Here is a 57140-nt window from a genome sequence, read left to right on the forward strand (position 1 = left end):
TGCTCGGCAAACGTCTTCAGATACTTCATGCCCGTATCGCACATGATGGTGACGACGGTCGCGCCGGGGCCGAGCCGCTCCGCAAGGCGTAGTGCTGCCGTCACATTCGCACCCGTGGACGTGCCACAAAACAGCCCCTCCTCGGCGGCCAGTCGAAACGCCATCGCTTTCGCTTCGTCGGTCGTGACGCGCTCGATGTCGTTGGCGATATCGTCGCGCCAGAGCGGCACCACATAGCCCGCACCAATACCGTCGATCTTGTGCGCACCAGACGGGCCACCCGACAACACCGCCGACTCTGCCGGTTCTACCGCCACCATGCGAATGTTCGCGTCGCGCTGACGTAGCGCTTGGGCGATACCGCGCAACGACGCGGCGGTGCCCACACTCTGCACGAAGCCATCGATACGGCCACCGGTCTGCGTCCAGATTTCGTCGGCCATCAGCGTGTACGCGTGCAACTGATCGGTGTTCTCCATCTGCGCCGTGAGATAGGCGCCCGTTTCGTCTGCGATGCGATGGGCTTCACGAATCATGTCCTTCGTCAGCCGTGCCGTCTGCTTGCCGTTGTCGCTCGGAATCAGCGTGAGCCTGGCACCGAGCAACCGCATGTGGTCGAGTTTTTCCTTGGAAAACGCGTCGGACGTCACGATATGCAGCGGGTGTTTCTTCACCGCACAGATGAGCGCGAGCGAGACGCCCGTGCTGCCGCCGGTGTACTCCACGACGGCACCGCCGGGCGGCAGGCGTCCATCGGACTCGGGGGCTTCGATCATCGCCAGCGCCATGCGGTCTTTCATGCTGCCGGTCGGGTTCTGCGTTTCGAGTTTCAGCAGGATGCGTGCGCCGTTGGCGGGCACAACATGCCGAAGCGGCAACAACGGGGTGTTGCCGATGGTGTCGAGGATGGATGTCGGGGAAGCATTCATAAAGGGCGCTCGCTAGTCTCGTGTCGTGTCTTTCATGGGCGGCCAGCAAGGGCTGCGTCACAACAAAGTCTAGACCCGGACGGCAGCGCAAACTATAGTCGGGAATGACATTATTCGAGTCATTTACGACATGAAGCTCGCCATTCTTGCCCTTGACGGCGTATTCGACACGGGGCTGACGGTATTGATGGATACGTTCTCCACCGCGAACGAACTCGCGGCCATGCAGGGTTTTCCGACGCCACCGTTCGACGTCCATGTCGTGGGCGTGCGCAGAAGCATTCGCACGGCACTGGGGTTCTCGTTGTCAGTGGCGTCGGCGAACGCCCTGCATCACGCGGACTGGGTCGTCGTGCCGGCGCTCAACACCAAGCAACCCGACCCGCTGGCCGAAGCGTTGGTGCGCGCCGATGTGCGTGATGCTATCGGACATATCCGGCGCTGGCACGATGTGGGGAGTAGCGGCATCGCCGCCGCGTGTATCGGCACGTTCCTGCTCGCGGAGACCGGTCTGCTGAATCAACGCACGGCGACGACAACGTGGTCGTTGGCACCGTTTTTCCGGCAGCGCTATCCGGCGGTCGATCTCGACGATTCGAGAATGCTGGTGGCGTCCGACCGGATCGTGACGGCGGGCGCGATGATGGGGCACCTCGATCTGGCACTCTGGCTGGTGCGACAGGCGAGCCCCGAGTTGGCGGCGCTGGTGGCGCGTCTGATGCTGATTGACACGCGCTCGTCGCAGGCCAGATACGTGATTCCCGATTTTTTGGCCAATGCCGACCCGCTAATTGCGAAGTTCGAGCGCTGGGCGCGCGAGCATCTCTCAGCGGGTTTTTCGCTTCAGGACGCGGCCCGTGCGCTGGCCGTCGGACCGCGGACGTTGCAGCGCCGTACCGAGGCGGTACTCGGTAAGTCGCCGCTGGCGTTCTTTCAGGATTTGCGTATCGAACGCGCTCAGCATCTCGTCTCCACCGGCTGCGATCTCGAGACGATCGCGACTGAAGTGGGCTATGCCGACTCGGCGACGTTGCGCACGTTGCTGCGTCGCAAGCTGGGACGTGGTGTGCGCGAACTTCGCGCGGAAATGCGTTGATGTAATGAAAGCGTTATGGCGAGAGCTCAGCCGCTCAGTCCGTCCATCGGCACTTCCAGACCGACCTTCACGTTGCTCATGGACACGAGCGTCTTGAAGCGTTTCACGTTGTTGGTCTCGAAGAAGAGCGCACGCGTGAGTTCGGTGTACTGCGCCATGTCCTGCACGACCATGATGACCACGAAGTCGCACTCGCCGGCCACGTAGTAGCACTGCTGCACCTGCGGGCACGCGAGAAAGCTGCGCCGCATGGCATCGAGCAGGTCGAGCCGCTCGTTCTCGACTTCGATCTCGGTGATGATCGTGAGCGGATAGCCCACGCGCGCCGGGTCGATCAACGACACGGTCTTTCGCGTCACGCCCTCGTCGGCGAGCTTCTTCAATCGGCGATTGACGGCGGCGGACGACAGATTCACTTGTGCGCCGAGGGCATGCTGCGGCGTCGTCGCGTCTTGCTGAATCGCGGCGAGCAGGGCGATGTCGTAGCTGTCGAGGGGCATGGTGCGCAATAAAAATTCGATTGGATACGCAAAAACGCGCGAATCGTACGCGTGGTCCGGAATATTATTCAGGGCATCCGATGATACTCCGCCAGCGGTAACTCGCCACCTGCACAGGGCGCGTTATCGCGGTGCTCACGTCACACGCAGGACCACACCACCACCGTCTCATGTCCGACAACGAACGCACTTCCTTCACCGATTCCGCGACCTCCCTGATTTCCCCACTCCGTCTTAACGGGCCGGTGTTGCTGCAACAACTGCGCGCACTGGGTGAGATCGGTGCCGATCCCGTCAACGGCGGCCGCACCCGTGTGGCGCTCACCGACGCCGAGAAGGCGGGCCGCGATCAGGTCGTCGCGTGGATGCGCGAGCTCGATCTCGACATTCAGGTCGACCGCATCGGCAACATCTTCGGCACGTTGCCGTCCGAAGCGACAGATGCCGAGGGCAAGGCGCTGCGCCCGCTCATGATGGGCTCGCATATCGACACGGTCGTCAATGCCGGTGCGCTCGACGGCTGCTACGGTGTGCTCGGCGGACTGGCCGTCGTCCGGGCGTTCCGCGAGGCGGGCATTGTGCCGTCGCGTCCCATCACGGTGGTGGCGTTCACCAATGAGGAAGGCGCGCGTTTCCACCCCGACATGATGGGTTCGCTCGTTCACGCGGGCGGGTTCTCGCTCGACGAAGCGCTGGACGCGATTGGCACCGATGGCGCGAGGCTGGGCGACGAGTTGGCGCGCATCGGCTACGCCGGTGACATGGCACCGGGCACGCTGGTGCCGCATGAATATCTCGAACTTCACATCGAGCAGGGCCCGATTCTGGAAGCGGAAGGTCTGGCCATCGGCGTGGTGGAAAACCTGCAAGGCATCTCGTGGCAGCAGATCACCATTGACGGTAATGCCAATCACGCGGGTACGACGCCCACGCATCTGCGGCACGACGCCGGGTACGTGGCAGCAGCCGTGGTGACGGAATTGCGCCGCATCGCACGCGACTCGGGCACGACGCTTGCCACGGTCGGCACGATGCAATTGTCGCCGGGCGTGATCAATGTGATCTCGCGCAAGGCCGTGTTCACGGTGGATATGCGAGACCCTGACGAGCAGCGTCTGGCCGCAGGCGAGGCGCGGCTGGCCGAGTTCCTGACGCAGATCGCTCAGGAGGAAGGTGTGCGTGTCACGACGGAGCGTTTCGCGCGCTTCTCGCCTGTCGTGTTCGACGCGGCACTCGCGGATGTCATCGCCGCCTGCACCGAGAAGCGGGGCCTGTCGTACAGGCGGATGACCTCGGGCGCGGGTCACGACGCGCAGATGATTTCGCGCATCGCCCCCGCCGCGATGATCTTCGTGCCCAGCCGCGGCGGCATCAGCCACAACCCGCGCGAGCATACCGACGACGCACAACTGGTCAGCGGGGCCGAGGTGCTGCTCGACGTGGTCGCGCAACGGCTGGGTGTCTTGTCGCTCGGTTGAGCGAGCGTCGCACCAAGGCTTTGCATCGCTGCCCCCACTATTGAAATTCCGGAGTCCCCCCATGCTTTACGTGAATCCTCGGGCGTCGCGCTCGTCGTATCCCGCCGAACTTCAGACCATCATGAGCATCGCCCGTGCGAGCCAAAGCCGCGAATGGCTCATGCAATGGGACGGTCTGCACGCGGGCAGCACACCGTTGCGCGAATTGCCCGATCTTGCGTCGTCGCTGGGCGTGCAAAGCGTGCGGGTGAAGGATGAAGCGTTGCGCTCGGCGCTTGGGAGCTTTAAAGCGCTGGGTGCGCCGATTGCCCTCGTGCGATTGATTCTGCGGACCTTCGAGAGCAAGGGCTTCACGGCGGCGACCTTGTTTGCCGGTGCGCATCGCGAGGCGCTTGCGGGCTTCACGGCGATCAGCGCGACCGATGGGAATCACGGCCGGGCCTTGGCGGCTGCGGCCAAGCGTGTCGGTTGCCGTTGCGTGATCGTGCTGCATGCGCACGTGAGCGATGAGCGCGAGCAAGCAATTGCTGCCTATGGTGCGCAGATCGTGCGCATCGCGGGCAACTACGATGCGTCGGTGACCGAGGCGGCGGCGCTCGCACAGCGCAATGGCTGGCACGTGGTTTCGGACACGTCTTACGACGGCTACGACGAGATCCCACGTGATGTGATGCAAGGCTATGGCACCATCGCTGCTGAGGTTGTCGAGACGCTGGGGCGTGAAAATTCGCAGCATGCGGATGAAGTGCCGCCAGTCACGCATGTCTTTCTTCAAGGCGGTGTGGGTGGTCTGGCAGCAGGGGTTGCCAGCTACTTATGGGAGCAGTGGGGCGCAAATCGTCCGACGTTTGTGGTGGTTGAACCGGAGCAGGCCGATTGTCTGTATCAAAGCGCGATGGCGGGGCGAGCGGCGCAGGCGACGGGCACCGTCGATTCGGTGATGGCGGGGTTAGCCTGTGGTGAGACGTCGCCGCTGGCGTGGCGTTTTCTGCAACCGTGCGTCGATGCGTTCATGACGGTGACCGATGCGCAGGCCGTTGATGCGATGCAGCGTCTTGCGCAGGGCAGCGCAAACGATGTGCCGTTTGTTGCCGGTGAGTCGGGCGTGGCAGGGCTGGCCGGGTTGATGGCGGCGGCAGCGTCACCGGCGTGGGCGTCGGCGATCGGGCTGAATGATGCTTCGCGAGTGTTGCTGATCAACACTGAGGGTGCTACGGCACCGTCGGTCTATGCAGAACTGGTGGGCGAGACGGCGGACGAGGTGTTGACGCGTCAGCGCGCGTGGTTGTCGCGCTAAATCGCCGCTTTCACCGCTAACCGCGACCGCATCAGCACCCGCACTTTGACATTGTGAGAGACCGAAGATGACGCAGGACACCTATTTCGCGAAGGCACTGACCGACTGGCGGCATGCGTTCCATCGTCTCCCTGAGACGGGTTTCGAAGAACTCAGAACGTCGCAAACGGTGGCCACGATTCTGGAAAGCTTCGGGCTGGACGTGCAGCGCGGCATCGGCGGCACGGGTGTCGTGGCGAGTCTCACGGTAGGCGATGGGCCGGGGGCCATCGGCATTCGCGCGGATATGGACGCGTTGCTCATCACTGAGCAGGCGCCCGGGCGTGATCACGCGTCGCAGGTGGCGGGCAAGATGCACGCTTGCGGACACGACGGCCATATGTCGATGGTGCTGGGTGCCGCGAAGTTGCTATGTGAATCGCGTGACTTCAACGGCACGGTGCGCTTTATTTTTCAGCCGGCCGAGGAACATGGCCGTGGCGCGAAGGCCATGATTGCCGACGGGCTGCTGACGCGCTTTCCCATCGATGCGATTTACGGGGTTCACAACATGCCGGGTATCCCGGCGGGGCAGATCGCCACGCGCGTGGGCGGCATCATGGCGAGTGAAGACAACTTCGTCATCCGGATTCGCGGCAAGGGCACTCACGCAGCGCGGCCGCACATGGGGATCGATCCGCTGGTGATCGGCGCTGAGATCGTGGTGGCGCTGCAAACGGTGGTGTCGCGTAGCGTGGACCCGGGCGAGTCGGCGGTGGTGTCGTGTACGGAATTCACTACCGACGGCATTCGCAATGCGATTCCGACGAACGTCGTGATCAAGGGCGACACACGCAGCTACACGCCCGACGTGCAGCGTTTGTTGGAGACTCGCATGCGTGACATCTGCATGGGGATCTGTGCGATGCACGGTGCGCAGTGCGAGTTCGAGTACACGCACGAGTTTGCGCCGACGATGAACTGGGACGCGAACACTGGCGTTGCGGTGCGCGCCGCGCGCGCGGTGGCGGGCGACGCGATGGTCGAGGCGAACATCGCGCCCGTGATGGCGGCGGAAGACTTCGGGGTGTTCCTGCAACATCTGCCGGGCAACTTCGCGTTCATTGGCAACGGCACACGCGATGAACCCGGCGCGATACCGCTACACAACGCCTGCTACGACTTCAACGACGCGATTCTGCCGCTAGGGGCGAAATATTTCGCGCAGATTGTGCGGGAGAGTTTGCCGCGTTGATCACGGCGTCCGGTAGTTCTCGCACCGCTTCGAGCGTCTTGCGGATGTGGGCGGCGAGGTATTCGGACGCCTTGGCAGCATCGCGTGCGAGACACGCATCGAAGATCGCCTGATGTTCTTCATGCACGTCGCGCGGCACGGGCTGGTGCGTGATGGACAGGCGGCGGTAGCGCTCGGACTGCCGGTACAGAATCGAGAGAAAGTGATGCAGCCAGCGTGACGGACACGCGGCGATCAGCACTTCATGGAACGCGCGATTGCGTTCTTCCCATTGCGCGAAGGCCTCTGCGCCGGTACTTCCGCCCACTGCACCACTTGCCAATCGTTCTTCTGCCAGCGTGAGCAGGTGAAACGCACTTGTCAGATTGGCTTCCCACGTGTCGTCGCCCAGCGTGATGGACTGGCGCAATGCCTCCGTCTCCAACTGCACGCGAGTCTCGGTGATGTCGATGAAGTCGGCTAGCGAGATCGGCGTCACTCGAAACCCCCGATGCCCTTGTTGCACCACGAGCGCATCGGCGACCAGCAGCGCCAGCGCTTCGCGCAGGGTGCCCGCGCCCACCGCATACCGATCCTTCAGATGCTCGACCCGCAGCTTCTCGCCCGGCATCAGCACACCGTCGACGATGTCGCTGCGCAGGCGCAGGTAAGCGCTTTGCGCGAGTGTGGCGTCGGCGGTTTGGGTGGGCGAGGTGGCGGACGTGGCGTTACTAAGCATGGGGCTGTCGGTGATCGCGGGTTTGATCGAGTTTCGCGATTATAGGCAGTTTGATGAAAATTGTCGCAAAACGACAGAATAATCGAGATAAATAAAAATTCTCGAGAAAATATTGACGAGGGTCCGAGGTGCGATTTATCGTGTGGCCATGTCGCATCGGCACGTCCGATGGCGGTCATTCCCAGATAAATCGAGAGCGAGACATGAAAGACTTTCAGAACTTCATCAACGGCGAGTGGGTGTCGAGCGCCCGCACGTTCGAGAACCGCAACCCGGTGGACAACAGCCTGATCGGCCGGGTGCATGAGGCCGGCCGTACGGAGGTAGACGCCGCCGTGCGTGCGGCGCGCGCCGCGCTGCAAGGCCCGTGGGGAAAGATGACGGTGGCCCAGCGGGTGGAACTGCTGCACGGCGTGGCGGACGGAATCAACCGCCGTTTCGACGACTTTCTGGCCGCTGAAATTGCGGATACGGGCAAGCCGCACGGTCTGGCGAGCCATCTGGACATTCCGCGCGGCGCCGCGAACTTCAAGGTGTTCGCGGACATGATCAAGAACGTGCCGACGGAGTCGTTCGCGATGGTGACGCCGGATGGCGGCAACGCGCTGAACTATGGCGTGCGCACACCGCGCGGCGTGATCGCGGTGGTGTGTCCGTGGAATCTGCCGCTGCTGTTGATGACGTGGAAGGTTGGCCCGGCGCTGGCCTTCGGCAACACGGTAGTGGTGAAGCCGTCGGAGGAAACGCCCGCGACGGCCACGCTGCTGGGCGAAGTGATGAACGAAGTCGGGGTGCCGGCGGGGGTCTACAACGTGGTGCACGGCTTTGGTCCGGAGTCGGCAGGGGCATTCCTGACGGAGCATCCGGGAGTGAATGGCATCACCTTCACGGGCGAAACTCGTACGGGCGAAGCGATTATGAAGGCCGCGGCGAATGGCGTGCGTCCGGTGTCGTTCGAACTGGGCGGCAAGAATCCGGGCATTGTGTTTGCCGACGCGGACTTCGATAAGGCGGTGGCGGGTATCACGCGCTCAAGCTTCGACAACAGCGGACAGGTCTGTCTGGGGACGGAACGCGTCTACGTGCAGCGGCCGATTTTCGATCGCTTCGTGGCCGCGCTGAAGGAACGTGCGGAATCGCTGAAGATCGGTGATCCGTACGCGGAAGGGACTAATTTCGGCCCGCTCGTCTCGCAGGTGCATCGCGAGAAGGTGTTGTCCTACTATGCGAAAGCCCGCGAGGAAGGCGCGACGGTGGTGACCGGTGGCGGCGTGCCCGATATGCCCGCTGCAATGAAAGACGGCGCTTGGGTGCAGCCCACGATCTGGACCGGACTGCCCGAAACTGCCTCAGTGATCCGCGAAGAAATCTTCGGACCGTGCTGCCATATCGCACCGTTCGATACGGAAGACGAAGTCGTCGCGATGGCGAACGCGACACCTTACGGCCTTGCTGCCACGGTCTGGACGACGGACGTCAGCCGGGCGCATCGCATGGGCGCTGCGCTGGAAGTGGGCGTGTGCTGGATCAATGCATGGTTCCTGCGTGACCTCCGCACCGCCTTCGGTGGCGCGAAACAATCCGGCATCGGACGCGAAGGCGGCGTGCACTCGCTTGAGTTCTACACCGAACTTCGGAATGTCTGTGTGAAGCTTTGATTTACCGTAGTTTGTGAATGGCTCACACCGCGTCGGTCTGTTCCGGCGCGGACCTGCTATCCACTCCTGTGGTCGGCCGCCGGCACGCCACCCGTTTTCGTCGCTCCACGTAATTCGCTTTGGAAAACGGGTAGCGCACCGACGGCTCGTCATCCACCACCTTTTCGTCGCAACCCATCCCTACGTCTCGCCACCCAGGCATCGCTTCCCGCCCCGCAGGCTCGCGCTCCCGGTCGGTCGTCGCCACATCCGACCATTTGCGTCACTTCGCATCAGCAAATGCTCGGATGCGCCGCCGACTCGTTTCCACTCCCACGATTCGTTGCAACCCTTGGTGCACTTGCCTTATTCCTACTTCTCCCCCACGGCTTGCATCGCCCGCTGCAAACGCTTTACCCCTTCTTCGATGGCATCCACACCCGGTGCCGCGAACGACAAACGCAACGACGCCGCATCGGCATCTTCTGCGTAGAACGCCGTGCCCGGGACGAACAACACTTTCTCTGCGATGGCATGGGGCAACAACTCGCTCGTCTTTACCGCCGCCAGTCGCGCCCACACGAACATCCCACCCTCCGGTGCATGGAACTGGATCTCGTCACCCAACAACGTCCCCAGCGCCTCGCACATCGCATCACACTTGCGCTTGTACGCCAGCTTGATGCTCGGCAAATGCCGCTCTAGTGCACCGTCGGCCAAATACTCCGCCGCTACCGCCTGCGTCCACGGCACGCTGCACAGATCCACCGTCTGCTTCGCCACCACACATCGCCGCGCAATCTCCGGCGGCGCTATCGTCCAACCCACCCGCAACCCCGGTGCCACGATTTTCGACAAGCTCGAAAAGTGCACCAGCCATTCGCGTGAACCCGGCACCTCGTCCGTCAGTTCCAACAACGTGGGGAGTGCCTCGCCCGCAAACCGCAAATCACCATACGGATCGTCCTCGACCACGATGAAGCGATATTCCGCCGCCAGCTTCAACAACGCCACACGCCGTTCGCGCGAAAGCGTCGCGCCCGTGGGGTTGGCAAACGTGGGCACGGTGTACAGCAGCTTCGGCGTGGCAATCTTTCCGTCACGCAGTAGCGCTTCGAGATAGTCGACGTCCAGACCCTGTGCATCGACCGGCACGGTCACGACCTGCGCCTGCTGAAGCCGCAACGCCTGCAATGTCGCCGGATACGCCGGCTGCTCGGTCACCACCACATCACCCGGCGCTACCAGTACGCGCAGCAGCAAATCCAGCCCTTGCTGCGAACCGGTTGTGACCAACAACTCGTCGCTCGCGCAACGCGCACCACGCGTCGCCATCAACGCGATGATCTGGGTCTTGAGTTCGGCCAAACCGTCGGTCGGTCCATATTGCAGGCAACGCGTCGGCTGCGCGAAGGCACGCGCCTGCGCTGCCGCCAACCCTTCGACGTCGAACAGATCGCTGGCCGGATAGCCGCCCGCGAAGGAAATCATGCCCGGCTCGGACAAGTACTTGAACAGCTCGCGAATGGGCGAGCCCGCCGGATTGGCAAACGGAGAAGTGAAGGCGTACATGTGGGCCTCGCTATCGAAAGCGTGGGGAGCGTGGCGCGTGCAGAACGCGTGACGCGAGAATGGGATTCGGGAGGTGGCAAACGCTACCCGCCAACAGCGGCGGGCAGGCGCTTACAAGATTCGCGGTGCACCCGGCAGATGGCTCGTGCGAGTCCATGGTGCCGGGCGAGCCTTAATGCGATATCACTCGATCGAGAAGTCGATGCCTTGCGCGAGCGGCAGGGCGGAAGAGTAGTTGACGGTGTTGGTGGCACGGCGCATGTAACCCTTCCATGCATCGGAACCCGACTCGCGACCGCCGCCGGTTTCTTTCTCGCCACCGAACGCGCCGCCAATTTCTGCGCCGCTCGGGCCAATGTTGACGTTGGCAATGCCGCAATCGCTACCCGCCGACGACGTGAAGCGCTCAGCCTCGCGCAAGTCGGTCGTGAACACGCACGACGACAAACCATGCGACGACGCATTGTTGCCATCGATGGCTTCGTTGAAATCGCTGTACTTGAGCACGTACAGAATCGGCGCGAAGGTTTCGGTCAGCACGACGTCGGTCTGCGACGACATCTCGACGATGGCCGGTTTCACGTAGAAGCCCTTGTCGGCACCCGCCACGGCATGACGCTCGCCGCCAGTCACCTTGCCACCCTGCGCACGTGCCATGTCGAGCGCGCCCTGCATGCGCTGGAAAGCACCTTCGTCAATCAGCGGGCCCATCAGCGTGCCACGCTCGAGCGGGTTGCCAATCGACACCTTGCCGTACAGGCTCTTCAGGCGATCGACGGTCTTGTCGTACACGCTCTCATGCACGAACAGACGGCGCAGCGTGGTGCAACGCTGACCTGCCGTACCCACGGCGGAGAAGACGATGCCGCGCAAGGCCAATTCCATATCGGCGCTGCCGGTCACGATGCCAGCGTTGTTGCCGCCCAGTTCGAGAATCGAACGGCCGAAGCGGCGTGCGACTTCTACGCCGACCTTGCGGCCCATCTCAGTGCTGCCGGTCGCGCTCACGATGGCGGAACGCGGATCGGCCACGAGCGCTTCACCCACGTCGCGACCGCCGATGATCAGTGCGGTCAAGCCTTCCGGGGCGTCGCCGAACTCGGCAATGACTTCTTCCATCAACTTGTTGACGGCCAGCGCGGTCAACGGGGTCTTCTCCGACGGCTTCCACACGACGGCATTGCCGCACACGAGGGCCAGCGCAGCATTCCACGACCACACGGCCACAGGGAAGTTGAAGGCGGAAATGACGGTGCACACGCCCAGCGGATGCCACGTTTCAGCCATGCGGTGGCCCGGACGCTCGGAAGCGATGGTCAGACCGTACAACTGACGCGACAGGCCGACGGCGAAGTCGCAGATGTCGATCATTTCCTGCACTTCGCCCAGACCCTCTTGCAGGATCTTGCCCGCTTCGAGCGTGACCAGCGCGCCAAGCGCCTGCTTGCGCTCGCGCAGCTTTTCGCCGAGCAGACGGACCAGTTCGCCGCGGCGCGGGGCCGGTACGTTGCGCCAGGCGGTGAATGCGGTATGGGCGCGGGCGAGCGCGGCTTGCGCGTCACTCACGCTGGCGCTGGCCACGCGACCGATGAGGGCGCCGTCGATCGGCGAATGCACGGCGATGTCGCCGGTCTCGGCCAGCTTGGCAATACCCAGTTCGTTGAGGATGGAGGTGGCGTTCACGTTGAGATCCCTATGTAATCCGGTGGTAGCAGGCAATGGACGCGGCGGGCGTCAGACGGGCTTATTGTGCGCCCGTCGCGACGCGTATGCCGCGCCGCACGGTCATTTGGCGTTGGCGGTCATCTTGAAGATGCCCTGCGCATTCCCCGCGTCGAAACGCAGGTCGATCTTCCAGCAATGCTTGGTGTTGTCGTACTCACGACGACGGGTGATGAATTCGTAGAACGAGCCCGGCACGTCGCGCGTGACGATCTCGCCGTTGGCCGCACGGAATTCGCGGCGCACTACGTCGGCACGATACGCCGTCTGGAACACTCGGCCCGAGCGCGAACGCTCGACTTCCGGCTTCATCGGACGGCCCTTCGCCTTTTCAGCATCGGACAGCGCGAAGACGTCGTCGACACGGTCGGTCGCATGGTTGAAGGCGTTGCCCTCGGTGGCAATCCACGCCATCTCGGCCGACTCGGCCAGCAACGCATCGTAATCGGCCTCGCCCGGCACGTCATGCTGACGCGCAAACGCGCCCACGATGACGGGCAGCAAGGCTTGCGCCGTTTCGAGCGGCAGGGTGCCGTCGCGTTCCAATTCCCACAGTTGGCCGACGGCGGCCGGCGTCAGCGGGTCTTTCGACGTGCCCACGACGTTCGAGACGGCTTGCTGGAACCCCTCGGAGAAACGCTCAGGGTGCAACTCGCTTACGAAGAACTGCGAAATCTCTTCGGGTGCATCTTCATGGGCGTAGGCGCGGCCGGTCATGCCCAGCCGGTCCAGCGGGTAACGGCCGTTCGGGCGGAAGCCGAGCGGACGCAGAATTCGCGTGAATGCGGCTTCGCCCGGCGGCAACGCGCCATTGCTGGCCCAACGCACGGTGCGCAACGCGCCATGGTCGAGATAGACGCTGCCGCCATTGCCGATGGTTTCTTCGGTGTAGGTGCGGCCGTTTTGCGAGCGCGCCAGCAAGCCCTCGAACAAGGCCATGTTCATGGCCTGCGCCAGTTCGGCACGGGTGACCTGACCCGGCTCGTACACCGCCAGAATCGACGGCGAGTTGAGCGTGGCGAAAAGCGCGTCGGTACGCGCTTCTCCCAGCAGGGAAACCAGCAACGACTGCACATTGGCATTGCGCATCGGAATGTCTCGCAGGGTGGGGCGCTGTCGCTTTTTTGATGTCAGGCAACGCCGCAGGGTGTCGGGGCAGGCGCGTGGGAGTGTCACCTCGCGCCTTCTTGCAGTGACAGCATTATTGAAAGGGATGACACGCGCGTAAAGCGAGATAAAATTGCCACTTGATGCGTTTTTGGAATCAACATGCGCAAGTTCAGAACCCCAAGCACGGGCGCGCTGCTGGCTTTCGAGGCCGCCGCGCGCCACGAAAGCTTTACCCACGCGGCCCGCGAGCTGTTTCTGACGGAAAGTGCGGTGTCCCGGCAGATCGCCACGCTGGAGACCCAACTCGGCGTGCGCCTGTTCGTCCGGGCGAAGCAACGCGTGGTGCTCACGCGCGCCGGGCGTCTGTACAGCACGCAGGTGCGCCGTACGCTGGAGCAACTCGACCGCGACACGCTGTCGATCATGGCGCACGGCAGTGGCGGGGGCTATCTGGAGCTGGCGGTGCTGCCGACGTTCGCCTCGGAGTGGTTGATTCCGCGCATGAAAGACTTCAACGAGCGCCACCCGGACGTGCGCGTGAACATGGGCGTGCATACGGACCTGTTCACGTTTGACGAGACGCACTTCGAGGCGGCCATTCACTTCGGCCAGCCAACTTGGCCGGGCACGTCGTCGGACTATTTGTTCGGGGAAGAGGTGGTGCCGGTGTGCCGCCCGTCATTGCTGCGGGGGCCGGTCGATACGGCAGCGGATCTGCTGCAATACCCGCTGCTGCACTCGACCACGCGTCCCTCGGCGTGGACGCGCTGGTTTGCCGAGCAGCACATTGAAGACAACCGCACGGTGCAGGGGCTGCGCTACGAGCTGCATACGATGCTGATCGCAGGTGCTGCGGCCGGATTGGGAATCGCGCTGGTGCCGAAGTTCTTCGTCGAAGCGCAGCTAGGGGCGCTGGACCTCACGATTCCGTTCGAGGTGAAAAGCGTGGCCGAATCGGCCTACTACCTCGTCTATCCGACGGAACTCACGCATGGTCAGCCACTGACGGTATTCCGCCAATGGCTGCTGACCCAAGCGAGTGCTTACCGTCCGGTATAGCGGCCCGGGCGATGCCACGCCACGACCATGGCGCTCATGGCAACGGCCGACAGCGCCGACCAGCCCACGCGTCCGAGCGGAATCGTGGCGGTGGAAACCAGCAGGATCGTGGCATCGATGCACACCTGCGAGATGCCCGCGTTAATGCCGCGCCGGCGTTGCAGCCAGAGCGTGACGATGCCGGTGCCGCCCACACCTGCGCCATGACGTGCCAGCGCGAGGATGCCCATGCCGCACAGCGTGCCGCCGACAAACGCGGCAAACAGCGGATTGACGAACGCGACGTGCAGGGTCTGCGGCATGGCCGCGAGGGCGAAGGTGATGCCGAAGCTCGCGATCGTCGACTTGAGCGCGAAGCCGGGCCCCATCGTGAAGTACGCGAACAGGAAGAACGGAATGTTCACCAGCGTAAAGATGGTGCCCACCGGTAGCGGAAAAATATAAGAGGCGAGCAGCGCGATGCCTGCCACGCCGCCGGTGACTAACCCGGCAGCCTTGAGCAGCACCAGACCGACCACCACAAATGCCATGCCGATGATCATCGCGTAGATGTCTTCAAGCACGGAGTGCGGCACGCCGATTGTGTCGGTGGCCGCCATGACGCCAGATACGGCGCCCGATTCGTGTTTCATGATCTTAAAGTCAGGAACAACAAGACGGCGCGTCCGACTCTCCTGGTGTCGTAACGCGCCGCCGGTACTTTCCCGCGTCGCTGTCTCTGGCGACGCGCAGCTTGACTGCCTGTTATGTTTGAACGTCAGTTGAATCTATCACGCCAATATCGCGATCACCCTATAACGCGCGATCAGGCAACGTGGTGCACCCAGCCGAGCGGATCGGCCACTTTGCCACGCTGAATGCCCGTGAGTTCGTCACGAATGCGCTTGGTCACCGGGCCTTCGCCACCGTCGCCGATGTTGAACTCGCCCTTGGCATGCTTGATCTGGCCAATGGCCGTCACCACCGCTGCCGTGCCGCACGCGAAGGTTTCCTTCACGCGGCCGCTGGCGGCGTCAGCCTGCCATTGCGCGAATTCGTACGGCGCTTCGTTGACGGTCATGCCGTTGCGGCGAGCCAGTTCAATGATCGAGGCGCGCGTGATGCCCGGCAGAATCGTGCCGGAGAGCGGCGGCGTTTGCAGCGAACCGTCGTCCATCACGAAGAACACGTTCATGCCGCCCAACTCTTCGATCCAGCGATGCTCGGCTGCGTCGAGGAACACGACCTGATCGCAACCCTTGCCGCTGGCTTCGGTCTGGGCGATCAGGCTGGCAGCATAGTTGCCGCCGCACTTGGCTGCACCGGTGCCGCCGGGGGCTGCACGCGTGTACTGGTCAGACACCCACACGGTCACAGCCGACTTGCCGGGCTTGAAGTACGGGCCGACCGGGCAGGCGATCACGCAGAAGATGTACTCATGCGACGCGCGCACGCCAAGGAAGCTCTCCGAGGCAAACATGAACGGGCGGATATACAGGCTGCTGCCTTCGGTGCCCGGGATCCATGCGCGGTCGATGTCGACCAGCTTTTCCACGGCTTCCAGGAACACGGCTTCCGGCAGTTCGGCCATCGACATGCGCTGGGCAGAATCGCGGAAACGCTTGGCGTTTGCCTGCGGGCGGAACAGCGAAATCTTGCCGTCTTCGCCGCGATAGGCCTTCATGCCTTCGAAGATTTCCTGCGCATAGTGCAACACGGCGCAAGCCGGATCGATCTCGAACGGACGGCGCGCTTCGACCTTGGCGTCATGCCAGCCCGTGCCTTCGGTCCAGCGGATCGTGACCATGTGATCGGTAAATACACGGCCGAACACCGGGTTGGCCAGCTTGGCGGCGATCTGGTCGGCGGGGGTAGGGTTGGCGTGCGGCTCCACGACAAAACGCAGTTGGTTGTCAGCGCTCATGTTTCTTCAGTGTCTCGGCAGAGTTGGCTTGGTCGTCTATGCCGTTAACGTTAACGGCAAGGTGGCGATATTTTCCCCCTTTCGGGGCCTGCCTGTCGACTGAATTCACCGTCCGGCGCGTCTCGGCGGGCTTCGCGCCAGTCAGACGCTGGAAACTGTCGCAATTTGGTGGTTATTCGCAAGAAAATCGCGAAATTTAGCGGATCGTTGCCGAAGGGCCGTCTAACATGAGACGGTAACGACGTACGGTAACAGTGTGTAAAAAAACGTTTCGGTCACAGGCCGGACGACGCTCGACATTTAACATCAGGAGCGGATCATGCTTGAAGTGCCGCAAGACACGCAGGGCATCTGCGCGGACTGGCGAGCACTTTCGGGCACTTCCGGGCAGTGAGCGCCATCAAGTGCTGCTGCCTGATGTGAGCAATGGGAGAGGAGACACATGCAATCGTCAACGATTCGGATGTTGCGCGCCTATCTGCTCGTGGCTTCGCTGGGAGCCACCTGCATCGATGCCTGCGTAGTGATTGCCATGCTGGTGTTCGACGTGCCGCAAACCATCTTCGGCACCACTGACTTCCGCCTGTCGATGGCAGGCTCGCTCGTGCTGCTGATTTTCGCGGCTCGCTCGCTCGCTGGTGTCGCATTTCAAGCGGCGCTCAACAGTCATCACGCCACGCAGAATGTCGAGCAAGGCGGTGCCAGCGTCGCCGTTCGCGACGACTGCCCGCACCGCCTGCTCGTGCTGTTCCACATCAACATCCACGGGCAGCGCCTGTCGATGGACGCGGCCTGAGCGCCGGCCGTCGGCCACTAATCGCTGCTAGCCCAAATCAGGCTGCCTTGTCGGCCACGTACCCCTCATCGCCCGGACGCGGCGGACGCGACATCGCAATCCATTCCTGCACGGCCGGCCGGGTGAACTGAAGGCGGGCGTACTCGGCCAACTCGCTCGGCACCACATCGTCGTTGTAGACCAGCCGGTTGAGCATCAGTGCGAGATCCACGTCGGCAATGCACCACTTGTCGAACAGCGACATCCGGCCGTCGGGCAGCAGGCTCTGCGCAATGGCGATGAGCTTGCTCGCGGCGGCATAGCCGGCGTCCGAGAGCGGCTGGTCCGTCGGGCCGTAATAAATGAACTCCGTCGAACGCTCCTGACGCAACACCGCCAGATCGCTGCGCAACCACGCCTGCACCTGACGGGCGCGGGCGAGTTCGCGCACGTCCGCCGGATACACGGCGACGGCGGGCGAGATCGTTTCCAGATACTCGGTGATGGCCGACGATTCCGACAGCGTGAAGTCGCCGTGGACCAGCGTGGGTACGCGTCGCGTGATCGACAGGTCGGCAAACCCGCTTTCGTGATTGGCCCCGAGCGCGAGATCGACGGTGCGCAGCTCGAACGGCAGACCCTTTTCGCGCAATGTGACGAAGACCGACAAGGCGTAGGGGCTGGTGAACTGTGCGTCTGCGTAAAGGATGAAGGGGGTGATCGGGGCGGCTGACACGATGGACTCCTGACGGAAGAGATGGCCGTCGCGCGACCGGTTGCAATCGGACGCGACGGCGAATTTCGCAAGACAAACATTCCCTGCAAGCGTCTATGTTGCCGTACCCACGGGGTGATAAGCTACTGCACTATTCGATAGCAAGCTGTGAGCCAGATTCACATCTACGAACCTCCCCCATGAACGTAACGCCGCGCGCCCGTCCACCGTTGGCCAATCTCGAAACCGTCTGCCTCGTTGCGCGGCACGGTTCGTTCAGCGCAGCCGCTGACGCGAGCGGCCTCACGCACGGCGCGATCAGCCGGCGAGTGAGCGCGGTTGAAAACTGGCTCGGTTGCATGCTCTTCGAGCGGCACGCGCGCGGGGTGAGCCTGACGTGTGACGGCCAGCGATTTCTTGGCCGTGTCGAACATGCCTTCGACGTGATCGATGCTGCGGCCGATCAATGGCATCAGTCACGCAAGGCCCCGGCAGTCCGGCTTAGCGTCGTGCCGTCGTTCGCCAAGCTGTGGTTGCTCGACCGTCTGGGCTCGCTCGAAAAGGGCAAACCGTTCATCGACATTCAGGTGACCACCGAGCATCGCAACGCCGACGTAGGGGCGGGCGAAGTGGACGTTGCCATTCGCTACGGGCGTGGCGCATGGGCCAACGTCGATTGGGAGCCGTTGCTGCCCGAGACGCTCTACCCGTTGGCATCGCCCGAGATTGCGGCGCGCCTCAAGGGCAAGCGTGCGGCTGACCTGCTGGCATTCCCGTTATTACATGACTCCGACCTCACGGGGTGGCGTGCTTGGTGTGCGGCGCAGGGCGTCACGCTACGCCCGCGTGCACGCGACCGGCGCTTCGAAGATTACACCGTGGTGCTTGCTGCGGCCGAGGCCGGGCTGGGGATCGCCTTGGCCCGCACGCCGCTCGCCGACGCGTGGCTCACGCGAAGCCGGCTTGTGCGGGTGTCCGATGTGGAAGTCGAGTGTCCGCTGCGCTACAACATCGTGACGTCCAAGCGCGAGAAACGCCCCGAAGTGCTCGAAGTGATCGCGCGCCTGCGCGCCGCCGTCACCGCGAGCGGGTACTGAAAAAACAGGCAACGCGCACGCAAATACCACGAACGCGCCGCGACGCTGGCGGGGGTTTCCCGCAATGCGCACAACGCGCGAGGTTGCCTACAATGCGTCGCGTCACCGTTCTGGCATGGATGCACGGCAGGGGATGAACCTACGCTCGCTCGATCTGAATCTGCTGCTCGTCTTCGAGTCGCTGCTCCGCACGCGCAGCACGACCGTGGCGGCCGAGGAGCTCAACCTCACGCAATCGGCCGTGAGCAACGCACTCAAACGCCTGCGGCTGGCGTTCGGCGATCCGCTGTTCGTGAAAACACCGCAGGGCATGCTGCCCACCGACCTTGCACGACAACTCGCCCAGCCGGTGACCGACGGCCTGAGTCTGATTCGCGGCGCCGTCGAAGCGCCGCAAGATTTTGTGCCCGCCAACGCGCAGCGCACGTTCCGTCTCTATCTGAGCGACATCGGCCAACTGATCTTCATTCCGAAGTTGATGGCCACGCTGGCCAAAGAGGCCCCGGGTGTGCGCATCGTTACCGTCGACACCACGCCGCGTGAAGCGCAGAACGCCATGGCGATGGGCGATATCGATCTCGCCCTCGGCCTGTTCACGCGCTTCTCGTCGGGCTTTCACCAGCAGCGGCTTTTCCGCGAACACTACGTCGCTCTCGTGCGCGATGGGCATCCGGCCGTGCAGGAAAGCCTGAGCGCCGAGGCGTTCTTCAGCGCGGCCCATGCGGTCTATCGCCCGACCGCTGGCAATCACGACGTGTTCGAGACGGCCGTCGAGCAGTGGTTTGCGCAGGCGGGCCGGCAACGTCACGTGGCGCTTCGCATGGCGCATTCGATGGGACTCTCGGCGCTGATCGCGGCGAGCGATCTCGTAGTGTGCGTGCCGACCCGGCTCGGACGCGCCCTCAAAGCGGCCGCCGAACTGCGCACGTGCGCGTTGCCGTTCGAGAGCCCGGTGTTCGACATCTCGCAACTCTGGCACGAACGCTTTCACACCGACGCCGGCCATCGCTGGCTGCGCAGCACGATGTTCCGCCTCTTCCACGGCGAAGACTGACCAACCACCCGGTCCGACACGTTCGCGCAATGCTGCACCCCTGATTCACGCCGTAAATACCCCGCATTTATGCAATTCGTTGGCGTCATGCGGCGGCGCTCCTTATCGTGTTCATCATCAACCGGGCACTCGCCCGCAATACGAACAACACGAACAACATCCGCAGGAGACAGGCGGTGATCAATCTGCACGACATTCGTTACGTGCGGCTGGGCACACGCGACCTCGAAGGTGCCACGCGCTACGCACGCACCATTCTCGGGTTGCAGGAAGTGCGCCGCGAGGCCGGCTACGTGTACCTTCGCAGCGACAGCCGCGACCATTCCGTTTGCTATTTCGAAGGCGACCCCGCGGACCACACCGTGGCGTTCGACGTCGCCAGCGACGCGCACTTCGACGCGGCGGCGGCCCAGCTCGAAGCGATGCACATCGAATTTCGCCGAGGCACCCGCGATGAAGCCGACATGCGCCGCGTGGCCGACTTCCTCACGCTTCGTGACCCGACGGGCAACCAGATCGAGTTGGTGCTGCGCGCGGCACAAACCGGACGCGGCTATCACGGCGAGCGCGACGCGGGTATCGACTCGTTCAGTCACGTGGGGCTCTGCACCACCGACGCGCGCCGAGACGAAGCGTTCTGGACGAGCGTGTGCAACGCGCGGGTGTCCGATCGCATTGGCGACGCGCCGTTGCTGCGCATCGACGATGTGCATCACAAGATTGCGCTGTTCCCGGCCAAGCGTGCAGGCATTCAGCACGTGAATTTTCAGGTGAACGGCATCGACGACCTGATGCGCTCGTGGTACTTCCTGCGCGAGCAGGGCGTGCCGATTCGCTTCGGCCCGGGGCGTCACCCGACATCGCACGCCATGTTCCTGTACTTCGCAGGGCCGGACGGCATGGTCTACGAATACTCCACCGGCGTGCGCAAGATTGCACCCGAAGACGAAGCCACGTACGTGCCGCGCCAGTTCCCGTTCGATCCGACCGGGTTCTGCATGTGGGGCGCGAAGCCCGAGATTCCCGAGTTTTCGGCCTGATTGCCGTAGGCGGCGCGCCCCGGTATCGCTCGGGGCCCCGCTTACCTACCCGTGGCGGCGACGCCCGGTTTCCCCATGACACAGAACACACACGCTGCGCCCTCGCTGGCGCTCGCCGCGACGCGCGCAGACGTCTCCGAAGCCGACCGCGCGGTGCGCGTGGCCGCCCGCACGTTGGCGCGCGCAGGACTGGCACACGCCTACGGACATTGCAGTGTGCGTTTGGACGACGAGTACTTTCTCGTGTGCGCCGCCCGCCCGATGGGACTCATCGGTGTGGGCGAAGCGGGCACGGTCGTGCCTATCAACGGCCCGCTGCCGGACGGTGTCCTTGGCGAAGTGCGTCTGCACCAGCAGATCTACCGTCGTCGTCCCGGCATCGGTGCCGTGGCGCGCACGATGCCGCCGAAGACGATGTCGCTCTCTACGCTGCGTCGCACGCCGCGCGCGCTGCATGGCCCGGGCACTTACTTCGCGCCGGGCGTACCGCTGTGGGATGACCCGCAACTGATTCGCTCCGACGCACAGGCGCAGGCCGTCATCGACACAATGGGCGAGAACGCGGCCGTGGTGATGCGTGGCAACGGGGCGGTGGTAGCTGCCGACACGCTCGAAGCGATGGTGGCCCTCACGTGGTATCTCGAAGACGCCGCGCGCGTCGATCTCGACGTGCTCGCGCTCGAAGCCACGTTGCCCGCCGCTGTGCTCGACGCTGCGCAATGCGAAGCACGCGCCACCCGCTCGGGCCGAATCATTGAGCGTATGTGGGAATACCTGTCGGCGGGCGATCCGGAGCTTCGCGACAACGCTGCAACACCCAATCGATAAGTCGTGGACCCGAGCACAACCTGAATGAACCTAACGAACTGAATCGCCCCCCCACCGGCACCGGCCTTCATAGAGCGTTTTCAACAGACGCCACGGCCGCTGACGTTAGCCCACGGCACCTGCCGTATAGGAGACAGACATGGAAATAACCGCTTTGATGAATCGACGGGGCATCACGCCATTTCAATGGCGCGTGATTGCCCTGTGCTTTCTGATCGTGACACTCGACGGCTTCGACACCGCGGCCATCGGCTATCTCGCGCCGGCCATCCGCAGCGAATGGACGATGGCGACGACCAGCCTCGGCACGGTCTTCGGTGCGGGGCTTGGCGGCCTGATGCTCGGCTGCTTCATCTTTGGCCCGTTGGCCGATCGCATCGGCCGCAAGCGCGTGCTGATCGTGTCGGTGGTGATGTTCTCGCTGGGCAGCATCGCGTCGGCGTTTGTCCATAGCCCGACCGAACTCGCGATCATGCGCTTCATCACCGGCATCGGCCTCGGTGGCGCCATGCCCAACGCGATCACGCTCAGCTCCGAGTACTGCGCCGAGCGTATCCGTTCGCTGCTGGTCACGGCCACGTTCTGCGGCTTTACGCTGGGCTTCGCCATCGGTGGCGAAATCGTTGCACAGACGTTGCCGCACATCGGCTGGCGCGGTGTGTTGATTGCAGGCGGCGTGGTGCCGCTGGCTGTCGTGCCTGTGCTCATGCGCTGGTTGCCCGAGTCGATGCGCTACCTCGCGGCCCGTGGGGATCGCGGCGAGCAGTTGCTGGCGATTGCGAAGCAGATCGATCCGCTGGTTACGCGTATCGATCCTGAAGCGGCACCGGCGGGCGCAGCCACGTCGGCGGTGGGCGGGCTGTTCACGCGCCAGTACGTGGTCGGCACGCTGCTGTTGTGGGCCACGTACTTCTGCACGTTGTGCGCGTTTTATCTGCTCACGAGTTGGCTGCCGCTGGTGGTCAAGGACTCGGGTTATACGCTGGCAGAAGCGGCACGCATCGGCGCCATGCTGCCTCTCGGCGGCACCGTGGGCGCCGTGATGATCGGCTTTGCGATGGACCGCACGAGTCCTTACCGCGTCCTCGCGGCGTCGTATGTGATGGCTGGCATTGCTCTGTGCATTCTCGGCACGGTGACGCATCAATCCGGCTGGCTCATGGCCGTGGTCTTCCTCGCGGGCTTCGGCATCGCCGGGTCGCAGACGGGCGCCAACGCGCTCACGGCGGCTTACTACCCGACGGCCTCGCGTGCCACCGGTGTGGCATGGGCGCTGGGCGTCGGCCGTCTGGGCTCGATTCTCGGTTCCAGCCTCGGCGGTGTACTGATCGCGACCGCATCGAGCACGGCACAGGCGTTCCAAATCGTCGCCATTCCGGCCTTCATCGCGGCGGCGCTCATGCTCGTGATGCGTCGACGTGTCGGCCGTGACGGTGCAGTGAGCACCCATACCGCGAAGCCCGCCGCACGCGCCGTCTGATCGGTCGCCAGCGTCGCCAGTATCGCCACGCCGACGACGTCTTCCCCTCTGATTGCTGTACCCGCCACGCGAGCGTCCCCCGACGCGTGCGTGGCGGTTCGCTTGTTACTGGCCGACACAGGCCGGACCACCACAACGCTTCACAGGAGACAACACCGTGACTCACAAGGTACTGCCCGCGCTCGCGCTGGCCGCCGGCTTCGCGTTGGCGCAAACCCCGGCGATGGCGCAGAGCGTCACGCTCTTCGGCATTCTCGATACCGGCGTCGAATACATTTCTCACGCAGGCACCAACAACAGCTCGCTCGTGCGCATGCCCGCCAATACGGGCTCGCTGCCGTCGCGCTGGGGCATGCGCGGTGACGAGGACCTCGGCGGCGGCTTACATGCGCTGTTCATGCTGGAGAACGGCTTCAACGTACGCGGGGGCGATCTGAATCAGGGCGGGCGATTGTTCGGCCGTCAGGCGTGGGTTGGCTTGTCGAATCAATACGGCACGCTGTCGATCGGGCGTCAGTACTCGATGACGTTCTGGGTCATGGCCGACGCCGACATTCTCGGGCCGGACTTGTACGGCAGCGGCTCGCTCGACAGCTACATCCCGAATGCACGTAGCGATAACACTGTGGCCTACAAGGGCGTGTTTCAGGGGCTGACGGTGGGCGCGACCTACTCGTTCGGACGCGACAGCGGCGGCACGGGCAATTCACCGGGGCAGGGCACTTGCGCGGGACAGGTGCCGGGGCAGATGACAAGCTGCCGGCAGGTCTCGACGATGCTCAAATACGACACGCCGTGGTTCGGTGTGGCGGGCGCATGGGACGAGCAGCGCGGCGGCACTGGCGCGGCCGCGAGCTTCTTCAACGGTGCGGCGGCGGTACCGCTCACGAGTTCAGCCGACAAGGACACGCGCTGGCAGTTGAACGGATATGTGAAGGGGGGGAACTGGAAGGTCGGCGCGGGTTGGCTGGGCCGTCGTGTGCAGACCGCGTCGGCGGCGGTGGCCGACGTCAACTCCGACATGTTCTACGTGGGAGCGCTGTACCAATTCACGCCGACATTTGCCGTCGATGGTGAAGTGTTCCGCATGCTTAACGCGCGGCAGAACACGCGGGCGACGATGGCGACACTGCGCGGCACGTACTTCTTCTCGAAGCGCACGGCTGTCTATACCCAAGTGGGCTATCTCGCCAACAGCGAGCATGCGGCGTATTCCGTGAGTTCGGGCGGTGCGGGCGGTTCGCCCACGCCGGGCACGAATCAGCTCGGCGTGAACGTGGGCATGCGGCACACGTTCTGATGACGTGCACCGCATGCCCTGCGGTGCTTACAGCAAACCGGCTTCGGCCAGTTGGGCACGGCGCGGGTCGCCCTGACGCGAGAGCATCCAGCCCGGATACTCGGCGGGCAGGGCGCTCGCGGCGTCGATTTCGGCCAGCTCACGGGCTTCGAGCTTGACGGCGGTGGCAGCGATGTTGTCGTCAAGCTGATCGGTACGCTTGGCGCCGATGATGACCGTGGAGACAACCGGCTGGTGCAGCAGCCATGCAAGGGCGATCTGCGCGACCGACACGCCCTTTTCCGTCGCGATGCCACGCATCACGTCGATGACATCGTAGGCGCGCTCCACTTCCACGGGCGGGAAGTCGAAGCTCTGACGGCGGCTGCCCGCTTCCGACTGACCATCACGGGTGTACTTGCCCGAGAGCAGGCCACCGGCGAGCGGGCTCCACACCATGAGGCCGACGTTCTCGCTGCGCAGCATCGGAACGATTTCGCGTTCCAGATCCCGCCCGGCGACCGTGTAGTACGCCTGTAGCGACGCGAAACTCGCGAGGTTGAGCCGTGCCGAGATGCCGAGCGCCTTGGTGATTTGCCAGGCGGCCCAGTTCGAGACACCGATGTAGCGCACGTCGCCCTGACGCACGAGAGTGTCGAGTGCCGAGAGCGTTTCTTCGATTGGCGTGGCCGGGTCGAAGCCGTGCACCTGATACAGATCGATGTGATCGAGGCCGGTGCGCTTCAGGCTGGCTTTGACGCCGTCCATGATGTGATAGCGCGACAGGCCGCGCGAGTTGGTGCCTTGCGCACCCGTGGCACCGAAAACCTTGGTGGCGACCACGACGCTATCGCGCGGCACCTTGAGGTTGCGCAGTGCTTGCCCGGTGAGAATTTCCGACTGGCCTTCCGAGTAGACATCGGCCGTGTCGATGAAGTTGATACCGGCGTCGAGTGCGCGGCCCACGAGGGTGTCGACGTCGTTCTGCTGCAAGTGTCCGATCTTGCTCCACAGCTCGCCCTGACCGCCGAAGGTCATCGTGCCGAGGCACAGTTCCGAGACGAAGAGGCCGGTGTTGCCAAGTTTTCTTTGTCGCATTGCATTGCTCCGTTGAAGTCGCCACCCGCTGCGGATGCCATCGGGGGAGACGGCAGGCACGGGATGGGATGCATTATGCGACGCGGTGCATCAGGCAAGCAGTACCTGTTCCTACACATTTCCTGCCTGATTCTGCAATGCGGGTCCATATCCCCGGAAAGGGCGAGAAATATGGCCGTGAGATGACAGCCGGGGCGACGCGTGCGAGCGGAAATTGTCAGATTCTCCGGATTTCGTGCTTGATCGTGTCGATCCTTCGTTGGAGGATCAGGCAAATTCCTCCGGCGGGCGTATGCTGTGCGTCATCGCTGTCTTGCACGGCTTGGCTTGTGGAGCGTTTCAAATGCATCTGGTCAAAACACCACCGCCGGTGATTCCCGCGAGCGAGTTTGCCGACGACCCGTCGCACACGGCGCGGAGTGAACTGGTGAGATTGCTGGAGCGCGCGACGCACGGGCTCGAAGGGACGACGCCCACGGCGGTCGGGGGCCTTTTTGTGCACCGTATTCTTCATCCGGGCGGGCCGAAACCGGCGTTGCAGTTGCCGGCATTTGCGGTGATCGCTCAGGGGGCAAAGCGTGTGCAGATCGGCGACGAGAGTTATGCCTACGACCCGATGCACTACATGGTCTCGTCGGTGCACTTGCCGGTGGTGGCGCAAGTTAGCGGGGCAAGCGAGCACGCGCCGTATCTGGGTCTGCGACTCGATCTCGCGGTCGACGATGTGACGGCGTTGATTGGCGATGAACACTTGCCGCCGCCCGCGCCTGCGGAGAGCGGCCGTGGCATGTACGTGAACCGTCTTGATGCGTTATTGCTCGATGCCGTGTTGCGTCTGCTGCGACTGCTTGAGACGCCGAGAGACATTCCGATTCTTGCGCCGATGATCAAGCGCGAGATTGTCTATCGTCTGCTGATGAACGGGCAGGGCGTGCTGCTGCGGCAAATGGCGTTGCAGGATAGCCAGATGAACCGCGTCGCGCATGCGGTGCGCTGGTTGCGAGAGCATTACACGCAGCCGTTGCGAGTGGAGGCGTTGGCGCAAGAAGTGCACATGAGCGTGTCGTCGCTGCATCACCACTTCAAGCTGGTGACGGCGATGAGCCCGTTGCAGTATCAGAAGCAGTTGCGATTGCAGGAAGCGCGCCGGCTGATCTTCGCGGCAGACATTGCGGTGGCCGCTGCTGCGCAGGCGGTCGGGTACGAAAGCGCCTCGCAGTTCAGCCGTGAATACGCGCGTGTATTTGGTGAAGCGCCACTGCGTGACAAGCGTCGATGGCTGCAAGAGGGCGACGCGGGGGCGGGGGCACGTTAGCGCTTGCGGTGAGCTGAATCAGCCTGAATCGCGTATTGATTTTCTCAATGCGTACGCGACGCACCCAAGGATTCATCAATGAAACAAAGTGGAAAACCTTCCATCCCACAGTCATGGGTGTCGTAAGTCGGCACCAGACTCAAGGGAGGTTTTCGATGGCGATGATCGTGGCAGGCCGATTCACGACGTTCGATCAGGCAAATCTGGTGGCGCGCCGGTTATATGACCGGGCGTTTCCACCGGCCGATGTTTCGGTATTCTTTCTGAACCCGACCGGGCAGCATGCGAAGTTTCCGACGGGGGGTGACGTAGACGCCGATGCGGCCGCTCGACCGGCAGGTAAGGGCGCGGCGCAGGGCGTGATTGCGGGCGGTGCCTTCGGGTTAGCCGTCGGCGCGTTGCTGTTCGTCGTCGTGTGGCGATTCTGGCTCGTGCCGGTCGTCGGCATGATGGCCGGTGCCTATCTGGGCGCGTTTCTCGGCGCACTGCGCCGCTTGCGTGGACGCGAAGCCGTGTCAGCCGCGCAGGCAGGCATGCGTGACGCGGGCGTGATGCTCGCGACGCATGTGAGCGAATCCAATGCCGATACGGCCATCGCAGTATTGCGCGATGCCGGTGCTGCGTCGATCGAGCAAGCTAACGGTGTCTGGGAGGATGGCGAGTGGCGCGACTTCGATCCGCGCCAGCGCGGTCGCAATGCAGGTGCGACCGACGGTCCCGGCGAGCCGATCGTAGGCGTCGCGGCAAACGATCATCCGGCGTCGGAAGCGTCGGAAGCGTCGACGAGGCGCAAACCCCGTCGCACCGATTGGTTGTGAGCAGACACGCTACGGGCAATCTCGCGATGAGCAATTCCGATCAGGCCCATGTATCCTTTAGCGACCTACCTCGCAGGAGGCTTGTCATGCTGTCGATTCACACCGGTTTCGTTGTTTGTCCGACCTGCAAGTCCCGCTTTGCCGTCGCCGCGAGCGAACCGTCAGTGCAGGCCCTCCACGACTATCTCCACTCCGGCGCGCAGGTAAAGTGCCCCACCTGCGACACCGTCTTCGCGACGGGAAGTGCGAAGAGCAGCATCGAATTCGAACCCGTCAACGACGGCGTGACACTCACACCCTCTCCCGAGCGGAGCGTCGACGGGCTCGATAATCACTGAAGCCAATTGCGGTGCAATTACAACGGCGTCAGCACCGCTTCGCCCGCCTGATAGCGACGCGTGTTCTCGATGAACATGGCGATCGTGGCGGCTTCGGCCTCCGGTGAGCGGCCGGCGACGTGCGGGCTCAGCACGATGTTCTGCAAGTCGATGAGTGCCTTCGGCGGTGACGGTTCGCCCTCGTACACATCCAGCCCGGCGCCGGCGATCGTGCCGTTGCGCAGAGCGTCGGCGAGTGCGGCCGTATCCACTGCGCTGCCTCGGCCGAGATTAACGAGAAAGCCGTGTTCGCCCAGCGCACGCAACACCTCGGCATTCACCATGTGCAGCGTTTCCGCGCCGCCCGGCGCCGTCACGACCAGATAGTCGGCCCATTCAGCCAACGCCACGACGCTATCGAAATATTGATAATGCGCAGGCACATCGTCGCGCTGTTTGCGATTGCGATAGCCGATCTGCATGTCGAAGCCTTCGCCGCGCTTGGCAAACTGTTTGCCGACCGCACCCAGCCCCACGATCCCCAGCTTCTTGCCCGACACGCCCGGTTGCATCGGCAACGCGTCGCGCCACACGCCCTTACGGCATGCGGCGTCGTATTCGGGAATGCGACGCACGGCGGCCAGCAGCAGCGCAAAGCCCTGATCGGCTACCGTCGGCGCGTTGGCGCCGGCACCGTTCACGGCAACGATCTTGCGCGCATGCAACGCGTCGAGATCGAGGTTTTCGTAGCCAGCGCCCAACGCGCTGACCAACTCGACCTTCGGCAGATGCGTCAGCTCGGCGGCGTTCATGCCGCGTGAGCCATTGGTCAGCACGAAGCGGGCGCGCGCGCCTTCGTCACCCCAGCCTTCAGGGGTGGCGTGATGGCTCGGGCGATAGATCACATCGAAATAGGTTTGCAGTTCGGACAACTGCTCGGGATGCATCGGGATAATGACCAGCAGTGGGGGCAGCGACACCTTCAATCTCCGGCGACAGGGTGGAATGACAGCCGATACTGTATTCCTATCTGCGAAGTCTTGCGCAATGCAGCAACGCAATTTCTTCGTGTCGGCGAAAGGCACGTCCCAAATGCCTGCGGGCGCCCTCGCATTAAGCGAAAGGCGCCCGCATCGCATGGCATTACGTCACAGCATTTGTTTCGTTACGACTGTCGAAACGACGAGCAACAGTCTCTCGAACGCATCGAATGACTCAGGCCGCCGCTTCCAACGCCATCGTCGCTTCGCGATGACGCAAACGTCCCAGCGTCAGCATGGTCGCACCGGCCAGCACGGCCGGCACACCGATAGCGGCGAACAGTGCCGGCATCGACCAGCCCATGGCAAGCATCGACGCACCGCCGACCGACCCGACCACTGACCCGAGACGGCCCACGCCGTTGGCCCAGCTCACACCAGTCGCACGGCAGTCGGTCGGATAGAACTCGGCCGACAACGCATTGGCACCCACTTGCCCGCCCGACACGCAGAACCCTGCCCAGAACACGGCCACCGACGCGAGCACCGGAGAACTGGCGAGCGGGCCGACGGCGGCGACACAGATACCGGCCAGCGCATAAGCGGCCGCCAGCACGTAGTGCGGATTGAATCGGTCCATCAGCCAGCCGAGCACAATTGCGCCGAGCGTGCCGCCGACCTGAAACATGGCGGTGACGATCGCGGCATTGCGCAACGTCAAGCCATTCGTGCGTAACAACGTGGGCAGCCAGCTCGAGAGCAGATAGATCACCAGCAGGCTCATGAAGAACGTGAGCCAGAACAGCAGCGTGCCGCGCAGCAGCGCCGGCTTGAACAGATGCCCCACGGGCGACGTGGTCGACGGCTTGGTCGCGACGTTGAACGTCGCGCCGCGCAAGTCTTCATTCGGCGCGATCCGTTGCAGCGACGCCGCAATACGTTCCGGTGCCTTGCCGGCCATCACGAGATATCGCACCGACTCCGGCAACGCCCGCACCAGAATCGCACCGAGCACGAGCGGCATCACGCCACCCACGATCAGCACCGAGCGCCAGCCAAATGCCTCGATGAGCCCTGCCGATGCCAGCCCGCCGAACGCCGAGCCCAGCGTGAAGCCGCAGAACATCGTGGTCACGAGAAACGACCGGCGCGACTCCGGGCAGTATTCCGAAGTCAGCGTGATCGCATTGGGCATCGCACCGCCCAAGCCGAGCCCAGTCAGAAAACGCAGCGCAATCAGTTGCCACAATTCCATCGACCATGCCGAGGCCAGACTTGCCAGCCCGAAAAACACGACCGAGAAAATGAGGATCGACTTGCGGCCGAACTTGTCGGCAAGCGGTCCGAACAGGAACGCACCCGCCATCAGTCCGGCGAGACCCGCACCGAAGAGCGGTGCAAGATGCGCGGGCGTGAGCGACCATTCCGCGCGAATGGCTGGGGCGATGAAGCCGATGGCGGCCGTGTCGAAGCCGTCGATGGCGACGATCAGAAAGCACAGTACGACGATCATCACTTGAAACGGCGAAATGCGATGCCGGTCGATGAACGCCGTAACGTTGATGGGACTCGCTGGCATGGGGTGTCTCCTCGAAGGTGCCAGAAGCGTCGCGGCATGGCTGCCGCGTACGCGAATGCATTGCGTTTTTTTGTTATCTGAACGGCAATGCCACTGCTGTTATGCGTCGCGCAACCACGGTGTTTGCGACAGGCAGTTCTCCGCACGCCAGCCGTGCAGCCATTGCAGCGCGTCGTAGAACTGCGGCTGCGTGCGGCCCTGCCAGAGCGAATTGCGCACCCAGCGATCCACACCCTTGGCGTGATACACACGTCCCATATCGCGCGCGCCGTACAGCACGCGCGCCGTGCGCGGAATACGCGCATGTTCATAACGCTGGAACGCATCGACGAAGTCGCCCTTGGCCGCGACATACGCGGCGCCCAGCGTGACGGCGTCTTCCAGTGCCTGACAGGCACCCTGCGCGATGTATTGCGTCATCGGGTGTGCGGAATCACCGAGAATCGTGGCGCGGCCAAAACTCCATTGCTCCACGGGGTCACGATCAGCGGTCGCCCAACGGCGCCACGAGGTCGGGCGGTCGAGCATCTGATGCGGCAGCGGGTCGATGCCCTCGAAGTACGACAGCACTTCTTCCTTGCTGCCGTCGCGCACGCCCCAGACTTCCTGCTCGCGGCTGTGAAACGTCACCACCAGGTTGTATTGCTTGCCGCCGCGCAGCGGGTAATGCACCAGATGGCAATGCGGGCCTGCCCACACCACCGGCGCGTTGACCTGCAAATCGTTCGGCATGTTCTCCACGTCGACCACGGCGCGATACACCACATGCCCGGTCACACGCGGCTCGTCACCGATCAGCGCGTCGCGCACGGCCGACTTCACGCCATCGCAACCGATCACGGCGTCGGCCGTGTGCCGCTCGCCATGCTGATCGATCACCGTGACGCCGCTATCGTCCTGCTCCAGCGAGACGACGCGGGTGGCCGTCTTGAACTGAATCAGCGGATTGCGTTGCACTGCTTCCAGAATCGACAGGTGGATGTCGGCGCGATGAATCACCGCATACGGGTTGCCGAAGCGCTCGCGATACGGCGCACCGACGTCGACTTCGGCGATCACGCTGCGGTCGATGGCGTCGCGCAATGTGATGTGATCGGTGAAGACCGACCGCTCGCGTGCGGCCTCGCCGACACCCAGCGCGTCGAGCGCGGCGAAGGCGTTGGCGGCAAGCTGAATGCCTGCGCCGATCTCGCCAATGGTCTCAGCCTGCTCAAGCAGTTCAATGCGCACGCCCTGATTCGCGAGGGCGAGTGCGGCGGCCAGACCGCCGATGCCGCCGCCAATGACGAGCGCTTTCGGTTGATGGGGTTGTGTCATGGTTGTCTCCTGCTGCCTCTTCTGGCGCTACTGCTGTCGTTCCGGGCCGTCAATCTCACGCCGTGAAATCGGGCTGCTTGTCGGGCGCTGCCGCTACGAAGGCGGGATGGGCGGCGGCGTGCTCGAACACGGCCAACGCGCGCGGATACGCCGACAAATCGCAGCCCATACGCCGGGCATTCGCGATTTGCGGAATCAGGCACACATCGGCCAGCGTCGGCGCCTCGCCGAAACACCACGGGCCGTGGCCGTGCTTCGTCAGTAGACGCTCCACACCGGCCATGCCTTCGGCGATCCAGTGCTGATACCACGCGTCCTTTTGCGCAGTGGTCAGCCCGAGCGTGCCTTGCAGATACTTCAGAATCCGCAGGTTGTTGACCGGGTGGATGTCGCAACTGATCAACGCGGCCAGTTCCAGCACCCGGGCACGCGCTTCCATGTCTTGAGGCAACAAGCGCGGCGTGGGGTACTTCCCGTCGAGGTAATCGAGAATCGCGAGCGACTGGCCGAGCGAGAAGTCGCCATCAACAATCGCGGGCACCACGGCCGACGGGTTGACCTCATCGACATAGGCCTCGGCACGATGCTCGCCGACGCGAATGTTCACGCCAATGGTGTCGAACGCGAGGCCCTTGAGCGCCAGCGCAATGCGCACGCGATAGGACGTCGAGCTATTGAAGAAGCTGTAGAGCTGCATGACCGTAATTGCCTCAGACCACGCGCACGGTGATCTCGCCCAGACCTTCGACGGCGGTGACCATCGTCTCGCCTGCCTTGACCGGACCCACGCCTTCGGGCGTGCCGGTGTAGATCAGGTCGCCCGGTTCGAGGCGGAAGAATTGCGACAGATACGACACGGTTTCCGCCACTGACCAGATCAGGTGCGTGATGTCGCTCTTCTGCTTCTGCACACCATCGACGGTCAGCGAAATCGCGGCCTTCGCGATGTGACCCACGCTCGACACCGGATGAATCGGGCCGATCGGGGCTGACGCATCAAACGCCTTGCCGATTTCCCACGGACGACCCATCTCGCGCATTTTCATTTGCAGATCGCGGCGCGTCATGTCCAGACCGACTGCATAGCCCCACACGTGTTCCAGCGCCTGATCGAGCGGAATGTCGGAACCGGCCTTGCCAATGACGGCAACGAGTTCGGCTTCGTAGTGATAGTTGCTCGTCTGCGCCGGGTACTTCACTTCCAGCGTTTGGCCGTAGGCCACGGGCAGCACGGCGTCAGCCGGCTTGCAGAAGAAGAACGGCGGTTCGCGGTCCGGATCGAAGCCCATTTCGCGCGCATGGGCGGCGTAGTTGCGGCCCACGCAATACACGCGGCGCACGGCAAATTGATCGTTGCTGCCGACAACGGGGACGGCGACGGTGGCAGGCGGAGCGAAGACGAAAGACATAGTGTTTGACTCGACGAAGAAATGAAAAATGGTGGGGTCGTGTGCGGCGATCAGGTGCGTGATTCGCGCAGCAGATTCAGCGCGGTGAGCACCGGGCGGTCCGAGTAGCTGAACAGCACGGCGTCTTCCAGTGCGGCGAGTTGCACCGGCGCCCACGACGGCACGACAAAGTGATCGCGCGGTTCGAACTGGAACTGCTCGTCGCCAATGCGCACCGTGCCGCGCCCTTCGACCACCGAGAACACGGTGGCGTCGGTGCTGCGATACGTCTTGCCTTGGAATCCGGCGGGCAAGTACTGCATGAACGTGGCCATGGTCGGCATGGGCCAGCCACCGGTGGCCGGATTGACGTAGCGCAGCTTGATGCCGTCCCACGGATCGAGTTCGCCATTGCGATACAGCGTGTCGAGCGCTTCGCGCGAGCGGGCGTACGGGTAGCTGAAAATCGGCGACGTCGGGTCGCTCACCTTGTGGCGCACCGGCAGCATGTTGAAGCCGTAGCGCGCGAAGCTGTCGCCTTCGGGGCGCTGCACCGGCTGCTGAGATTCGGGGTAGTTTTCTGCAAAACCGGCATCGAAATACTGCACGAGCGGGATATCGAGTCCGTCGAGCCAGACTACCGGCTCGCCATCGGCCGGATTGCCGTGGTCGTGCCACGTCCACGACGGCGTGATGATGAAGTCGCCCGGATGCATGGTGGTGCGCTCGCCATTCACGGCGGTCCACGCACCACGGCCTTCCACGATGAAGCGCAGGGCCGATTGCGTGTGACGATGGCTCGGGGCGATCTCGCCCGGCAGAATCAACTGCAATCCGGCGTACAGCGAGCCGGTAATGCTTGATGAGCCCGGCGTGCCCGGATTTTGCAGAATCAGCACGCGGCGCACGGCTTCTTCAGCGCTGATCATGCGACCGGCTTCCATCACCAGTGGCCGCACTTCGTTGTATTTCCAGATGGCGGGCACCACACGCGGGCGTGGCTGAGGCGGCACGAGACTGTGCAGCGATTCCCACAGCGGGGCCATGTGGTTGCGGCCAATGTGCTCGTAATAGGCAGCGCGCTCGGCGCTGGGGGCGCGTTCGGACATGCGTGTCTCCATATCGGTGTTTTTGGCCCGGCGGCACCGCTGGACGGGGCCCCGGTCGGTCTATGGATAGCGTTATACTCGGCCAGACATAACTTCTGAAATGAAAAAATCATCGGATCCATACGAAAAAACGTATGGCTCGGATGACTTTAGAACCGATTTGAAGGCACCGGCGTGTGCCCGGAGACTGCGCATGGATTGGACCCATCGCTTGCGTCTGCGCAACTTGCAGATGCTGCTGACCCTCGCGGAGACCGGCAACATGAGCCAGTCGGCGGCGTTGCTCAACACCACGCAGCCCGGCTTGTCGAAGTGGCTGAAAGATCTCGAGGACGATATCGGCCTGCCGCTGTTCGAGCGTCAGGCGCGCGGCTTGCGGCCGACGGCCTACGGGGAAGCCCTGATCGAACACGCGCGCCGCATCGAGGCGCAGCTCGACACCGCGCGCGACGATCTCGACGCCATGCGCGAAGGCGGCAGCGGGTTGGTGGCGATCGGGACGTCGGGCGCGTCGTCGGCGGATACGGTGCCGCTGGCGGTGCTACTGCTGTTGCAGCGCATGCCGCGCGTGCAGGCCCGGGTGATTGAAAACACGATGGACCGGTTGATGAACCAGCTCGCGCACAGCGAGATCGACATCGTGGTGGGACGCTCGGCGCCGGAATTGCAGGATCGCAGCGTCCGCGCGGAAGCGCTCTATCTCGAGCCGCTGCACTTTGTAGCGCGCGCCCGGCATCCGGTGTTCTCGCTCGATCAGGTGGATTGGCCCGACATGCAGCGCTATCGCTGGGTGGTCTGGCCGCGCGGCACACCGATTCGAAATGCATTGGAAGCGGCGCTCGCTGAAGCGGGTTACCCGTTGCCGAGCGATACGGTCGAATCGAATTCCACCATCCTCAACCTCACGCTGCTCAACAACAGCGACATGATCGGCTTGGCGTCGCATCGCACAGCGAGCCGCTTGCAGGCATTGGGCGCACTGCGCATCGTGCCGCTGCGACTCGCAGGGTTTGGCGCCATTTCGATGTATTGGCGCGACGACGGTGCAAACCGCGCGGCGGTGGTTGCTGCGCTCGATTGCCTGCGCAGTGCGGCAAATCGCTCGTTAGGCGATGCCGTTGCGGGCATCGAGAGCGACGGCCAGTAACTGGGTAATCAGCCTGCGGGCGCGACACGCCGGCGTCGCAGCGATGCCAGATGCGCGGCCATCGCATTGGACGCCGCCACGCTGTCGCGCGCTTCGATCGCTTCGAGCACGGCGTGGTGCTCGTCCTGCGTGTGGGGGAGATCGCCGGGCGCCAGCACCCGCAGCTTCCAGAGTCGTGCGGAGCGCTCGTGCAGCGAGCGCATGATGTCGGTCAGTGCACTGTTGCCCGCCGCCTCGGCAATCACGGCATGAAAGTCGTGATCGATCTGCATGAACCGGTCGCGATCATCGTCGCGGTTCAACTCGCTCGATGCCGCGAGCAGCGCGCGCATGCGAACCAGTTGTTCGTCGGTGCGACGTTGGGCAGCGAGCGCTGCAACGTTGGCTTCCACGGCCCATCGCGCTTCGAGCAGGTCGAGAATCTCGTCCATCGATTCACGGCGAATCTGCAAACCCTTACGCGGAATGATGTCGATCAGGCCTTCGAGCTTGAGACGCTGAATCGCGTGATGCACCGGTGAGCGGCTAAAGCCGATGAGCTCACAAATCATCAACTCGTTGAACAACTGACCGGGACCGAATTCGAGCGACAGAATGCGGCGCTTGATCTCGTCGTAAGCCTGCTCGGCGAGCGACGGCCCCTTGCGAATACGTGTCGAAGCACTGCCGTTGGCATCGCGTGAGGGCGCGGCGCGTGACGTGCGGATCGGTTGTGCGGCGCTGGCCGTGGCGGGCATCTCTCTAAAGCTTTTCATCGACTCTTTCCAACCTTTCCAACGGAATGACGCCTGCGGGGCAGGCAAGCGCGGCGTTGCCACTTCGGGGTCAGGCAAATGGCCAGTTGCGCGAGGGCAACCGAGCGGCGTACGTCGCGCCAGGTGGCGATCGCATCGGCCACGACAGGCTGCGCGCATTCTATCGCAGCGCCATCTCGCGTCTGCCGCTGCCCGCACGCCGCCAGTGACGCGGCGCAGACACCCGCAGCCCGCAGCCGTCGTGTGAGCAATCCCACGGCAGCGCGTCGGCATGTGCGAACCAACTCGCGCATCATCCCACGCGCTTTGCGCCGAACCATGCCGCGAACATTCAGAAGCCGCATCGACATTGCCTCATGACCCAGAAACCTCGGTATGAATAATTTTTCGGTTGCAATTCTGTAACATATCACACAACATTTCACACACTATATTACGACCCGCAAGCGCACACAACTGCTTTTCTGGGAAGTGTGAAGGGTGCAGTTCCAACCCGCAGCTGGGCGTGAGCATTGGCGTGCAAGTGTCATCGGCTGGTATCTCCTTGGGAGTCGGGTAATGGCAATGAACAGCAAGCGTCGGCAGGTAGTACAGGCGATCGGGGCCGCGACAGCGGGTTGGATGGCGGGGTCGTGGGGCAGCGCGCAGGCACAGAACAAGCCGCCGGGCGAGCTCACGCTGTCGCTCGATTTCACGGTGCTCGGCCGTCATGCGCCGTGGTACGTCGCCCTCGGCAAGGGGTACTTCAAGCAGGCCGGTCTGAACGTCAAGATCGTGCCGGGACAGGGCACCGCCCAAGCCATTCAGGCACTCGAATCGGGGATCGCGCAGTTTGCGTTTTCCGATGTGGTGTCGCTGGCACTGGCCCGCGCTCGCGGCGCCAGCAGCGCCCGCTTCGTGGCGATGAACTACCAGAGCGCGCCCTACGCCATTTTCTCGCTCGCCTCGGGGGCCAACGCCGGTTCACCCGACAAGCTCACCGGTCTCGAGGTCGCCAGCGGCGCGGGCAGTTTCTCGCCCAAGGTGATTCAGGGCTTCATGAAACAGCACAAGCTCGACCCGGCGTCGATCAAGTTCGTCAATGTCGACGGCTCGGCGCGCGTGAGCATGTTGCTGAGCAAGAAGGTGCCGGCCATCGAGAACTTCATCTTCAGTCAGGTGGGCATCGAGAAAGTCCTGCCGCCGGGGCAACTGACCACGTTGCTGCTCGCGGCCAACGGTCTTGAGCTGTATGCCAACGGCCTGCTGGTGAAAGACGAAATGATCAAGGCGCAGCCCGACACCGTGCGGGCTTTCGTCAAGGCGGCGATGCAGGGCTGGCGCGACACGCTGGCCGATCCCGAGGGCGCCGCCACTGTCATGGCGAACTACGTGCCCGGGCTCAATCACGAAGTTGCTGTGGGCGAAATCAAGTTGCTTGCCACGCTCGCACAAAGCCCGGCGACCCAGCAGAACGGGCTGGGCTGGATCGACGCCGATCGCATGAAACGCAGCCTCGACTTCATCGCACAGAACATCGGCATCACCGGCAAGGCGCCCACGGCGGCCGAGTTGTACACGACAGAATTTCTACCGAAGGTGGGCGCATGAACGCACCTCGCGACGCCGCGCACGCCATTGCGTCCCAAGCCAGCGCGGCTCCCGCTGCTCGACCCGTTGTTCAACGTGTTTCCCAGCCGTTCGCCGAGATCGAAGGCGTAAGCAAGGTCTACCCGCCGCGCGGCAAGAATGCGCAGACGGTCGCGCTCGAGAGCGTGAGTTGCAGTTTCGAAGCGGGCCAACTGGTCGCGCTGCTGGGGCCGAGCGGTTGCGGCAAGACTACGTTGTTGCGTGTGGTCGCCGGGCTGACTCGCCCGACGACCGGTGTGGTGCGCATCGACGGCCAGCCGATCACAGGCGCGCAGCGCGACTTTGGCATCGTGTTCCAGAGTGCGAATCTGATGCCGTGGCGCAACGTGCTGACCAACGTGTTGTTCCCGATGGAAATCCTTGGGCGCGCCGACGCCGCCGCTAAGTCACGCGCACGCGAACTGCTTGAGCTTGTCGGACTGGCATCGTTTGCCGACGCCCGGCCGCACGAACTCTCGGGTGGCATGCAGCAGCGAGTCGCGCTCTGCCGAGCGCTGATTCACGCGCCGCGCCTGTTGCTGATGGATGAGCCTTTCGGCGCACTCGATGACTTCACCCGCATGGAGATGCACGACTTGCTGCTCAACGTGCGCGAGCACACGCGGGCTGCCGTGATGTTCGTCACGCATAGCATTTCCGAGGCGATCTATCTCTCCGATCAGGTACTTGTGTTCAGCCGCCGCCCGGCGAAGATTGCTGAGCGCATCGACATCGATCTACCGTATCCGCGCACGCAAGAGATGCGCTTCACGCCGCAGTTCACCGCGTACGAGCGCCATGCAAGCGCGTCGCTGGGAGTCGTGAAATGTCAAAAGTGAATCTCCGTGCCGTGGCTTACCCGACGCTGGGCATCGTGTTCGTCATCGTGCTCTGGCAGCTCTACGTCACGATGTTCAGCGTCTCAATCGCGGTGCTGCCTACGCCCGCTCAGATTGCGCAATCGTTCGTCAGCGACCGTGCCGCGCTCGTCTCGCAAGGCTGGGTGACGTTGCAGGAATGCATTTACGGCTTCGGGCTGGCGTTCATCGTGGGCGTGCCCATCGCCTTCGTCATCGCGAATTCTCCCGTACTCAACCGCATGTTCTACCCGCTGCTCATCGCGATGCAGTCGGTGCCGAAGGTTGCGCTCGCACCGATCATTCTCGTGTGGCTGGGTACCGGCATCGAATCGAAGCTGGCGCTCGTCTGGCTGGTGGCGTTCTTCCCCATCGTGGTCGATACCGCTGCCGGGCTGCGCAACACGCCGGTGAGTCTGCTGGAACTGGCGACGTCGCTGCGTGCTACCCGCATGCAGATCTTCACCAAGATCCAGATGCCTGCCGCGCTGCCGCACATCGTCTCGGGGGCCAAGATCGCCGTGACGCTGGCGGTCATCGGTGCCGTGATCGGCGAGTTCGTCGGGAGCAACGAGGGCTTGGGCAATCTGCTGCTCGTGGCGAACTCGCAACTCAACACGCCGCTGGCGTTCGCCGCCTTGATCTCACTCGCGATTCTGGGGCTTGGGTTGTACGGCGCCGTCGCGCTGATCGAAGTCGCGCTGCAACCGTGGCTGCCGCATACCGCCGAGGCGGCGTAGCGGCAACAGGTGCCGCACTGAAAGGTTACGCATCAATAGAAGCGCCGTTGTGCAGGCACACCGACGCACCGACACGTCACACAGGGAGATCGCTCCATGAGCAGTGAAGACCGCCAGTCCGCACCCGCCGGTGCCCCGATGCCCTCGCTTGCCGAGATCCTGCTGCACAGCGAAGCGATGCCGTGGCGCGATAAGTCGCTCGCAGGCATTGCCGAAAAAATGTTCTGGCGCGACGAGGCCACCGGCGCATCCATCGCGCTCATCAAGTTCTCGAAAGGCGCCGGTATTCCGGCACCGCATTCGCATGCGTCGAACCAGTTCATGTACTGCCTGAGCGGGAAGTACGAATACACCTCCACGGGCGTGACGCTGCTGCCCGGCAGCTTCTACTGCAACCCCAAAGGCAATGTGCACGGCCCGACGATGGCGCACGAAGAAACCATCGTGGTCGAGATTTACGACGGGCCGCATTACCCGCAAAAGCCTGACTGGTACACGGACGAGCGCGATGCCCACTGAACACGTTCCTGACGATCTGCCGCCCGCGCAACTGCACACACTGATCGCCGCGCTGTTCGCGGCGGCGGGCGTGTCGGCGGCCGGCGCGGAGATCGTCGCGCACGCACTGGTGGCGGCCGACATTAGCGGCAAGGCGTCGCACGGTGTGATGCTGGTGCCGATGTATCTGGCGCGCATGAAGGCAGGTTCGGTGACGGCTGCCGACGAAGCGAAGATCGTGCATGACGGCAAGACCACGCTGGTGCTCGACGCCGCGAATGGGCTTGGGCAATTGAGCGCGCATCAGGCCTGTCATCTCGCCACTGTTCGGGCGCGTGAATATGGCCTCGCGATGGTGACCGTGCGTAACGCGTTTCACTTCGGCGAAGCAGGCTACTGGGCGCGTCGCATGGCGGATGCGGGGTGTGTCGGCATCGCCATGGCCAACACGCGGCCATTGATGCCTGCGCCGGGCGGCGCGCAACGGCGCGTCGGCAACAACCCGCTCGCCATCGCCATGCCGCACACCGACGATGTGCCAGTGGTGCTCGACATGGCAATGAGTGCTAGCGCGATGGGCAAGATTCGTCTCGCGGAACGCGCGGGAAAAACACTGCCTGACGGCTGGGCCACCGACGCACAAGGCGCACCGACCCGCGACCCGGCGACCGCCATCGCGGGCATGTTGCTGCCGGCCGCTGGGCCGAAAGGCTTTGGGCTCGCGTTCATGGTTGATCTGTTGTGCGGCGGCCTGTCCGACGGCGCAGTGGGCGATCAAGTGCAGCCGCTGTATGGCGACACCGCCACGCCCTACGGCAGCGCACAGGCGTTTCTCGCCATCGACCCTTCGCACTTCGGCTTGCAACAACCGCTCGCACAACGTGCCAGCGATTTCGCGCGCGCCGTGCGCGAATCGCAGCCTGCACCGGGTGTCGAGCGAGTATTCAGCCCCGGCGAACAGAGCTGGCAGTTTGCGCAGGACCACTGCGAAGAGTGCCCCGTGTCAGCCGATACGGCCCGACAGTTGAGCGAACTCGCGCGCGCGGCAGGCATCGACGTGCCTGACGCGTGGCAATCCCTTTGACGTTTTTCCGCAGCAGAACAGGACTCTCATCATGGCAAAAGAGCAGATCAGTACCGACGCCCTGCGCACACCCAATGGGCATTTCTCGCAAGCAACGACCATCGAAGCGCGCGGCAAGCTCGTCTTCATCTCGGGCATGACGGCGCGTTGCCCCGACGGCAGCATTGCCGGTGTGGGCGACATCGAAGCGCAGACGCGTCAGGTGTGCGAGAACATCAAGAATGCGGTGACCGCTGCGGGCGGCACGCTCGACGACGTGTGCCGTGTTGATGTGTACGTGCGCAATATGGAGCACTTCGAGGCCATTCACAAAGTGCGGCGCGAATACTTCCGCCCGCCACTGCCCGCATCGACGATGGTCGAAGTCACGAAGATGGTGTCGCCCGACTATCTCATCGAAATCAACGCGATCGCTGTGTTGCCCAACGCCTGATCGCTTTCCTTGATGCGATTCGAACCCTGCAAGACAACGCGAGACAACTGAGACAAGTCATGGCTTTCGCTACGCTGCTTCACAAGAATCAACAACGTATTGCTATCCGGCACGACGACGCATGGGTGCTGCTGCCGGTCGCCATGGGCGACATGGTGGCGCTGATCGAAGGCGGTGCCCCTGCGCTCGCGCAGGCGCGTGAGTACGCCACGGCGGCACAGGCCGAGCGCGTGCCGGCAAGCGATGCGCATTTGCTGGCGCCCATCACGCGTTATCGACGCGACGTGCTTTGCACGGGCTGGAATTACTGGGATCACTTCGAAGAAGGCAAGGGCAAGCGCGACGGACAGGATGTGCCGAAACCAACGGCGCCGACGTTCTTCACCAAGGGACCGGACACCGTTCTCGGCCCGTACGACGACATTGCTTACGACGCCACCGTCTCGGCCAAATGGGATTACGAAGCCGAGATGGTTGTCGTGATCGGCAAGACGGGCCGCAGTATTCCGGTGGAACGCGCGATGGAACACGTGTGGGGCTATTGCCTCGCGAACGACATTTCGCAACGCGATCTGCAACGCCGTCACGGTGGTCAATGGCTCAAGGGGAAGTCGCTCGACGCCTCGATGCCACTCGGCCCGTGGCTGGTGCCCGCCGACGAGATCGACCCGGCGCGCGTGCATCTCGAATGCGTGGTGAACGGCACGGTGTTGCAATCGGCCAGCACGGCGCAGATGGCATTCTCCATTCCTGAGCTCATCGCCGAACTGTCGTTCGGCATGACCTTGCGCGCAGGCGATGTGCTGCTCACCGGCACGCCGAGTGGTGTGGGCAACGCGCGCGAGCCGCAGATTTTCCTGCACGAAGGCGACGACGTCGTCGTGCGCGGCAGCGGGCTGGGCGAGTTGCGCAATCGTCTCGTGAAGGCGAATCTGCGTGGCGAATCCGGTGTGAAGATCGACGCACCGGTGCAGGCCTGACGACGGCAACCCGACGAGGATTCTCATGGACAAGGTGGCAGTCAGCGGACTCAACGGCTTCGGCATGACGGTGCCGGATCTGGAGAGCGCGAGCAAGTTCTACGGCACGTTCGGCCTCGACGTGACAACGTCTGCCGACGGGCAAGCCCTGTTATGCAACTGTGTGGGCCGCAGCGGCGACGAAATCGTCCTCACGCGCGGCGATCAGAAGCGGCTGCATCATCTGTCGTTTCGCATCGAGCCCGACACCGTCGACGCCTTCATCGCCCAAATCGAAGCCAACGGTCTGAAGGTGCACACGCAAGCGCCCGGCGACTGGCAGCGCGAGGGCCTATGGTTCGAAGACCCGTGGGGCACGTGGATTCATCTGCTGCCCGCTGCGGCACAAGCCCTGCCGCGCGTGGCGATGCCGACGTACAACTTCGGCGGCGAGTCGCGGCGCGTGGACGTCAATCTGTGGCAAACGCTGGACAAGTCCCGTGTGCCGTTGCGCATCGGCCATCTGCTGATCTTCACGAATGAATGGGAGCGCGCCGAGCGTTTCTATGCCGACGTGCTCGGTTTGCGCACGACCGACCGTGCGGCGGGCAAAGTGGCGTTCATGGCAGCAGGCGTGGGCGTGATCGACCATCATTGCTTCGGGCTCATCAACAGCACGCACCGGGGTTTTCAACACGCGAGCTTTCAGGTGCCGGGCTTCGACGATATCGGCTATGGCGCGTGGCGCATGCGTGACGCCGGTTATGGCGACGGGTTCGGCCCGGGGCGGCACGCCATCGCGTCGAACCTGTTTCACTACGTGCGCGACCCGTGGGGCAGTTGGGTCGAGTTCTATGCCGACATGGACAAGATCACCAGCGCGTGGGTGTGTCGCGACTGGAACGACCTGCCTTATACGTGGGGGCCGCGCTGGTCGCCCGAGTTCTGGGGCAAGGACATGAATGCGAATCTGGAACCACGCTGATCGTCGCTGAAGCCGGCAGATGACCGGCATGCGGCAGCGAGCAACACAACCGGAGCAAGGGCCATGGCAATACCTCGCATCGCGCTGGACGTACACGCGCATCTCGCGCCTATCGAGCCATCACGGCTGTTGAGCATCGACGGCGTGCGCTGGGACGCGTCGCAGCGCAAGCTCGACGTCGACGGACATATCGTCGGCATCGGCGCACTGTTCTCCCCCGAATCGTTGATCGCGTGGATGGACGAGCAAGGCATCGAGCGCGCGTGGGTGTCGATTCCCCCGCCGCTCTATCGCGCACATCTCCCTGAAGAGGACGCGCGTGTCTGGTGCCGGTACGTCAACGATGCGCTTGCCGATGTCTGCGCGAAGCACGACTCGCGACTCTCTGCGCTGATACATCTGCCGCTTGAGCATCCCGAACTGGCGCACGAGATCGCGGCGGCGAACACTCGGGAGACACGCTACGCGGCGGCGGCTGGCGGGTACGACGGCACGCTGTCCGACGACGCCTATGCACCGTTATGGCGTGTGCTCGACCGGCAGGGGGCGTTCGTGTTCCTGCATCCGGGCCATTGCTGCGACACGCGTCTCGCGAACTTCTATCTGGAGAACCTGATGGGCAACCCGGTGGAGACGGCCGTGGCGGCCTCGCATCTGGTGTTCGGCGGCGTCGCTGCACGGCATCCGAAGATCCGCTTCTGTCTGGCACACGGCGGTGGCGCGACGGCCATGCTCGCCGGCCGGTACGAGCGAGGCTACCGGACGGCGCGGCCCGGTGTCGATACGTCGCTGCCGACGCCGCGCACGACACTCGGGCGCTTCTATGTCGACAGCATCGTGCACGATCCGCAGGCGCTCGCGCTGAGCGCATCGGTGTTCGGGCGGGACCATGTGTTGTTTGGCTCCGACTGGCCGTTTCCGATGGGACTGCTCACGCCGCACACGCAGTTGGCCGACGCCGACCCGGCGCTGGCCGAGGCTATCCGCACGGAGAACGCGCACAAGCTGCTCGACGGCCTGCGCTGAGCGTTTTCGGATGACGTTGCGCGGTTTGCCGGCCAGCGCACATGGTCGCAACCCATGCTGGCAGGGGCACCGTAAGCTGGCCCCCGCGTCATGCCCGCCGTTTGCTACACTTGCCGCCTGAAAAGTCACTCTCTCGGGGCGTCAATGATTGGCCGCATCTCCGGCATCTTGCTGGAAAAGAATCCGCCGCACCTCCTGGTCGATTGTCAGGGCGTTGGCTACGAAATCTCGGTGCCGATGAGCACCTTCTTCAATTTGCCGAACGTTGGCGAGCGTGTGACGCTGCTCACGCAGTTCATCGTGCGCGAGGACGCGCAACTGCTGTTCGGCTTTGGCTCGGTCGATGAGCGCAACACTTTCCGCGAATTGCTGAAGATATCCGGCGTGGGCGCACGCACCGCACTGGCGATCCTCTCGGGCATGAGCGTGGCCGACATTGCGCAGGCCGTGACGCTGCAAGAGTCGGGCCGTCTGGTCAAGATTCCGGGCATCGGCAAGAAGACTGCCGAGCGTCTGCTGCTTGAACTCAAGGGCAAACTCGGCGCGGAACTGGGCACGGCGCCCGGAACCGCGAAGCCGCACGACCACAAGAGCGACGTGGTCAACGCGCTGCTGGCGCTGGGCTACTCCGACAAGGAGGCGCTCGCCGCCGTCAAGACCGTGCCCGAAGGCACGAGCGTGTCCGACGGTATCCGGCACGCGCTCAAGTCGCTCTCGAAGGGCTGATCTGACGCTCGCAAACCTGTTGGCGTGAGGAAACGGCATGCAACTCCGGTGGCTTGAAGACTTCGTCGAACTCGCACGCACGCGCAGTTTTACGCGGGCGGCCGAGAACCGTTTCGTCACGCACCCAGCGTTCGGGCGGCGCATTCGTGCGCTGGAAGAATGGGTTGGCACCCGGCTCGTCGAGCGCACCAAGCCGCTTGAACTCACCGCCGCAGGTACCGTCTTTCTCGATGCCGCGACCAACGCGCTCGAAATCCTGCACGGCGCCCGCACGCATTTGCAGGACGCCGCCCCCACGCTCGAAAACAATCTGAAGATCGCGACCGGCCGCACGTTGGCCGCGACCTTCTTCCCCGACTGGTATGAAGCGACGGCCTCGCGCATCGGCTTTTTCACGGCAACGCTGTCGACCAGCGGCGCCGAGGAAGCGATTCTGCGGCTGGCGTCAGGCGAGGTCGATCTGCTGCTCGTGTATTCGAGCCCGCACACGCGGCTGCTTATCGATCGGGAACGCTTCGACTGGCTGACGGTGTCGCGCGAGGTGTTGGTGCCGGTGAGCGCGCTCGATGCCAAGGGCCGTGCGAAGTACCGTCTGGCCGCTGGGCCGACACCGATCCCATGGCTGGCGTTCGCCCGCACGCTCACACTGCGCGCCGTGCTCGCGCGCCATTTGGCGGAAATGCCGAACCGGCCCACGCTCAAGCCCGTCTATCAGGCCGATTCTTATGAGGCGATTCTGGCGATGGCCCGGCGTGGTGCGGGCATCGCATGGCTGCCACAGCGCTTGGTGGCCGATGATGTGAGCCGAGGCACGCTTGCCATCGTCGGTGGCAAGGATTGGCAGATCGGTTTCGACATTGCGCTGTACCGGCGGCGCCACCAGCCGCATCACGTGCTCGATGCCATCTGGCAGGCCGCCCAGCGCGACGCTGACGACGCGCCCTGAGCGTGTCGATCCGTCCCGTTTCCTCAGGATCAACTCACCTGCGTTACTGCGGCCGTAGCGATGCCATGCCCTGCTTGAGGTAGTCGATCAGCCGCGCATCGACCAACGTGCCAGCCATCAATTCCGGCTCGTTCATGTGGGCGGCTCGAATCTTCGCGTGTGTCGCGGGGTTGTCGCCAGCGTAAGAACGGAAATACGTCATCCACCGTTGCACAAGCGTCTGAACGTCGGGCGACTGCGGCGGCGTGCCTTTTTCCAGATGATCGCGTAGCTCGCCAATCAGCACCGGCCATTCATACGTGTAGGTCAGATAGTTCGCCTGCAAGAAGCGGAACTCGTCTTCATCGAGGTACTTCGCGTAGATCGCGAACTTCGTTTGCGCGAACGCTTCCTGCACGAAACGCATCAGTTCAGGCGTGATACCTGTTTGCGTCACCATCTGCGATTCGGTCGTGTGCATGTGATTGAGCTTGGCGAGCAGTCGGGCGTCGCCGCCCGTATCGCGCTCGACCATCCCCATCCAGCGGCGCGCGGCCGCCTGTGCCGCCATGCTCTGCGGCGTGTCGCCGCTCGCCATCAGGGCCTGCACATGGGCCACCAGTGCGGGCCATTCGGTCTCTCGCGCGACGTCGTTCTGATACAGCGGCAGGCGGGCGAGTTCGTCTTTCGTGAAGTACTTGTCGTACATGGTCATCAACTCCAGCGTTGTCAGCCATTCGGCAAGGTCCGGCGCTTCGCCGCTGTCCAGTTGCGTGCGCAAGCCGGTGAGCCGGTCGCGCAACCGGGCGGCCTCGTCGATCTGACGCGTGAGCATGTCGATCTGGCGGGTTATCAGCGAGGCCAGCGGTACGTCGGGTCTTGCCAACCAGGTGCCGATGTCGGTCAGCGACATCCCGAAACGACGCAGCGCCTGAATCTGGTGCAGGCGGGCAACGTCGTTGCGGTCGTAGAGTCGATAACCGGCATCGGAGCGCGCCGAAGGCGTGAGCAGGCCGAGCGTGTCGTAGTGGTGGAGCGTGCGCACCGTCAGGCCGCAGCGTTTGGCTAATTCACCGACTTTGAGCAACATCCGGGCACTCCCGTCTTCTGGCGTATGAATAGGGTCTGCTCCCCCTAATTCCGGGCTCGTGAACGTGTTCTACCGGCTGGCTGGCAAGGCGCCCGCAGCGCCGCTTGGTCGCTCCAAGCAAGCTGCGGGCAACGCCGCCAGACGGCCGGTAGGGCACGTTCCCTCCGGGTTGCCCACCCAAAGGGGCGATCGCTGCGTCATGATCCTCGCGAATATTCCCGATATTCACTTCGGCTCATTCCTTGCGCTCGCCCCTTTGGCCGGGCAACACGAGCCCGGAATTAGGGGGAACAGACCCTAGGCTGAAGGCTCACGTAACGTGAGGGTCAAGGGATTTTATGCGACGGAATCGAAGGGAGGGGAAGGCGGAAGCGAGGAGGGAGGCTGAGCGTCCCGCCGGGGAGGCGGGACGTGTCATGCAGTGACAAACCGGCGCGAGCCCAGCGCGCCGGTTTGCGGCATCAATGCTCGTGATGCAGGTACTTCGCCTGACGCGGCAAGCGCAGGCTGACGAAGAACGCGATCACCATCATGGCCGTGACGTACCAGTAGAACGTCGGTTCCTGACCGGCCTTCTTCAGGCCGAGGGCCACGTATTCCGCCGAGCCGCCGAAGATCGCGTTAGCGACCGCGTAGGCCAGGCCCACGCCCAGAGCACGGACCTCCGTCGGGAACATCTCAGCCTTCACGATGCCGCTGATCGACGTGTAGAAGCTCACGATCGCCAGTGCCAGCGAGATCAGCAGGAACGCCGCGATCGGGCTTTGCACGGTCTTGAGCGCCGTCAGGATAGGCACCACGGCAATCGCACCGAGAAAACCGAACAGCAGCATGTTGTTACGGCGGCCGATACGGTCCGACAGCATGCCGAAGATCGGCTGCATGCACATGTACACGAACAGGCAGCCCGTCATGATGTAGCTGGCGGTCTTGATCGGCATGCCGGCCGTGTTGACCAGATACTTCTGCATGTAGGTCGTGAACGTGTAGAAGATCAGCGAGCCGCCGGCCGTGTAACCCAGCACCGTGAAGAACGCGGCCTTGTGGTTACGGAACAGACCCGCGAGCGTACCGGCTTCGCTATTCGTACGGCTGGCAGCCGTCGAGGTTTCGTGCAGCGTACGACGCAGCATGAGCGCCACCACGGCCGTGATCGCACCGACCACGAACGGAATGCGCCAGCCCCATGCCTTGAGTTCGGCTTCGTCGAGCAACTGCTGAAGCACCACGACCACGAGCACGGCGAGCAACTGGCCGCCGATGAGCGTCACGTACTGGAACGAGGAGAAGAAGCCGCGACGGCCCTTGAGCGCGACTTCACTCATGTAGGTGGCCGTGGTGCCGTACTCGCCACCGACCGACAGGCCTTGCAGCAGACGCGCAAACAGCAGCAGCGCCGGTGCCCAGTTGCCGATGCTGGCGTACGTGGGCAGCGCCGCGATGAGCAGCGAGCCGAAGCACATCATCATGACCGAGATGACCATCGAGTTCTTGCGGCCCTGACGGTCGGCAATGCGGCCGAAGATCCAGCCGCCGATCGGGCGCATCAGGAAGCCCGCCGCGAACACACCCGCCGTGTTGAGCAACTGCGCCGTCGGGTCGGAACTCGGGAAGAACGCCGGCGCGAAGTAGATCGCGCAGAACGCATAGATATAAAAGTCGAACCACTCGACCAGATTCCCGGACGAGGCCGCCACGATGGCGAAGACGCGTTTGCGCACTTCTTCCGGTGTGGGCGGGGCGTTGGTGGTGTCGGCGCTCGTTGTGACTGTGTCTCTCATTTCTATTGGCGATGTGCGGCATCGCGTTAATCACGTTGCAACATGACGCAAATGCGATGGGTCCATCCAATATGCACTTCACACATTAACGAATCCGCACATCGCGTCGCGGGGGCGGGGCAACTATAGCGGTTACCCGCAGGCCGGGGCAATGCCCACGCGCCGGATTGATCATTTCGGAATTGGAAATAATCGCCGGGATTGTTGCGTTGCAGCATGGTGATCAACCGCGTCAGGCGGTGATCTGCACAGGGTGAAGGCCTGTTTCGGCAGGGAGTACGAGGACCTGAAAATTCTTTGAATTTCTCGCCATGCGAGACGGCGCCAGTCACACGGCCAGTTATGACCCAGACGCAAAGCGTATTTCTCTCAGGCACTTATTTGCTTTTCGATATCCATTGGTTAGCCGCGCGCGGGCGGGTCATTACCATGAAGGGCTACTTCGTCCGTTGGCCCTCAGATGGGCAGGCCGTCCGGAGTGGTCCGATTTGGCCCGATTCGGCCAGAAGCCAACCAGCAGTGAAGTCATGCAAGGCGATACGTTATTGATCAAGTCGGGCGGTGAGGCGGCGCTCACGGAGTGGCAGCATCATTTCGCTCGCCTGATGCCCGGGCTGCGGGTGTACGGCTGGGACGACCCCTTCGTCGATGCGCGCTGCGTGAAATACGCGCTCGTGTTTCAGCCCGACCACGGGCGGCTGGCCGACTACCCGAAATTGCGTTTGATTCTGAGCGCGGCGGCGGGCGTCGACCATATTCTGGCCGACCCTGCATTACCCGCAGATGTGCCGATCGTGCGCATGATGACCGACGAGACGCGCGAGCGCATGAGCGATTACGTGACGTGGGCGGCGCTCTCCATCGTGCGCGACATGCCGGTACTGATTGCCGCGCAACGCGAGGGCGAGTGGGCCAACGCGCGCACCGGGCGCCTCGCCCGCGACACCCGCGTCAGTGTGTTGGGGCTGGGCGAACTGGGCCGTGCCGTGGCGACGCGGCTGCGAACGCATGGTTTTCAAGTGAACGGCTGGGCGCGTACGTCGAAGTCGCTCGACGGCGTGAAAGTATTCGCCGGTGAATCGCAGCGTAATGCGATGCTGGCGCAGACCGACATTCTGATCAATCTCCTGCCCGATACGCCTGCGACACGGGGCATTCTGGATCGCGGGTTATTCGCGCGCCTGCCCACCGGCGCCAGTCTGATTCAGGTCGGGCGCGGTGCGCATCTGGACCGGCAGGCGTTGCTCGACGCGCTCGACAGCGGCCGATTGCGCTCGGCGGTGCTCGACGTTTTCGATCTCGAACCGCTGCCACCCGATGACGCGCTACGGCGCCATCCCAATATTGTCATCACGCCGCACATCGCCTCCACCGTGTCGTATGCGGCACGGGCGCGGCAAGTGGCCGACGTGCTCGGCGCGCACCTGCGAGGCGCGCCACTGCCGTTTGTCTACGACGCTACGCGAGGGTACTGACGCCCATGAAATTCTCATCGAACGCTTCACCCGACGCGGGGGGAGACCCGGCGCCCGCCGACGTCGCCGCCATTGCGCGTGGCGAGGAAGCCTATGAACGCATCCGTCGCGATGTGCTGGCCTGCGCGATCATGCCGGGCACGATCATCAGCGAGGCGGAACTGATGCGCCGCTACGAGATTGGCCGCGCCAGTTGCCGGGTCGCGCTCGTACGGCTCGTGCATGAAGGGTTCGCACGTGCGATTCCCCGGCAAGGCTATCGCATCGCCCCCATCACGCTGGCCGATGTCGAAGAGATCTTCAACCTGCGCGCGCAGCTTGAGCCGATGGCGGCACGGCTGGCCTGCGGCAACGTCGACACCGACCTGCTACAGCGCTTGAACGACGCCTGCGAAGCCCCCAATGCGCACAAGCCGATCGGCCATCAGATCGACTGGTTTCTGCATACCAACCGAAAATTCCACCTGACGATCGCGGCGGCCAGCGGCAACGCCCGGCTCTATCGCACACTGGCCGGGTTGATGGACGACATGGAGCGGCTGGTGTCGCTGGGCTTCGGGGTGCAGGGCATCCGGCCCCGCATCGAAAGCGATCACGAAAGCATCATCTCGGCACTCGCGGCGAGCAACCCGTCGCGCGCCGAAGCGCTTGCCCGCCGTCATATCGAGACCTTCCTTGCGCAGACGAAGGAACAGGTGTTCGCCAGTCTGTCGACGGCAGGCGCGTGGCTGCCGTACTTCTCCATCGCCGAATTGCGCAAGTAGCCTCATCGCCGGATCAGGCTGCGGACAGCGATGGCGCGTCGCGCCAGCCGCGACCCGGAATGGCGTCGAGCAGCGAGCGCGTGTACGGATGCGACGGGGCGCCGAAGATCGCCGACGTATCGCCATACTCCACCACGTTCCCCGACTTCATGACCGCGATGTGATCGCACAGTTGGGCGGCCACGCGCAAATCGTGCGTGATGAACACCATCGACAAGCCAAGCTCCGATCTGAGCCGTGCGAGCAAGCGCAGTACTTGCGCTTGCACGGAGACGTCGAGCGCGGAAACGGGCTCATCGGCCACCAGCACCTTGGGGCGCATGGCCAGTGCGCGTGCCAGACCGATGCGTTGGCGCTGCCCTCCTGAAAACTCATGCGGAAAGCGATCGAGCGCGTCGGCAGATAACCCCACAAGTTCGAACAACTCACGCGCGTGGTCATGCGCCTGCTGATGAGATTCGCCACGCGCCATCGGCCCTTGCGTGACGATATCGCCAACGCGACGGCGTGGGTTGAGCGAACTGAACGGGTCCTGAAACACCATCTGGATATCGAGTCCCTTCACGCGTGATGCCGCATCGAGGGATTCCGGTGCGAGGTCTGCGTCGCGATAGAGAATGCGCCCCGCATCGGGCGTCACCAATCGAAGGATCGTTCGCGCGAGGGTCGACTTGCCCGAGCCGCTTTCACCGACAATGCCCAGCGTCTGACCGCTGCCCACTTGCAGATTCACATCTCGCAAGGCGGCGGTGTGCAGATGCTTCTTGCCGAGCCAACCGTGTTTGCCGTAGGACTTCTGGACTTTCTCGATACGCAGCACCGGTGGCGTGACGTCCGGCGTGTGAGGTGTGTGGCCCGCACGTGCCGATGACGGCTCGAACGAAGGCAACGCCGGTACCGCCGCAATCAATGCACGCGTGTACTCGTGCGATGGCCGTGTGAGCACCGCATCGACCGTCCCCTGCTCGACGATCTTGCCGTGGCGCATCACCGCGACCCGATCGGCAATCTCCGCAACGACGCCAAAGTCGTGCGTGATGAAAAGCACGCCGGTGCCCTTGCGTTGCTGAAGATCGCGAATGAGCGCGAGAATTTGCGCCTGCGTGGTCACGTCGAGCGCGGTGGTCGGCTCGTCCGCAATCAACAACTCGGGTTCCAGTGCGAGCGCCATCGCAATCATCGCGCGCTGCCGCTGCCCGCCGGAGAGTTCGTGCGGGTATCGCTTCGCGGCTTCGGAGGGCGACGGAATCTGCACCGCATCGAGCCAGTCGAGCATGCGCGCCCGGATGGTACTGCCGGGCAGCCGCGTGTGCGTGCGGTAGACCTCGGCGATTTGATCGCCGATGGTGCGAAGCGGGTTAAGCGCGGTCATCGGCTCCTGAAAGATCATGCCGATGCGCGAGCCTCGCCACCGGCGGCGCTCGGCTTCGGGCAACGTGAGCAGATTACCTTCACCATGCCACGCAATACGTCCGGCGCTGGCTTGCACGCCCGAGGGCAGCAGACCCAGCAGCGCACTGGCGGTCATCGACTTGCCCGAGCCGCTTTCGCCCACCATGCACAGGATTTCGCCTTGCCCGAGTGAGAACGACACGTCGTGCAGTGCATGACGGCGATCCGCATTGGGCGGCAGATCGAGGGTGAGATGTTCGACGTCGAGCAGAGTGGTCATGGTGACGGTCCGTGAAGTTCGCGAAGGCGCCGCGAGTCGTTGGCGAGCGCTCAGAGGCGCTGGCCACCGCTCGCGTCGATACATTGGCCGGTGATCCAGCGCCCGGCGTCGCTGGCGAGAAATGCCACGATGTCCGCAATGTCGCGAGGCTCGCCAACCCTGCCGAGGGCGACCGTGCGGGCGATCTCCTGACTCGCGACCGGGTCGCTCGCGCGCCGGTTCAGATCGGTGGCGGTGGCACCGGGCAACACGGCGTTGACCGTGATGCCGCGTGCGCCCAGTTCCGCAGCGAGCAGGAGCGTGAAGGCTTCCAGTCCTGCCTTGGCCGGGGCATAAACGCTCATCTCGGGATAGGCCGCGCGCGTGCCGATGGACGACACGTTCACGATCCGCCCGCCGTCGCGCAGCGCGCCCAGTGCCTGTTGCGTGAGGAAGAACGGCGATTTCAGATTGACTTGCAACACGCGGTCGAAGTCTTCCGGCGTCACGGCGTCGATGCGCGCGCGTAAGCCCACGCCAGCGTTGTTCACGAGAATGTCGAACCGCGGCGCGAGATCGCGTTCAGTCAGTGCGGAAATGAAGCGCTCGATAAGCGTGCTCGCGCCATCCGCTGCGGACAGATCCGCGTTCACCGCGAAGGCGGTCGCGCCACTGGCGATGAGCGTTGCAACGAGATCGTCGGCATCGTGCTTCGCGGCGTTGTAATGCACGGCGACCGTGGCGCCGCGTGCCGCCAGTGCCTTGGCGATGGCGCGGCCAATGCCACGGCTCGCGCCTGTAACCAGCGCGACTTTGCCGTCGAGACGAATGGGGTCTGTCGAGGGGGCGAGCGTCATGACGTGAGAGCTCCGGAGGTTTGGGTAGCGTTTTGACGGCTGTCGTTCCAACCGCCTTGAGATTCCAGCGCACGCGCCTGTTGCAGCAGCGCGTGGCGATCGACCTTGTTGGTGCCTGCCCACGGTAGTTCGGTGACGAACGCGACACGGCGCGGGTGCTGATAGGCGGGGCCGTTGGCGAGCGCATGTTGCTTGAGCGCTTCGACGGTGAGCGTGCTGCCCGGCTGGCGCACGACGAACGCGACGGGCACGGCCGCGCGCTCTTCGTCGGGCAACGGCACGACGCTGGCCTGTCGAACCTCCGGGTGTGCTTCGAGCAGCTTCTCGACCTCGACCGGATAGATGTTCTCGCCCGCGCAGACAAACATGTCGTCGGCGCGACCGACGAAGTAGAAGAAGCCATTGGCATCGCGGCGCATCACGTCGCCGCTGTAGTACCAGCCGTCGTCGAGCACCTGTGCCGACTTCTCCGGCAGACGGTGATACCCGCGCATGACCGCCGGGTTGCGCATGCACAGCACGCCCTGGCTGGCGTCGGGGCCGTCGACGAGTTTCACGGCATCGGGCGAGATCGGATACCCGAGCGCGAGCGGGGGCAGGGGGATGCCTTCCGGATGCTGGCCGAAGATGCTCGGCCCCGCTTCCGTCGTGCCATAACCGTGGTGGATGTGCGTCTTGGGGAATGCGGCCTGAATGCGATCGAGCAGCGCCACGCTCATGGGGGCCGAGCCGAGCATGACGCGTGCGAGCGCCGGGAAATCGCGCCCGGCCAGCGTCTGCGGGTCTTTGATCAGACGCGCGAACATCGTCGGCACGGCGGTCAGTACGGTGATGCGGTAGCGCTCCAGTGCATCGACGTACGACGGCACATCGAACGACGGCAGAATCACGATCGTGCCGTTCACGGAGAACGCGCGTTTCGCCATGAACAGACCGTTCATATGAAAGAGCGGTTGCGCGAGCAGATAGCGCTCCGCGGCCGGATCTTTTGGCTTGGCGTAGTTGACGGCCAGCGCCCAGAGTTGCCCCGCGTGCGTGAGCGGCACGCCCTTGGGCTTGCCGGTCGAGCCGGACGTGTAGAGCATTTGCGCGACGTCGTCGTCCTGCGGTTGCACGGAAGGGAAGTCGGCCGGCTGCACTTGCGCCGCGAAGCCTTCCGGACCGGCATCGTCGAAGTCGATCACAGGCACGCGCGCAGCGAGCGCATCACGGCGGGCACCGTCGACGAACGCGAGGGCGATGTCCGCGTCGTCAATCACGTAGTCGAGAATTTCGCGTGACTGCTTGATGTTGATCGGCACGGCAATGTACCCGGCGCGCATGATGCCGAAGTAGGCGATCAAGAACTCCGCGCGGTTAAGCGATGCGATGGCGACGTGGGCACCAGCGGGCAGGCGGCGTGCCCGCAACGTGGCGGCGACGCCACCCGCCAGCCGGTGAATATCGGCGTGCGTGTACGTGACCGGGCGGGCCGCATCGCGTAGATCCACGATAGCGGGCGTGTCCAGAGGAAGGGTTCGGTCGACGAGGTCGCCGAGGTTATGCCAGCGGTGAGTCATGACGTTCAGGCAACAAAAAAGGTAACAAGGTCAGCGGCCAGATGACGGTGGAGTCAGCGTTTTCGCAGCGATGGGTTGAGGGCGTCGTTCAGGCCGTCGCCCACGAGGTTCAGCGCGAGTACGGCGAGCATGATCGCGATGCCGGGTTCGGCGCACAGATACCAGGACGAGCGAATCAGCGTGCGGCCCTCGCCGATCTGGCGGCCCCAGCTCGCGACGTTCGGGTCGCCCAGACCGAGGAACGCGACGACCGACTCATAGAGAATCGCGCCGGCCACGACGAGCGTGCCCATCACGAGTACGGGCGGCAGCGCGTTGGGCAGCACTTCGCGCAGGGCGATGCGCCACGGCGATAAGCCGACCGTGCGGCAGGCCTGCACGAACTCGCGCGATTTGAACGACAGGCATTCGGCGCGCGTCAGCCGTGCAATGGGCGGCCACGACACGAGCGCCACGGCGATCACGGTGTTCTCGATGCGCGGACCGAGAATGGCCACGACAGTCAGCACGAACACCACGTTGGGCACGATCTGAAACAGTTCGGTGAAACGCATGAGCACTTCGTCGAGCCAGCCGCCCCACCATGCCGCCATCGCCCCGATGCTCACGCCAATCGCCGTGGCGGCAAGACTCGCGACGAGCCCGATGGCCAGCGTGGCGCGAGCGCCATGAGCGAGCAGGGCGGCAATGTCACGTCCGAGTGCGTCGGTGCCAAGCGGGTATTGCCATTGCTCGAACGGCCAGAGCTCCGGCGACGCGACAATGCGCAACGGGTCACCCGGATACCACCATCCCGCCCCCAGCGCGACGAAGACGATGAGCGCGAGCAGCACGGCGCCCGCCACGGCGCCGCGATGACGCAGGAATTGCTGCCACGCGCGATGGTCGCGCTTGGCTCGGGCTTTGCCACCGGAGGCGCCTGAGGGGGCGAGCGCATCGAGTGTCGGATCGGCGGAAGAAGTCATAAGCGTGGAGCAGGGGAGCTTGGGAGTGCTGGGAGTGCTAGGAGATGCCGCGAACGAGCCGCGTCAGGACGCCTGTGTCCGGATGCGGGGATCGAGTCGCGTGTAGAGCAGATCGACGGCGATGTTCGCGACGATGACGAGTGCCGAACTCAGCACCAGCAATCCGAGCACGACCGGGTAATTTCGGCTCATCACACTGTCGAACAGCACGCCACCGATGCCGGGCCAGCTGAACACCGCTTCGACGACGATGCTGCCGCCGAGCACCGTACCCAGTTGCAGGCCGAGCAGCGTGACCACCGGCAACATGGCATTGCGCACCATGTGCCGCACGATCACCGCCCGGCGTGTGAGGCCTTTGGCGAGTGCCGTGCGCACGTAATCCTGCCGCGCGACTTCAAGCATTGACGCGCGCATGACGCGTGCATAGGTGGCGGCGTAGAAAAGGCCAAGCGTGAGGGCGGGCAGTGCGAGGTGATGCAGCACGTCGAGCGACGCATGCCACGCACCGATGACACCGGTGCCGTAGTCCATGCCGATGGTCGTCATGCCGCCCACGGGAAACCAGCCGAGCTGCACCGAGAACAGAATGATCATCATGATGCCGAGCCAGAAGCTCGGCGCGGCGAAGCACACCACGGCAGCGGCCGAGACGAGCGTGTCGCGCCACGTGTCGACGTTCACTGCCGCGACGACCCCTGCCGTCACACCGACCAGCACGGCAATCACCAAGCTGGCGAGCATCAGCACGAGCGTGGCCGGCAGGTGCGCCATGATCACGTCGAACACCGGCAGGTTGTGACGGTACGAA

At 63.8% G+C, this 57140-nt stretch carries 54 protein-coding genes (2 of these 54 cut by a window edge); 30 read left to right on the forward strand and 24 right to left on the reverse strand.

Going from position 1 to position 57140, the window contains the following annotated elements; translation table 11 throughout:
* A protein-coding gene (locus tag AT302_RS03370) for a PLP-dependent cysteine synthase family protein (RefSeq protein ID WP_058377213.1) crosses the window boundary here: on the reverse strand, positions 1-929 show its 5' portion. Its footprint begins 13 nt before the window's first position; 929 of the gene's 942 nt are visible here — the first part of the coding sequence; its start codon is at positions 927-929; its stop codon lies beyond the left edge, outside the window.
* A gap of 130 nt (positions 930-1059) precedes the next feature.
* Between AT302_RS03370 and AT302_RS03375 the strand changes: the two genes are divergently transcribed.
* Positions 1060-2025 (forward strand): GlxA family transcriptional regulator, encoded by a 966-nt coding sequence (locus AT302_RS03375; RefSeq protein ID WP_058377214.1) that lies wholly within the window; start codon positions 1060-1062, stop codon positions 2023-2025.
* Between the two features lie 26 nt (positions 2026-2051).
* On the opposite strand, the gene AT302_RS03380 is transcribed toward AT302_RS03375, so the two are convergent.
* On the reverse strand, positions 2052-2525 hold the full coding sequence (locus tag AT302_RS03380) for an Lrp/AsnC family transcriptional regulator (RefSeq protein ID WP_058380068.1): 474 nt from the start codon (positions 2523-2525) through the stop codon (positions 2052-2054).
* A 170-nt stretch (positions 2526-2695) separates the two neighbouring features.
* Between AT302_RS03380 and AT302_RS03385 the strand changes: the two genes are divergently transcribed.
* From AT302_RS03385 to AT302_RS03395, 3 genes are all read left to right on the forward strand, one after another.
* Complete coding sequence (locus tag AT302_RS03385) at positions 2696-4003, forward strand: Zn-dependent hydrolase (protein WP_174554599.1); 1308 nt, start codon at positions 2696-2698, stop codon at positions 4001-4003.
* Positions 4004-4064: 61 nt separating this feature from the next.
* Positions 4065-5300: a diaminopropionate ammonia-lyase gene (locus tag AT302_RS03390; protein WP_058377215.1), complete on the forward strand. Its 1236-nt coding sequence runs from the start codon at positions 4065-4067 to the stop codon at positions 5298-5300.
* A 67-nt stretch (positions 5301-5367) separates the two neighbouring features.
* Entirely contained in the window at positions 5368-6534 is a 1167-nt protein-coding gene (locus AT302_RS03395) for a M20 aminoacylase family protein (protein ID WP_058377216.1), read from the forward strand.
* On the opposite strand, the gene AT302_RS03400 is transcribed toward AT302_RS03395, so the two are convergent.
* Entirely contained in the window at positions 6464-7252 is a 789-nt protein-coding gene (locus AT302_RS03400) for a GntR family transcriptional regulator (protein ID WP_058377217.1), read from the reverse strand. The genes AT302_RS03395 and AT302_RS03400 overlap by 71 nt on opposite strands.
* Positions 7253-7455: 203 nt before the next feature.
* Here AT302_RS03400 and AT302_RS03405 point away from each other — a divergent pair, with 203 nt between their 5' ends.
* Positions 7456-8910 carry a 2-hydroxymuconic semialdehyde dehydrogenase gene (locus AT302_RS03405; RefSeq protein ID WP_058377218.1) on the forward strand — a complete coding sequence of 485 codons (1455 nt, stop codon included), beginning with the start codon at positions 7456-7458 and terminating at the stop codon, positions 8908-8910.
* 351 nt (positions 8911-9261) lie between these two features.
* On the opposite strand, the gene AT302_RS03410 is transcribed toward AT302_RS03405, so the two are convergent.
* The 3 genes from AT302_RS03410 to AT302_RS03420 all read right to left on the reverse strand — a co-directional run bounded on the left by AT302_RS03410 (position 9262) and on the right by AT302_RS03420 (position 13272).
* Complete coding sequence (locus AT302_RS03410; RefSeq protein ID WP_058377219.1) at positions 9262-10461, reverse strand: aminotransferase-like domain-containing protein; 1200 nt, start codon at positions 10459-10461, stop codon at positions 9262-9264.
* Positions 10462-10644: 183 nt separating this feature from the next.
* A complete protein-coding gene (amaB, locus tag AT302_RS03415; protein ID WP_058377220.1) occupies positions 10645-12144 on the reverse strand; it encodes an L-piperidine-6-carboxylate dehydrogenase in 1500 nt (499 codons plus the stop codon).
* A 102-nt stretch (positions 12145-12246) separates the two neighbouring features.
* A complete protein-coding gene (locus AT302_RS03420) occupies positions 12247-13272 on the reverse strand; it encodes a DUF1338 domain-containing protein (RefSeq protein ID WP_058377221.1) in 1026 nt (341 codons plus the stop codon).
* Between the two features lie 180 nt (positions 13273-13452).
* Here AT302_RS03420 and AT302_RS03425 point away from each other — a divergent pair, with 180 nt between their 5' ends.
* Positions 13453-14352, forward strand: a complete 900-nt coding sequence (locus AT302_RS03425) for a LysR substrate-binding domain-containing protein (protein WP_058377222.1) — start codon at positions 13453-13455, stop codon at positions 14350-14352.
* On the opposite strand, the gene AT302_RS03430 is transcribed toward AT302_RS03425, so the two are convergent.
* Entirely contained in the window at positions 14337-14984 is a 648-nt protein-coding gene (locus AT302_RS03430; RefSeq protein WP_087689746.1) for a YitT family protein, read from the reverse strand. The genes AT302_RS03425 and AT302_RS03430 overlap by 16 nt on opposite strands.
* A gap of 173 nt (positions 14985-15157) precedes the next feature.
* A complete protein-coding gene (locus AT302_RS03435) occupies positions 15158-16255 on the reverse strand; it encodes a branched-chain amino acid aminotransferase (protein ID WP_058377224.1) in 1098 nt (365 codons plus the stop codon).
* Between the two features lie 442 nt (positions 16256-16697).
* Here AT302_RS03435 and AT302_RS03440 point away from each other — a divergent pair, with 442 nt between their 5' ends.
* Entirely contained in the window at positions 16698-17051 is a 354-nt protein-coding gene (locus AT302_RS03440; protein ID WP_064675027.1) for a hypothetical protein, read from the forward strand.
* A 37-nt stretch (positions 17052-17088) separates the two neighbouring features.
* On the opposite strand, the gene yfcF is transcribed toward AT302_RS03440, so the two are convergent.
* The gene (gene yfcF / locus AT302_RS03445; RefSeq protein WP_058377226.1) at positions 17089-17766 is read right to left on the reverse strand and encodes a glutathione transferase; all 678 of its coding nucleotides are present in this window, start codon (positions 17764-17766) and stop codon (positions 17089-17091) included.
* A 179-nt stretch (positions 17767-17945) separates the two neighbouring features.
* Here yfcF and AT302_RS03450 point away from each other — a divergent pair, with 179 nt between their 5' ends.
* From AT302_RS03450 to AT302_RS03475, 6 genes are all read left to right on the forward strand, one after another.
* Entirely contained in the window at positions 17946-18842 is an 897-nt protein-coding gene (locus AT302_RS03450; RefSeq protein WP_058377227.1) for a LysR substrate-binding domain-containing protein, read from the forward strand.
* Positions 18843-18975: 133 nt separating this feature from the next.
* Positions 18976-19896, forward strand: coding sequence for a LysR family transcriptional regulator (locus AT302_RS03455; RefSeq protein WP_058380070.1), 921 nt, complete (start codon positions 18976-18978; stop codon positions 19894-19896).
* Positions 19897-20072: 176 nt separating this feature from the next.
* A complete protein-coding gene (locus AT302_RS03460; protein WP_058380071.1) occupies positions 20073-20936 on the forward strand; it encodes a VOC family protein in 864 nt (287 codons plus the stop codon).
* Positions 20937-21011: 75 nt separating this feature from the next.
* Positions 21012-21764: a class II aldolase/adducin family protein gene (locus AT302_RS03465; RefSeq protein ID WP_084656006.1), complete on the forward strand. Its 753-nt coding sequence runs from the start codon at positions 21012-21014 to the stop codon at positions 21762-21764.
* A 139-nt stretch (positions 21765-21903) separates the two neighbouring features.
* Entirely contained in the window at positions 21904-23244 is a 1341-nt protein-coding gene (locus tag AT302_RS03470; RefSeq protein WP_058377228.1) for an MFS transporter, read from the forward strand.
* A gap of 157 nt (positions 23245-23401) precedes the next feature.
* Positions 23402-24544, forward strand: a complete 1143-nt coding sequence (locus tag AT302_RS03475; RefSeq protein ID WP_058377229.1) for a porin — start codon at positions 23402-23404, stop codon at positions 24542-24544.
* Between the two features lie 27 nt (positions 24545-24571).
* Here the strand turns inward: AT302_RS03475 and AT302_RS03480 are convergent, their stop codons facing one another.
* Positions 24572-25621 carry an aldo/keto reductase gene (locus AT302_RS03480; RefSeq protein ID WP_058377230.1) on the reverse strand — a complete coding sequence of 350 codons (1050 nt, stop codon included), beginning with the start codon at positions 25619-25621 and terminating at the stop codon, positions 24572-24574.
* A gap of 343 nt (positions 25622-25964) precedes the next feature.
* Between AT302_RS03480 and AT302_RS03485 the strand changes: the two genes are divergently transcribed.
* The 3 genes from AT302_RS03485 (at position 25965) to AT302_RS03495 (ending at position 28092) form a co-directional block, all read left to right on the forward strand.
* Positions 25965-26936: an AraC family transcriptional regulator gene (locus AT302_RS03485; RefSeq protein ID WP_157125669.1), complete on the forward strand. Its 972-nt coding sequence runs from the start codon at positions 25965-25967 to the stop codon at positions 26934-26936.
* Positions 26937-27091: 155 nt separating this feature from the next.
* Complete coding sequence (locus AT302_RS03490; protein ID WP_064675028.1) at positions 27092-27754, forward strand: hypothetical protein; 663 nt, start codon at positions 27092-27094, stop codon at positions 27752-27754.
* Between the two features lie 86 nt (positions 27755-27840).
* Positions 27841-28092 (forward strand): hypothetical protein, encoded by a 252-nt coding sequence (locus AT302_RS03495; protein ID WP_058377231.1) that lies wholly within the window; start codon positions 27841-27843, stop codon positions 28090-28092.
* 17 nt (positions 28093-28109) lie between these two features.
* Here AT302_RS03495 and AT302_RS03500 read toward each other — a convergent pair whose 3' ends face one another.
* From AT302_RS03500 to gtdA, 6 genes are all read right to left on the reverse strand, one after another.
* Positions 28110-29018 (reverse strand): 2-hydroxyacid dehydrogenase, encoded by a 909-nt coding sequence (locus tag AT302_RS03500; protein WP_058380074.1) that lies wholly within the window; start codon positions 29016-29018, stop codon positions 28110-28112.
* A 268-nt stretch (positions 29019-29286) separates the two neighbouring features.
* Positions 29287-30630: an MFS transporter gene (locus tag AT302_RS03505; RefSeq protein ID WP_058377232.1), complete on the reverse strand. Its 1344-nt coding sequence runs from the start codon at positions 30628-30630 to the stop codon at positions 29287-29289.
* Positions 30631-30729: 99 nt separating this feature from the next.
* Positions 30730-31947, reverse strand: coding sequence for a 3-hydroxybenzoate 6-monooxygenase (locus AT302_RS03510; RefSeq protein WP_058377233.1), 1218 nt, complete (start codon positions 31945-31947; stop codon positions 30730-30732).
* A gap of 55 nt (positions 31948-32002) precedes the next feature.
* The gene (gene maiA / locus AT302_RS03515) at positions 32003-32644 is read right to left on the reverse strand and encodes a maleylacetoacetate isomerase (protein WP_058377234.1); all 642 of its coding nucleotides are present in this window, start codon (positions 32642-32644) and stop codon (positions 32003-32005) included.
* Between the two features lie 13 nt (positions 32645-32657).
* Complete coding sequence (locus tag AT302_RS03520; protein WP_058377235.1) at positions 32658-33356, reverse strand: fumarylacetoacetate hydrolase family protein; 699 nt, start codon at positions 33354-33356, stop codon at positions 32658-32660.
* A gap of 50 nt (positions 33357-33406) precedes the next feature.
* Positions 33407-34444 carry a gentisate 1,2-dioxygenase gene (gene gtdA / locus AT302_RS03525; RefSeq protein ID WP_058377236.1) on the reverse strand — a complete coding sequence of 346 codons (1038 nt, stop codon included), beginning with the start codon at positions 34442-34444 and terminating at the stop codon, positions 33407-33409.
* A gap of 193 nt (positions 34445-34637) precedes the next feature.
* Between gtdA and AT302_RS03530 the strand changes: the two genes are divergently transcribed.
* Positions 34638-35591 carry a LysR family transcriptional regulator gene (locus tag AT302_RS03530; protein ID WP_058377237.1) on the forward strand — a complete coding sequence of 318 codons (954 nt, stop codon included), beginning with the start codon at positions 34638-34640 and terminating at the stop codon, positions 35589-35591.
* An 8-nt stretch (positions 35592-35599) separates the two neighbouring features.
* Here AT302_RS03530 and AT302_RS27150 read toward each other — a convergent pair whose 3' ends face one another.
* On the reverse strand, positions 35600-36346 hold the full coding sequence (locus AT302_RS27150) for a GntR family transcriptional regulator (RefSeq protein WP_167365775.1): 747 nt from the start codon (positions 36344-36346) through the stop codon (positions 35600-35602).
* A 558-nt stretch (positions 36347-36904) separates the two neighbouring features.
* Between AT302_RS27150 and AT302_RS03540 the strand changes: the two genes are divergently transcribed.
* From AT302_RS03540 to AT302_RS03590, 11 genes are all read left to right on the forward strand, one after another.
* The gene (locus tag AT302_RS03540) at positions 36905-37936 is read left to right on the forward strand and encodes an ABC transporter substrate-binding protein (RefSeq protein ID WP_058377239.1); all 1032 of its coding nucleotides are present in this window, start codon (positions 36905-36907) and stop codon (positions 37934-37936) included.
* The gene (locus AT302_RS03545; protein ID WP_084656008.1) at positions 37933-38793 is read left to right on the forward strand and encodes an ABC transporter ATP-binding protein; all 861 of its coding nucleotides are present in this window, start codon (positions 37933-37935) and stop codon (positions 38791-38793) included. Before AT302_RS03540 ends, AT302_RS03545 begins: the two co-directional genes overlap by 4 nt.
* The gene (locus AT302_RS03550) at positions 38781-39551 is read left to right on the forward strand and encodes an ABC transporter permease (RefSeq protein ID WP_058377240.1); all 771 of its coding nucleotides are present in this window, start codon (positions 38781-38783) and stop codon (positions 39549-39551) included. The genes AT302_RS03545 and AT302_RS03550 overlap by 13 nt, the downstream gene beginning before the upstream one ends.
* Positions 39552-39647: 96 nt before the next feature.
* Complete coding sequence (locus AT302_RS03555; RefSeq protein WP_058377241.1) at positions 39648-40070, forward strand: cupin domain-containing protein; 423 nt, start codon at positions 39648-39650, stop codon at positions 40068-40070.
* Positions 40060-41133: an Ldh family oxidoreductase gene (locus AT302_RS03560; protein ID WP_058377242.1), complete on the forward strand. Its 1074-nt coding sequence runs from the start codon at positions 40060-40062 to the stop codon at positions 41131-41133. Before AT302_RS03555 ends, AT302_RS03560 begins: the two co-directional genes overlap by 11 nt.
* Positions 41134-41164: 31 nt before the next feature.
* Positions 41165-41566, forward strand: a complete 402-nt coding sequence (locus tag AT302_RS03565; RefSeq protein ID WP_058377243.1) for a RidA family protein — start codon at positions 41165-41167, stop codon at positions 41564-41566.
* Positions 41567-41625: 59 nt separating this feature from the next.
* Positions 41626-42546 carry a fumarylacetoacetate hydrolase family protein gene (locus AT302_RS03570; RefSeq protein ID WP_058377244.1) on the forward strand — a complete coding sequence of 307 codons (921 nt, stop codon included), beginning with the start codon at positions 41626-41628 and terminating at the stop codon, positions 42544-42546.
* 25 nt (positions 42547-42571) lie between these two features.
* Complete coding sequence (locus tag AT302_RS03575; RefSeq protein ID WP_058377245.1) at positions 42572-43510, forward strand: VOC family protein; 939 nt, start codon at positions 42572-42574, stop codon at positions 43508-43510.
* A gap of 63 nt (positions 43511-43573) precedes the next feature.
* Positions 43574-44536, forward strand: coding sequence for an amidohydrolase family protein (locus tag AT302_RS03580; protein ID WP_058377246.1), 963 nt, complete (start codon positions 43574-43576; stop codon positions 44534-44536).
* Positions 44537-44680: 144 nt separating this feature from the next.
* On the forward strand, positions 44681-45262 hold the full coding sequence (gene ruvA, locus AT302_RS03585; RefSeq protein WP_058377247.1) for a Holliday junction branch migration protein RuvA: 582 nt from the start codon (positions 44681-44683) through the stop codon (positions 45260-45262).
* A gap of 37 nt (positions 45263-45299) precedes the next feature.
* On the forward strand, positions 45300-46208 hold the full coding sequence (locus tag AT302_RS03590) for a LysR family transcriptional regulator (RefSeq protein ID WP_058377248.1): 909 nt from the start codon (positions 45300-45302) through the stop codon (positions 46206-46208).
* A 43-nt stretch (positions 46209-46251) separates the two neighbouring features.
* Here AT302_RS03590 and AT302_RS03595 read toward each other — a convergent pair whose 3' ends face one another.
* Both AT302_RS03595 and AT302_RS03600 read right to left on the reverse strand, forming a co-directional pair.
* Positions 46252-47277, reverse strand: a complete 1026-nt coding sequence (locus tag AT302_RS03595) for a MerR family transcriptional regulator (RefSeq protein WP_058377249.1) — start codon at positions 47275-47277, stop codon at positions 46252-46254.
* 461 nt (positions 47278-47738) lie between these two features.
* Positions 47739-49058 carry an MFS family transporter gene (locus AT302_RS03600; RefSeq protein WP_058377250.1) on the reverse strand — a complete coding sequence of 440 codons (1320 nt, stop codon included), beginning with the start codon at positions 49056-49058 and terminating at the stop codon, positions 47739-47741.
* Between the two features lie 527 nt (positions 49059-49585).
* Here AT302_RS03600 and AT302_RS03605 point away from each other — a divergent pair.
* Together AT302_RS03605 and AT302_RS03610 are read left to right on the forward strand one after the other, a co-directional pair.
* Positions 49586-50533 (forward strand): 2-hydroxyacid dehydrogenase, encoded by a 948-nt coding sequence (locus tag AT302_RS03605; protein ID WP_058380076.1) that lies wholly within the window; start codon positions 49586-49588, stop codon positions 50531-50533.
* A gap of 5 nt (positions 50534-50538) precedes the next feature.
* Positions 50539-51297 (forward strand): GntR family transcriptional regulator, encoded by a 759-nt coding sequence (locus AT302_RS03610; RefSeq protein WP_058377251.1) that lies wholly within the window; start codon positions 50539-50541, stop codon positions 51295-51297.
* Positions 51298-51310: 13 nt separating this feature from the next.
* Here AT302_RS03610 and AT302_RS03615 read toward each other — a convergent pair whose 3' ends face one another.
* The 5 genes from AT302_RS03615 to AT302_RS03635 all read right to left on the reverse strand — a co-directional run.
* Positions 51311-52969, reverse strand: coding sequence for an ABC transporter ATP-binding protein (locus AT302_RS03615; protein ID WP_058377252.1), 1659 nt, complete (start codon positions 52967-52969; stop codon positions 51311-51313).
* Positions 52970-53019: 50 nt separating this feature from the next.
* Entirely contained in the window at positions 53020-53805 is a 786-nt protein-coding gene (locus tag AT302_RS03620; protein ID WP_058377253.1) for an SDR family oxidoreductase, read from the reverse strand.
* Positions 53802-55364 carry a class I adenylate-forming enzyme family protein gene (locus tag AT302_RS03625; RefSeq protein WP_058377254.1) on the reverse strand — a complete coding sequence of 521 codons (1563 nt, stop codon included), beginning with the start codon at positions 55362-55364 and terminating at the stop codon, positions 53802-53804. The genes AT302_RS03620 and AT302_RS03625 overlap by 4 nt, the downstream gene beginning before the upstream one ends.
* Positions 55365-55417: 53 nt before the next feature.
* Entirely contained in the window at positions 55418-56329 is a 912-nt protein-coding gene (locus AT302_RS03630; RefSeq protein WP_058377255.1) for an ABC transporter permease, read from the reverse strand.
* A 63-nt stretch (positions 56330-56392) separates the two neighbouring features.
* On the reverse strand, positions 56393-57140 hold the 3' portion of the coding sequence (locus AT302_RS03635; protein ID WP_058377256.1) for an ABC transporter permease. Its footprint extends 245 nt past the window's final position; the window shows 748 of its 993 coding nt (coding positions 246-993); the start codon falls outside the window, past its right edge — the gene reads right to left on this strand; it ends in the stop codon at positions 56393-56395.

It is taken from the genome of Pandoraea norimbergensis, assembly GCF_001465545.3.
GTDB lineage: Bacteria > Pseudomonadota > Gammaproteobacteria > Burkholderiales > Burkholderiaceae > Pandoraea > Pandoraea norimbergensis.

What these genes read in the sequence shown, in the direction of transcription:
- AT302_RS03435 (WP_058377224.1), bottom strand. Translation starts at nt 16,255, where the DNA reads ATGAGCGCTGACAACCAACTGCGTTTTGTCGTGGAGCCGCACGCCAAC.
- AT302_RS03530 (WP_058377237.1), top strand. Translation starts at nt 34,638, where the DNA reads ATGGATTGGACCCATCGCTTGCGTCTGCGCAACTTGCAGATGCTGCTG.
- AT302_RS03590 (WP_058377248.1), top strand. Translation starts at nt 45,300, where the DNA reads ATGCAACTCCGGTGGCTTGAAGACTTCGTCGAACTCGCACGCACGCGC.
- AT302_RS03375 (WP_058377214.1), top strand. Translation starts at nt 1,060, where the DNA reads ATGAAGCTCGCCATTCTTGCCCTTGACGGCGTATTCGACACGGGGCTG.
- AT302_RS27150 (WP_167365775.1), bottom strand. Translation starts at nt 36,346, where the DNA reads ATGAAAAGCTTTAGAGAGATGCCCGCCACGGCCAGCGCCGCACAACCG.
- AT302_RS03420 (WP_058377221.1), bottom strand. Translation starts at nt 13,272, where the DNA reads ATGCGCAATGCCAATGTGCAGTCGTTGCTGGTTTCCCTGCTGGGAGAA.
- AT302_RS03510 (WP_058377233.1), bottom strand. Translation starts at nt 31,947, where the DNA reads ATGACACAACCCCATCAACCGAAAGCGCTCGTCATTGGCGGCGGCATC.
- AT302_RS03480 (WP_058377230.1), bottom strand. Translation starts at nt 25,621, where the DNA reads ATGCGACAAAGAAAACTTGGCAACACCGGCCTCTTCGTCTCGGAACTG.
- AT302_RS03520 (WP_058377235.1), bottom strand. Translation starts at nt 33,356, where the DNA reads ATGTCTTTCGTCTTCGCTCCGCCTGCCACCGTCGCCGTCCCCGTTGTC.
- AT302_RS03400 (WP_058377217.1), bottom strand. Translation starts at nt 7,252, where the DNA reads ATGCTTAGTAACGCCACGTCCGCCACCTCGCCCACCCAAACCGCCGAC.
- AT302_RS03560 (WP_058377242.1), top strand. Translation starts at nt 40,060, where the DNA reads ATGCCCACTGAACACGTTCCTGACGATCTGCCGCCCGCGCAACTGCAC.
- AT302_RS03550 (WP_058377240.1), top strand. Translation starts at nt 38,781, where the DNA reads ATGTCAAAAGTGAATCTCCGTGCCGTGGCTTACCCGACGCTGGGCATC.
- AT302_RS03500 (WP_058380074.1), bottom strand. Translation starts at nt 29,018, where the DNA reads ATGCATCCCGAGCAGTTGTCCGAACTGCAAACCTATTTCGATGTGATC.
- AT302_RS03465 (WP_084656006.1), top strand. Translation starts at nt 21,012, where the DNA reads ATGACACAGAACACACACGCTGCGCCCTCGCTGGCGCTCGCCGCGACG.
- AT302_RS03430 (WP_087689746.1), bottom strand. Translation starts at nt 14,984, where the DNA reads ATGAAACACGAATCGGGCGCCGTATCTGGCGTCATGGCGGCCACCGAC.
- AT302_RS03395 (WP_058377216.1), top strand. Translation starts at nt 5,368, where the DNA reads ATGACGCAGGACACCTATTTCGCGAAGGCACTGACCGACTGGCGGCAT.
- AT302_RS03565 (WP_058377243.1), top strand. Translation starts at nt 41,165, where the DNA reads ATGGCAAAAGAGCAGATCAGTACCGACGCCCTGCGCACACCCAATGGG.
- AT302_RS03555 (WP_058377241.1), top strand. Translation starts at nt 39,648, where the DNA reads ATGAGCAGTGAAGACCGCCAGTCCGCACCCGCCGGTGCCCCGATGCCC.
- AT302_RS03380 (WP_058380068.1), bottom strand. Translation starts at nt 2,525, where the DNA reads ATGCCCCTCGACAGCTACGACATCGCCCTGCTCGCCGCGATTCAGCAA.
- AT302_RS03540 (WP_058377239.1), top strand. Translation starts at nt 36,905, where the DNA reads ATGGCAATGAACAGCAAGCGTCGGCAGGTAGTACAGGCGATCGGGGCC.
- AT302_RS03630 (WP_058377255.1), bottom strand. Translation starts at nt 56,329, where the DNA reads ATGACTTCTTCCGCCGATCCGACACTCGATGCGCTCGCCCCCTCAGGC.
- AT302_RS03580 (WP_058377246.1), top strand. Translation starts at nt 43,574, where the DNA reads ATGGCAATACCTCGCATCGCGCTGGACGTACACGCGCATCTCGCGCCT.
- AT302_RS03455 (WP_058380070.1), top strand. Translation starts at nt 18,976, where the DNA reads ATGAACCTACGCTCGCTCGATCTGAATCTGCTGCTCGTCTTCGAGTCG.
- maiA (WP_058377234.1), bottom strand. Translation starts at nt 32,644, where the DNA reads ATGCAGCTCTACAGCTTCTTCAATAGCTCGACGTCCTATCGCGTGCGC.
- AT302_RS03575 (WP_058377245.1), top strand. Translation starts at nt 42,572, where the DNA reads ATGGACAAGGTGGCAGTCAGCGGACTCAACGGCTTCGGCATGACGGTG.
- ruvA (WP_058377247.1), top strand. Translation starts at nt 44,681, where the DNA reads ATGATTGGCCGCATCTCCGGCATCTTGCTGGAAAAGAATCCGCCGCAC.
- AT302_RS03405 (WP_058377218.1), top strand. Translation starts at nt 7,456, where the DNA reads ATGAAAGACTTTCAGAACTTCATCAACGGCGAGTGGGTGTCGAGCGCC.
- AT302_RS03545 (WP_084656008.1), top strand. Translation starts at nt 37,933, where the DNA reads ATGAACGCACCTCGCGACGCCGCGCACGCCATTGCGTCCCAAGCCAGC.
- AT302_RS03570 (WP_058377244.1), top strand. Translation starts at nt 41,626, where the DNA reads ATGGCTTTCGCTACGCTGCTTCACAAGAATCAACAACGTATTGCTATC.
- AT302_RS03425 (WP_058377222.1), top strand. Translation starts at nt 13,453, where the DNA reads ATGCGCAAGTTCAGAACCCCAAGCACGGGCGCGCTGCTGGCTTTCGAG.
- AT302_RS03505 (WP_058377232.1), bottom strand. Translation starts at nt 30,630, where the DNA reads ATGCCAGCGAGTCCCATCAACGTTACGGCGTTCATCGACCGGCATCGC.
- AT302_RS03615 (WP_058377252.1), bottom strand. Translation starts at nt 52,969, where the DNA reads ATGACCACTCTGCTCGACGTCGAACATCTCACCCTCGATCTGCCGCCC.
- AT302_RS03495 (WP_058377231.1), top strand. Translation starts at nt 27,841, where the DNA reads ATGCTGTCGATTCACACCGGTTTCGTTGTTTGTCCGACCTGCAAGTCC.
- AT302_RS03605 (WP_058380076.1), top strand. Translation starts at nt 49,586, where the DNA reads ATGCAAGGCGATACGTTATTGATCAAGTCGGGCGGTGAGGCGGCGCTC.
- AT302_RS03410 (WP_058377219.1), bottom strand. Translation starts at nt 10,461, where the DNA reads ATGTACGCCTTCACTTCTCCGTTTGCCAATCCGGCGGGCTCGCCCATT.
- AT302_RS03625 (WP_058377254.1), bottom strand. Translation starts at nt 55,364, where the DNA reads ATGACTCACCGCTGGCATAACCTCGGCGACCTCGTCGACCGAACCCTT.
- AT302_RS03485 (WP_157125669.1), top strand. Translation starts at nt 25,965, where the DNA reads ATGCATCTGGTCAAAACACCACCGCCGGTGATTCCCGCGAGCGAGTTT.
- AT302_RS03620 (WP_058377253.1), bottom strand. Translation starts at nt 53,805, where the DNA reads ATGACGCTCGCCCCCTCGACAGACCCCATTCGTCTCGACGGCAAAGTC.
- AT302_RS03610 (WP_058377251.1), top strand. Translation starts at nt 50,539, where the DNA reads ATGAAATTCTCATCGAACGCTTCACCCGACGCGGGGGGAGACCCGGCG.
- AT302_RS03440 (WP_064675027.1), top strand. Translation starts at nt 16,698, where the DNA reads ATGCAATCGTCAACGATTCGGATGTTGCGCGCCTATCTGCTCGTGGCT.
- AT302_RS03450 (WP_058377227.1), top strand. Translation starts at nt 17,946, where the DNA reads ATGAACGTAACGCCGCGCGCCCGTCCACCGTTGGCCAATCTCGAAACC.
- AT302_RS03390 (WP_058377215.1), top strand. Translation starts at nt 4,065, where the DNA reads ATGCTTTACGTGAATCCTCGGGCGTCGCGCTCGTCGTATCCCGCCGAA.
- AT302_RS03600 (WP_058377250.1), bottom strand. Translation starts at nt 49,058, where the DNA reads ATGAGAGACACAGTCACAACGAGCGCCGACACCACCAACGCCCCGCCC.
- AT302_RS03385 (WP_174554599.1), top strand. Translation starts at nt 2,696, where the DNA reads ATGTCCGACAACGAACGCACTTCCTTCACCGATTCCGCGACCTCCCTG.
- AT302_RS03595 (WP_058377249.1), bottom strand. Translation starts at nt 47,277, where the DNA reads ATGTTGCTCAAAGTCGGTGAATTAGCCAAACGCTGCGGCCTGACGGTG.
- AT302_RS03490 (WP_064675028.1), top strand. Translation starts at nt 27,092, where the DNA reads ATGGCGATGATCGTGGCAGGCCGATTCACGACGTTCGATCAGGCAAAT.
- AT302_RS03470 (WP_058377228.1), top strand. Translation starts at nt 21,904, where the DNA reads ATGGAAATAACCGCTTTGATGAATCGACGGGGCATCACGCCATTTCAA.
- gtdA (WP_058377236.1), bottom strand. Translation starts at nt 34,444, where the DNA reads ATGTCCGAACGCGCCCCCAGCGCCGAGCGCGCTGCCTATTACGAGCAC.